The organism is Lysinibacillus composti, assembly GCF_016908465.1.
GTDB classification, from domain to species: Bacteria; Bacillota; Bacilli; order Bacillales_A; family Planococcaceae; genus Ureibacillus; species Ureibacillus composti_A.
Genome location: NZ_JAFBDY010000001.1, coordinates 519,043 through 576,713, shown reverse-complemented (window position 1 = coordinate 576,713; position 57,671 = coordinate 519,043). Strand labels below are relative to the sequence as shown.

55 protein-coding genes, 4 pseudogenes and 1 other annotated feature (1 of these 60 running past the window's edge) are annotated in these 57,671 nt (G+C 33.6%); of the genes and pseudogenes, 23 read left to right on the top strand and 36 right to left on the bottom strand.

Annotated features, from left to right (window positions below):
• Nucleotides 1–56: the 5' end (the start) of a GNAT family N-acetyltransferase gene (locus JOD29_RS02825; protein WP_124761607.1), read on the bottom strand. Its footprint begins 619 nt before the window's first position; only the first 56 of its 675 coding nucleotides appear in the window; its start codon is at nucleotides 54–56; its stop codon lies beyond the left edge, outside the window.
• 274 nt (nucleotides 57–330) lie between these two features.
• On the opposite strand from JOD29_RS02825, the gene JOD29_RS02820 reads away from it, so the two are divergent.
• The 7 genes from JOD29_RS02820 to JOD29_RS20545 all read left to right on the top strand — a co-directional run bounded on the left by JOD29_RS02820 (nucleotide 331) and on the right by JOD29_RS20545 (nucleotide 6,552).
• Nucleotides 331–2,085 carry a B12-binding domain-containing radical SAM protein gene (locus JOD29_RS02820; RefSeq protein WP_124761609.1) on the top strand — a complete coding sequence of 585 codons (1,755 nt, stop codon included), beginning with the start codon at nucleotides 331–333 and terminating at the stop codon, nucleotides 2,083–2,085.
• Nucleotides 2,086–2,383: 298 nt separating this feature from the next.
• Entirely contained in the window at nucleotides 2,384–2,845 is a 462-nt protein-coding gene (locus tag JOD29_RS02815) for a branched-chain amino acid aminotransferase (protein ID WP_124761611.1), read from the top strand.
• 22 nt (nucleotides 2,846–2,867) lie between these two features.
• Entirely contained in the window at nucleotides 2,868–3,812 is a 945-nt protein-coding gene (locus JOD29_RS02810) for a TRM11 family SAM-dependent methyltransferase (protein ID WP_239585519.1), read from the top strand.
• A gap of 476 nt (nucleotides 3,813–4,288) precedes the next feature.
• Nucleotides 4,289–4,453, top strand: a complete 165-nt coding sequence (locus tag JOD29_RS02805; RefSeq protein WP_124761613.1) for an aspartyl-phosphate phosphatase Spo0E family protein — start codon at nucleotides 4,289–4,291, stop codon at nucleotides 4,451–4,453.
• 435 nt (nucleotides 4,454–4,888) lie between these two features.
• Nucleotides 4,889–6,013 carry an MFS transporter gene (locus tag JOD29_RS02800; protein WP_205101613.1) on the top strand — a complete coding sequence of 375 codons (1,125 nt, stop codon included), beginning with the start codon at nucleotides 4,889–4,891 and terminating at the stop codon, nucleotides 6,011–6,013.
• Nucleotides 6,014–6,274: 261 nt separating this feature from the next.
• Nucleotides 6,275–6,397: a hypothetical protein gene (locus JOD29_RS20550; RefSeq protein WP_275579625.1), complete on the top strand. Its 123-nt coding sequence runs from the start codon at nucleotides 6,275–6,277 to the stop codon at nucleotides 6,395–6,397.
• Nucleotides 6,398–6,429: 32 nt separating this feature from the next.
• Nucleotides 6,430–6,552: a hypothetical protein gene (locus JOD29_RS20545; protein ID WP_275579624.1), complete on the top strand. Its 123-nt coding sequence runs from the start codon at nucleotides 6,430–6,432 to the stop codon at nucleotides 6,550–6,552.
• Nucleotides 6,553–6,766: 214 nt separating this feature from the next.
• On the opposite strand, the gene JOD29_RS02795 is transcribed toward JOD29_RS20545, so the two are convergent.
• Both JOD29_RS02795 and JOD29_RS02790 read right to left on the bottom strand, forming a co-directional pair.
• Nucleotides 6,767–7,144 carry a VOC family protein gene (locus JOD29_RS02795; RefSeq protein WP_124761617.1) on the bottom strand — a complete coding sequence of 126 codons (378 nt, stop codon included), beginning with the start codon at nucleotides 7,142–7,144 and terminating at the stop codon, nucleotides 6,767–6,769.
• A 16-nt stretch (nucleotides 7,145–7,160) separates the two neighbouring features.
• Nucleotides 7,161–7,340: a hypothetical protein gene (locus JOD29_RS02790; protein ID WP_124761619.1), complete on the bottom strand. Its 180-nt coding sequence runs from the start codon at nucleotides 7,338–7,340 to the stop codon at nucleotides 7,161–7,163.
• 489 nt (nucleotides 7,341–7,829) lie between these two features.
• Here JOD29_RS02790 and proB point away from each other — a divergent pair, with 489 nt between their 5' ends.
• Together proB and JOD29_RS02780 are read left to right on the top strand one after the other, a co-directional pair.
• Nucleotides 7,830–8,918 carry a glutamate 5-kinase gene (gene proB / locus JOD29_RS02785; protein WP_124761621.1) on the top strand — a complete coding sequence of 363 codons (1,089 nt, stop codon included), beginning with the start codon at nucleotides 7,830–7,832 and terminating at the stop codon, nucleotides 8,916–8,918.
• A gap of 11 nt (nucleotides 8,919–8,929) precedes the next feature.
• Nucleotides 8,930–10,195 carry a glutamate-5-semialdehyde dehydrogenase gene (locus JOD29_RS02780; protein ID WP_124761623.1) on the top strand — a complete coding sequence of 422 codons (1,266 nt, stop codon included), beginning with the start codon at nucleotides 8,930–8,932 and terminating at the stop codon, nucleotides 10,193–10,195.
• Between the two features lie 240 nt (nucleotides 10,196–10,435).
• Here JOD29_RS02780 and JOD29_RS02775 read toward each other — a convergent pair whose 3' ends face one another.
• Nucleotides 10,436–11,110, bottom strand: a complete 675-nt coding sequence (locus JOD29_RS02775; protein WP_124761625.1) for a DUF2642 domain-containing protein — start codon at nucleotides 11,108–11,110, stop codon at nucleotides 10,436–10,438.
• Between the two features lie 71 nt (nucleotides 11,111–11,181).
• A complete protein-coding gene (locus JOD29_RS02770; RefSeq protein ID WP_124761627.1) occupies nucleotides 11,182–11,691 on the bottom strand; it encodes a hypothetical protein in 510 nt (169 codons plus the stop codon).
• 241 nt (nucleotides 11,692–11,932) lie between these two features.
• Here JOD29_RS02770 and JOD29_RS02765 point away from each other — a divergent pair, with 241 nt between their 5' ends.
• On the top strand, nucleotides 11,933–12,082 hold the full coding sequence (locus JOD29_RS02765; protein WP_205101612.1) for a hypothetical protein: 150 nt from the start codon (nucleotides 11,933–11,935) through the stop codon (nucleotides 12,080–12,082).
• 218 nt (nucleotides 12,083–12,300) lie between these two features.
• On the opposite strand, the gene JOD29_RS02760 is transcribed toward JOD29_RS02765, so the two are convergent.
• The 5 genes from JOD29_RS02760 to JOD29_RS02740 all read right to left on the bottom strand — a co-directional run bounded on the left by JOD29_RS02760 (nucleotide 12,301) and on the right by JOD29_RS02740 (nucleotide 17,245).
• Entirely contained in the window at nucleotides 12,301–12,672 is a 372-nt protein-coding gene (locus tag JOD29_RS02760; RefSeq protein ID WP_239585518.1) for a YqzG/YhdC family protein, read from the bottom strand.
• Between the two features lie 412 nt (nucleotides 12,673–13,084).
• Nucleotides 13,085–14,461 carry an argininosuccinate lyase gene (gene argH, locus JOD29_RS02755; protein WP_124761629.1) on the bottom strand — a complete coding sequence of 459 codons (1,377 nt, stop codon included), beginning with the start codon at nucleotides 14,459–14,461 and terminating at the stop codon, nucleotides 13,085–13,087.
• Between the two features lie 86 nt (nucleotides 14,462–14,547).
• Nucleotides 14,548–15,759: an argininosuccinate synthase gene (locus tag JOD29_RS02750; RefSeq protein ID WP_124761631.1), complete on the bottom strand. Its 1,212-nt coding sequence runs from the start codon at nucleotides 15,757–15,759 to the stop codon at nucleotides 14,548–14,550.
• 173 nt (nucleotides 15,760–15,932) lie between these two features.
• Nucleotides 15,933–16,685 (bottom strand): SDR family NAD(P)-dependent oxidoreductase, encoded by a 753-nt coding sequence (locus JOD29_RS02745; RefSeq protein WP_124761633.1) that lies wholly within the window; start codon nucleotides 16,683–16,685, stop codon nucleotides 15,933–15,935.
• A 122-nt stretch (nucleotides 16,686–16,807) separates the two neighbouring features.
• On the bottom strand, nucleotides 16,808–17,245 hold the full coding sequence (locus JOD29_RS02740) for an RrF2 family transcriptional regulator (RefSeq protein ID WP_124761635.1): 438 nt from the start codon (nucleotides 17,243–17,245) through the stop codon (nucleotides 16,808–16,810).
• Nucleotides 17,246–17,494: 249 nt separating this feature from the next.
• Between JOD29_RS02740 and hmpA (JOD29_RS02735) the strand changes: the two genes are divergently transcribed.
• On the top strand, nucleotides 17,495–18,667 hold the full coding sequence (gene hmpA, locus JOD29_RS02735) for an NO-inducible flavohemoprotein (RefSeq protein ID WP_124761637.1): 1,173 nt from the start codon (nucleotides 17,495–17,497) through the stop codon (nucleotides 18,665–18,667).
• 102 nt (nucleotides 18,668–18,769) lie between these two features.
• Here hmpA (JOD29_RS02735) and JOD29_RS02730 read toward each other — a convergent pair whose 3' ends face one another.
• Nucleotides 18,770–19,708, bottom strand: a complete 939-nt coding sequence (locus JOD29_RS02730; RefSeq protein ID WP_124761639.1) for an MBL fold metallo-hydrolase — start codon at nucleotides 19,706–19,708, stop codon at nucleotides 18,770–18,772.
• A gap of 150 nt (nucleotides 19,709–19,858) precedes the next feature.
• Nucleotides 19,859–20,070: a binding site (T-box leader), on the top strand.
• A 92-nt stretch (nucleotides 20,071–20,162) separates the two neighbouring features.
• On the opposite strand from JOD29_RS02730, the gene proC reads away from it, so the two are divergent.
• Together proC and namA are read left to right on the top strand one after the other, a co-directional pair.
• Entirely contained in the window at nucleotides 20,163–20,969 is an 807-nt protein-coding gene (gene proC / locus JOD29_RS02725) for a pyrroline-5-carboxylate reductase (protein WP_124761641.1), read from the top strand.
• A 144-nt stretch (nucleotides 20,970–21,113) separates the two neighbouring features.
• On the top strand, nucleotides 21,114–22,133 hold the full coding sequence (gene namA, locus JOD29_RS02720) for an NADPH dehydrogenase NamA (protein WP_124761643.1): 1,020 nt from the start codon (nucleotides 21,114–21,116) through the stop codon (nucleotides 22,131–22,133).
• Nucleotides 22,134–22,316: 183 nt separating this feature from the next.
• Here the strand turns inward: namA and rnz are convergent, their stop codons facing one another.
• The 4 genes from rnz to JOD29_RS02700 form a co-directional block, all read right to left on the bottom strand.
• Nucleotides 22,317–23,252 (bottom strand): ribonuclease Z, encoded by a 936-nt coding sequence (gene rnz, locus JOD29_RS02715; RefSeq protein WP_124761645.1) that lies wholly within the window; start codon nucleotides 23,250–23,252, stop codon nucleotides 22,317–22,319.
• Between the two features lie 83 nt (nucleotides 23,253–23,335).
• A complete protein-coding gene (locus JOD29_RS02710; RefSeq protein ID WP_124761647.1) occupies nucleotides 23,336–24,550 on the bottom strand; it encodes a DNA polymerase IV in 1,215 nt (404 codons plus the stop codon).
• Between the two features lie 253 nt (nucleotides 24,551–24,803).
• Entirely contained in the window at nucleotides 24,804–25,022 is a 219-nt protein-coding gene (locus JOD29_RS02705) for a hypothetical protein (RefSeq protein WP_124761649.1), read from the bottom strand.
• Between the two features lie 327 nt (nucleotides 25,023–25,349).
• Nucleotides 25,350–26,345: a DGQHR domain-containing protein gene (locus JOD29_RS02700; RefSeq protein ID WP_124761651.1), complete on the bottom strand. Its 996-nt coding sequence runs from the start codon at nucleotides 26,343–26,345 to the stop codon at nucleotides 25,350–25,352.
• Nucleotides 26,346–26,482: 137 nt separating this feature from the next.
• On the opposite strand from JOD29_RS02700, the gene JOD29_RS02695 reads away from it, so the two are divergent.
• Nucleotides 26,483–26,836 (top strand): helix-turn-helix domain-containing protein, encoded by a 354-nt coding sequence (locus tag JOD29_RS02695; RefSeq protein ID WP_124761653.1) that lies wholly within the window; start codon nucleotides 26,483–26,485, stop codon nucleotides 26,834–26,836.
• A gap of 398 nt (nucleotides 26,837–27,234) precedes the next feature.
• Here JOD29_RS02695 and JOD29_RS02690 read toward each other — a convergent pair whose 3' ends face one another.
• On the bottom strand, nucleotides 27,235–28,779 hold the full coding sequence (locus JOD29_RS02690) for a multicopper oxidase family protein (RefSeq protein ID WP_124761655.1): 1,545 nt from the start codon (nucleotides 28,777–28,779) through the stop codon (nucleotides 27,235–27,237).
• 231 nt (nucleotides 28,780–29,010) lie between these two features.
• Between JOD29_RS02690 and spoIIP the strand changes: the two genes are divergently transcribed.
• Nucleotides 29,011–29,922, top strand: coding sequence for a stage II sporulation protein P (spoIIP, locus tag JOD29_RS02685; RefSeq protein WP_124761657.1), 912 nt, complete (start codon nucleotides 29,011–29,013; stop codon nucleotides 29,920–29,922).
• Between the two features lie 121 nt (nucleotides 29,923–30,043).
• Here spoIIP and JOD29_RS02680 read toward each other — a convergent pair whose 3' ends face one another.
• From JOD29_RS02680 to JOD29_RS02655, 6 genes are all read right to left on the bottom strand, one after another.
• Entirely contained in the window at nucleotides 30,044–30,670 is a 627-nt protein-coding gene (locus tag JOD29_RS02680; RefSeq protein ID WP_124761659.1) for a YdhK family protein, read from the bottom strand.
• A gap of 167 nt (nucleotides 30,671–30,837) precedes the next feature.
• Entirely contained in the window at nucleotides 30,838–33,255 is a 2,418-nt protein-coding gene (locus tag JOD29_RS02675) for a heavy metal translocating P-type ATPase (RefSeq protein WP_124761661.1), read from the bottom strand.
• Nucleotides 33,256–33,339: 84 nt separating this feature from the next.
• Nucleotides 33,340–33,546 carry a copper chaperone CopZ gene (copZ, locus tag JOD29_RS02670; RefSeq protein ID WP_124761663.1) on the bottom strand — a complete coding sequence of 69 codons (207 nt, stop codon included), beginning with the start codon at nucleotides 33,544–33,546 and terminating at the stop codon, nucleotides 33,340–33,342.
• Nucleotides 33,547–33,561: 15 nt separating this feature from the next.
• On the bottom strand, nucleotides 33,562–33,903 hold the full coding sequence (locus JOD29_RS02665; RefSeq protein WP_124761665.1) for a metal-sensitive transcriptional regulator: 342 nt from the start codon (nucleotides 33,901–33,903) through the stop codon (nucleotides 33,562–33,564).
• 269 nt (nucleotides 33,904–34,172) lie between these two features.
• Nucleotides 34,173–34,487: a hypothetical protein gene (locus JOD29_RS02660; RefSeq protein ID WP_239585517.1), complete on the bottom strand. Its 315-nt coding sequence runs from the start codon at nucleotides 34,485–34,487 to the stop codon at nucleotides 34,173–34,175.
• Between the two features lie 243 nt (nucleotides 34,488–34,730).
• Complete coding sequence (locus JOD29_RS02655) at nucleotides 34,731–36,578, bottom strand: copper-translocating P-type ATPase (protein ID WP_239585545.1); 1,848 nt, start codon at nucleotides 36,576–36,578, stop codon at nucleotides 34,731–34,733.
• A gap of 1,232 nt (nucleotides 36,579–37,810) precedes the next feature.
• Here JOD29_RS02655 and JOD29_RS20700 point away from each other — a divergent pair.
• Together JOD29_RS20700 and JOD29_RS20780 are read left to right on the top strand one after the other, a co-directional pair.
• Nucleotides 37,811–38,233: pseudogene (locus JOD29_RS20700) on the top strand (hypothetical protein); the annotation flags it as partial.
• A 12-nt stretch (nucleotides 38,234–38,245) separates the two neighbouring features.
• A pseudogene (locus JOD29_RS20780) lies at nucleotides 38,246–38,491 on the top strand (YdhK family protein); the annotation flags it as partial.
• A gap of 90 nt (nucleotides 38,492–38,581) precedes the next feature.
• On the opposite strand, the gene JOD29_RS02640 reads toward JOD29_RS20780, so the two are convergent.
• The 9 genes from JOD29_RS02640 to JOD29_RS02600 all read right to left on the bottom strand — a co-directional run bounded on the left by JOD29_RS02640 (nucleotide 38,582) and on the right by JOD29_RS02600 (nucleotide 48,013).
• Entirely contained in the window at nucleotides 38,582–38,926 is a 345-nt protein-coding gene (locus JOD29_RS02640) for a four-helix bundle copper-binding protein (protein WP_124761673.1), read from the bottom strand.
• Between the two features lie 378 nt (nucleotides 38,927–39,304).
• Nucleotides 39,305–40,480: a D-alanyl-D-alanine carboxypeptidase family protein gene (locus tag JOD29_RS02635; RefSeq protein WP_124761675.1), complete on the bottom strand. Its 1,176-nt coding sequence runs from the start codon at nucleotides 40,478–40,480 to the stop codon at nucleotides 39,305–39,307.
• A gap of 538 nt (nucleotides 40,481–41,018) precedes the next feature.
• Nucleotides 41,019–41,912, bottom strand: coding sequence for a multicopper oxidase family protein (locus JOD29_RS02630; protein ID WP_124761677.1), 894 nt, complete (start codon nucleotides 41,910–41,912; stop codon nucleotides 41,019–41,021).
• A 416-nt stretch (nucleotides 41,913–42,328) separates the two neighbouring features.
• On the bottom strand, nucleotides 42,329–43,063 hold the full coding sequence (locus JOD29_RS02625; RefSeq protein WP_124761679.1) for an urease accessory protein UreH domain-containing protein: 735 nt from the start codon (nucleotides 43,061–43,063) through the stop codon (nucleotides 42,329–42,331).
• A gap of 21 nt (nucleotides 43,064–43,084) precedes the next feature.
• Nucleotides 43,085–44,008, bottom strand: coding sequence for a F510_1955 family glycosylhydrolase (locus JOD29_RS02620; RefSeq protein WP_124761681.1), 924 nt, complete (start codon nucleotides 44,006–44,008; stop codon nucleotides 43,085–43,087).
• 13 nt (nucleotides 44,009–44,021) lie between these two features.
• Entirely contained in the window at nucleotides 44,022–44,693 is a 672-nt protein-coding gene (locus JOD29_RS02615) for a response regulator transcription factor (RefSeq protein WP_124761683.1), read from the bottom strand.
• Nucleotides 44,694–44,714: 21 nt separating this feature from the next.
• Complete coding sequence (locus JOD29_RS02610; protein WP_124762653.1) at nucleotides 44,715–46,076, bottom strand: sensor histidine kinase; 1,362 nt, start codon at nucleotides 46,074–46,076, stop codon at nucleotides 44,715–44,717.
• Nucleotides 46,077–46,637: 561 nt separating this feature from the next.
• Nucleotides 46,638–47,087, bottom strand: a complete 450-nt coding sequence (locus JOD29_RS02605) for a hypothetical protein (RefSeq protein WP_124761685.1) — start codon at nucleotides 47,085–47,087, stop codon at nucleotides 46,638–46,640.
• A 185-nt stretch (nucleotides 47,088–47,272) separates the two neighbouring features.
• Nucleotides 47,273–48,013 carry a hypothetical protein gene (locus JOD29_RS02600; protein WP_124761687.1) on the bottom strand — a complete coding sequence of 247 codons (741 nt, stop codon included), beginning with the start codon at nucleotides 48,011–48,013 and terminating at the stop codon, nucleotides 47,273–47,275.
• 257 nt (nucleotides 48,014–48,270) lie between these two features.
• Between JOD29_RS02600 and JOD29_RS02595 the strand changes: the two genes are divergently transcribed.
• Complete coding sequence (locus tag JOD29_RS02595) at nucleotides 48,271–48,915, top strand: hypothetical protein (protein WP_124761689.1); 645 nt, start codon at nucleotides 48,271–48,273, stop codon at nucleotides 48,913–48,915.
• An 89-nt stretch (nucleotides 48,916–49,004) separates the two neighbouring features.
• Here JOD29_RS02595 and JOD29_RS02590 read toward each other — a convergent pair whose 3' ends face one another.
• Nucleotides 49,005–49,283: a hypothetical protein gene (locus tag JOD29_RS02590; protein WP_124761691.1), complete on the bottom strand. Its 279-nt coding sequence runs from the start codon at nucleotides 49,281–49,283 to the stop codon at nucleotides 49,005–49,007.
• A gap of 736 nt (nucleotides 49,284–50,019) precedes the next feature.
• Between JOD29_RS02590 and JOD29_RS20355 the strand changes: the two are divergent.
• A pseudogene (locus JOD29_RS20355) lies at nucleotides 50,020–50,148 on the top strand (aldehyde dehydrogenase family protein); the annotation flags it as partial.
• A gap of 80 nt (nucleotides 50,149–50,228) precedes the next feature.
• Here the strand turns inward: JOD29_RS20355 and JOD29_RS02580 are convergent.
• Complete coding sequence (locus tag JOD29_RS02580) at nucleotides 50,229–50,378, bottom strand: hypothetical protein (RefSeq protein ID WP_158610498.1); 150 nt, start codon at nucleotides 50,376–50,378, stop codon at nucleotides 50,229–50,231.
• Between the two features lie 236 nt (nucleotides 50,379–50,614).
• Here JOD29_RS02580 and hmpA (JOD29_RS02575) point away from each other — a divergent pair, with 236 nt between their 5' ends.
• Nucleotides 50,615–51,805: an NO-inducible flavohemoprotein gene (gene hmpA / locus JOD29_RS02575; RefSeq protein ID WP_124761693.1), complete on the top strand. Its 1,191-nt coding sequence runs from the start codon at nucleotides 50,615–50,617 to the stop codon at nucleotides 51,803–51,805.
• Between the two features lie 174 nt (nucleotides 51,806–51,979).
• Here the strand turns inward: hmpA (JOD29_RS02575) and hmpA (JOD29_RS02570) are convergent, their stop codons facing one another.
• A complete protein-coding gene (gene hmpA / locus JOD29_RS02570; RefSeq protein WP_124761695.1) occupies nucleotides 51,980–53,203 on the bottom strand; it encodes an NO-inducible flavohemoprotein in 1,224 nt (407 codons plus the stop codon).
• A 449-nt stretch (nucleotides 53,204–53,652) separates the two neighbouring features.
• Between hmpA (JOD29_RS02570) and JOD29_RS20690 the strand changes: the two genes are divergently transcribed.
• The 3 genes and pseudogenes from JOD29_RS20690 to JOD29_RS20350 all read left to right on the top strand — a co-directional run.
• Nucleotides 53,653–53,721, top strand: a complete 69-nt coding sequence (locus JOD29_RS20690; protein WP_302849672.1) for a hypothetical protein — start codon at nucleotides 53,653–53,655, stop codon at nucleotides 53,719–53,721.
• A gap of 215 nt (nucleotides 53,722–53,936) precedes the next feature.
• Nucleotides 53,937–55,364 (top strand): anion permease, encoded by a 1,428-nt coding sequence (locus JOD29_RS02565; protein ID WP_124761697.1) that lies wholly within the window; start codon nucleotides 53,937–53,939, stop codon nucleotides 55,362–55,364.
• A 260-nt stretch (nucleotides 55,365–55,624) separates the two neighbouring features.
• Nucleotides 55,625–55,819: pseudogene (locus JOD29_RS20350) on the top strand (ABC transporter substrate-binding protein); the annotation flags it as partial.
• 328 nt (nucleotides 55,820–56,147) lie between these two features.
• Here the strand turns inward: JOD29_RS20350 and JOD29_RS02560 are convergent.
• Nucleotides 56,148–56,303 (bottom strand): helix-turn-helix domain-containing protein, encoded by a 156-nt coding sequence (locus JOD29_RS02560; RefSeq protein WP_205101607.1) that lies wholly within the window; start codon nucleotides 56,301–56,303, stop codon nucleotides 56,148–56,150.
• Nucleotides 56,304–56,827: 524 nt separating this feature from the next.
• A complete protein-coding gene (locus tag JOD29_RS02555; RefSeq protein WP_124761699.1) occupies nucleotides 56,828–57,634 on the bottom strand; it encodes a hypothetical protein in 807 nt (268 codons plus the stop codon).
• Nucleotides 57,635–57,671 lie beyond the last annotated feature (37 nt).

Here is a 57,671-nt window from a genome sequence, read left to right as displayed (position 1 = left end):
GTATGCATTTTAGCAAACAATGGGTCTTCTATATTTGTAATTCGAATATAGTCCATTATTTAATCTCCTTTTCTATGTAATTGATTTCAATCATTATATTCAGCATTTATTTCAAAACCCCTTTAAAAACTAGAAAATTCCTTCTTATTATGTCATGATAATAGTCTGAATTCTTAAACTTACACTTATTAAAACAATTCAATCACGATTTAGTTTTAAAACGTTTATAATAAACAATTGAGTATATTATCACAACAAACTAAAGCCTAGTTCAATAACTAAAAGTTATGACCATCGCATTATTCAAGTTGTTTATAAAGGAGAGCATCAATGAATATTATCTTAACAACATTAAATGCCAAATACATCCATACAAACTTGGCAATTCGTTATTTAAAGGCAGCTGCCTTGCCTGAATTTAACCCAATAATTACAGAATATACAATAAAAGACCCTGCATTCAATATCGTTTCCGATTTATATCAACATAAACCAGATGTTGTCGGGTTTAGTTGTTACATCTGGAATATCGAAGAAACTATTAAAGTAATTAAAATACTAAAAACAGTTTCACCTAACACGAAAATTATTTTAGGTGGCCCTGAAGTTTCATATGATGTGCATGATTGGTTACGACGAATCGAAGAAGTGGACTTTATTGTAATGGGAGAAGGAGAAACTTCATTTAAGGAACTACTTAAATATTTTAATGGTGAAATAGCATTAGATGAAGTGTCCGGGATTTGTTATTTACAGGATGGAAAAGTAAAAATCCATTCACAGCCGAAGAAGATTGACTTAAAAGGGATTCCAAGTCCTTACCGTTTTGAAGAGGACCGCTCATCTCTTGGAAAACGTATACAATATATCGAAACAAGTCGAGGCTGTCCATTCTCGTGTCAATTCTGCTTATCTTCCATCGAAGTGGGCGTTCGTTACTTTAACCGAGAAAAAATTAAAGAGGACATCCGCTATTTAATGGCTAATGGTGCTAAAACAATTAAATTTGTCGATCGTACATTTAATATAAGCCGAAGCTATGCGATGGAGATGTTCCAATTTTTAATTGATGAACATGTACCAGGTGTCGTCTTCCAATTCGAGATTACTGCTGACATCATGCGCCCAGAAGTCATCCAATTCTTAAATGACAATGCACCAAGAGGATTATTCCGTTTTGAAATTGGTGTTCAATCAACGAATGATTTAACGAATGAACTAGTTAAACGTAGACAAAACTTCGAAAAACTGAAACGTACAGTTACAATGGTTAAAGAAGGTGGCAAGATTGATCAGCACCTTGATTTAATTGCTGGACTACCAGAAGAAGACTATAACAGTTTCCGACAAACGTTCAATGATGTATTTGCAATGCGTCCTGAAGAATTACAATTAGGATTCTTAAAACTATTACGTGGGACAGGTCTTCGTATTGATGCAAAAAAATATGGATACACATATGTTGATTTGGCGCCGTACGAGATCTTCGCCAACAATGTGTTAACTTTTGATGAAATTATTCGCATTAAACACGCTGAAGACGTGCTCGAAAAATATTGGAATGACCACCGAATGGATAACACTGTAGAATATCTGGTAACCCAATGTTTTGAAACGCCTTTTGATTTCTTCCAAAACTTTGGAACATACTGGGAAGAAAAAGGCTGGTCACGAATTGGTCATCAACTCGAAGATTTATTTAAACGGCTTGAAGAGTTTTTAGCAACACAACCAAATGTGAATTTAGCCATTGTACGCAGCTTAATGCAGCTAGATTATTTATCAAAACAACAATTCCAACCACGAAAATTATGGTGGGATGAACGCGTATCACGTGAAGAACAGAAAAATATTTATAATCAATTAAAACAAACACCTACTCTTGCTGGAGAAGAGTTTGTACAATTTGATCTGAATGAGAAGGAATTCTTTAAACATTCATTAATGATCCCATTTGCTTTCGACTATAATGTATATCAACAGACAGGTAAAATTATTGCTCAGGACGGTTATTTACTCACTTACTTCCGTTCAGGACAATCACCTTATTTCGCTACAATTGAAAAGACATTGCAGAATAAATAAATGTTAAAAATACCAAGGAGCCCATTCCTTGGTATTTTCTTTTTGATCCTGTTTCCGAAGTTTTCTTATCCAACAACTGTAATAACATATAAATTTAGATGTGATCATCATTATCCTCATAAAGTATTAGAAAAGACTTGGTTGATTTTTAAAGATAATTATTGGACAAAAATGTTCAAATTTGTATAAATCGTCGGATTTGTAAGCTAACAAATTAAAAAGCATAGCTACCTTTGCTACATTTTCACTGAATTGAGGGTTATACTATAAGAAGAATTTTAGGAGGTAGAAACTGAAAATGAAATTTATCTTAACAAATGCATTAATTGAACGTTGTGACAAAGAAAGCGAAGAAGTAATTTCAAAAGAAGAAATATCTTTTTTAAGTACTTCACTAAACCATTTCAAACAAAATCGTAATGAATTTCTTTACATTGAATCCCCTGCATTTGAATCAGTCAATATAGATGCCATTTCCCTAGAACTGGATGACGTTTTCGAAACGTATATGATTTTACTTGGATTGAAAGTGCAAAAAAAATATTTAAATACAATCAAAACTTTTCTTGATGAGAATTTATTTGGTGAAGAATTAAAAAACTATAGTGCAGCTTTCTCAAATGAGGATGGTTTGTGGGAATTAAATATACCAATAAATTATATGGATGGCTTTAAAGAAGAAATGTCTATTGAAGAAGCTCTAGATCTCTCTGTAAACTTCATACATTCTTTAATGCAAATCATTAAACAACAACAATAATGTAATAAAGGATGTTATAAGATTGCAAGATACACAAAAATATATTTACACTTATGTTCATCATAAAGATGAATATGATTTATGTCGAATGGAGATGCGTGCTTTTTTCAACATGGATTCCCAATCAAACTTTTTAATAAGTAATGTTGAAGTAGACCCTAGTCGGAGTCCCTTTATTCAAGACCGGCTTAAAGTATACTATGAAAGTAATAGCATCTCAGACATGAAACAATTAGTTCAAGAGTTAAAGTTAAATGACACAACTTATAAAGTGATTTGTTTAAACAAAATGGATATAGATCAAACCAAGAAAATTCATCATCCTGAAAGAAGACAAATTGAACGGGAAATTGGTTTAGTGATTGACGGTGAACCGGACTTAGATCATCCTGATGTTGTTTTTGGTTTAATTCATATAAATGGACGTTGGTATTTCGGAAAACATACAATCAGTGAATCCATATGGCGTCATCACCTACATAAACCTAATAGTTATTCGACAGCTCTTAGTACTAGGGTTGCACGTGCTGTTTCAAATATTGCAGTTCCCCATACTGAGGGTATCCGCGCAATTGATCCATGTTGTGGAATCGGAACGGTCGTAATTGAAGCCCTATCAATGGGAATAGACATCGTTGGACGGGATATCAAACCACTTGTGTGTAAAGGTGCCCGTGAAAACATTGCGTATTTTGGACTAAATGGTACAGTAACTCTTGGACCAATCTCAGAAGTCACCGAATATTATGATGTAGCCATTATTGATTTACCATATAATCTATATACACATATTTCCCGTGAAGAACAATTTGATATAATTAAACAAGCTCGTCGAATTGCTAAACAAGTTGTAATCATTACAATTGAGACAATTGATGACCTATTAGAAAAAGCAGACTTTAAAATTTCCGATCGGTGTATTGCAAAAAAGCAATTGTTCAAGAGACAAATTTTATTATGTGAATAATCATTTTCCTGTTTTAAGGTTAATAGGATTAAAAGCGAAAACCACCTTTTTCTAGATGTAGAAAATGGTGGTTTTTGTTAATTTTTCGCCCTCTACTATTGTTATTTGAAACCATCTATATCGTTTCGCACAGTCCCGTTACCCTACCCCTTCATTTTCACAAAGATAACCCTACACTCCAATCAATTCATTAGTATCAAATTCTTATTAGGTTTAATTATCCTTATCTATCAAATTATGAACTAATGTCGTAGAATCTTTAATATTAATTTCCACGATTAAATATTCAGAATATTTTAAATACCCGGAATTATTAACGTTAATCCTAATTAAATGTGACGATTTTGTGAAATTGTTAGTTTTTAGCACATTACGACATTTTTTTCATGTTGAATTGTATACAATGAAAAAGCATCAAAAGTTCTGCTAACAATCAAACCATAAAAAAGCTAATATACTTTACGGGGGAACTAGTAATGAAAAGTTTTTTGTACAAAAGAATATTGAAAATGATCATTGAAATAAAGAGAAAATCAATGATTAGAAAGGCAAATGATTTAGGATATACACATCCTGATGTAGTTACTTGTAGTCAGGAATTAGATACATTACTAAATATATATTCTAGACAAGCAGCATAAAATAGAGGGCGTAAAAACACTATAAAAAGAAATGACCGACAAATAACCAATCAGGGGGGCGATCCTGATTGGTTTTTATTTTACCTGTATAAGTTAAAGGGAGAGGAATACTAAATGATGGAAAAGCCTCAGAATCATGTTTAAAAGCCTACATCAAAGAACAGTAGTTCCACTATATGCTCACATTTCTTTACACTAGAAGACTTAATTCAATCCAAGGTTTCCCTACTCAAAATGTAAATCAGGGTATCAAGGTATCGAAACGTTATTAGCAGAATATAAGATTCGATAAAATTCGAGCATGAACACTAAGTATGTCGAATAAAATTGGTTAGGTTATAAAATTTGAATTCTCTATATTTAATAAGGGAGAACAAAATAATGTCCCTTTACTGGAAAAAACAAAACGCCTCTTTTCAAATTTACTCGTTAATTTTGACATGGTCTGGTTTAGTTATTTTAATTAGTATGTACTTTACAATACCACTAACCACAACATTTATAACTGAGTATGATATTACTGAGACAGAAGCAGTTTGGGTTGGAAGTTCCTTTTCTATGAGCTATGCTATTTGTTGTTTTCTGTATGGCCCTTTGTCCGATCGCTTTGGACGAAAAATATTTTTAATAATTGGAATTTGTATTCTTACAGTCGTTACTTTTATCGGTGGTTTTGTAAAAAGTTACGAGATTTTACTTTTTATTCGAGTCCTTCAAGCAATGGCAGCAGCGGCTTTTGTCCCAATCTCCCTGGTTTATACTGCTGAAGTATTTCCCTCTGAGAAGCGACTATCCGCTATTGGAATGATTTCATCTGGTTTTCTCATCGCCAGTGTCGTCGCACAAGTCTTTGCCATAACTATTGAGACCCATTTCGGTTGGAGAGGAAATTTTTTCTTTTTATCATTTCTCTATTTAATTACAACATTTTTAGTGTTTCTTTATTTACCAAAGGAAAAAAACGATACGAAACAAGAAAATATCTTAAAGAAATATTTGAAGATGAAAAACCTACTGTTAAATCCAATATTAGTTGGGTCGTTTATTATTTCACTAATGCTACTTTTTTCATTAATCGGAATGTATACGATTCTTGGAAAATTATTATCAGCAGAACCTTACAACTTTACAGACAATCAGATTCTTTATGTTCGTGGTATAGGCATATTAGGAACATTCACTTCATTTTTTGCAAGTAAGATTGCAAAAAAGGTTGGATTTCATCGTGCTTTTCGAACAAGTTTTATTATAGCTGCGGTGTCCCTTTTCTTAATAGGATTGGGTGGGAATCCCATGTTCGTCATTTTCTTAAGCTTCATTTTTGTAGCGAGTATATCATTTATTGTACCGACGAATATTACGGTTATTAATGCTAATGCCGAGACACAAAGAGGAAGTGCTGTGCTTTTTAATGCATTTATTTTGTTTATTGGTGCCAGTTTAGGGCCACTGTTAGCTACAAAATTAATGAATATTGGCTCTACTTTTATGACCTTTACTGTATTTAGTGTCATCTTATTAATTGGATTCTTTTGTACCTTAATCACAAAAAAGGATTAATTTGGGGGAGTCGTTATTAGCGACTCTTCCCTTTTTTTGATGCTAATTTCATGTATTACAATTTTGATTATTCATTAATATAACCTAAAATTTTGTTAAATAGTATTGAAAACGTCGTCATTATGAACAATATGTGAAACCCTTCACAACCTATTTTCTTTTAATATTGGATGATGTAAAATCAACTCAAATATAGAAATATTCACCAGTTATTTTGAATATTTCAATGAAGGAAAATCAAATTTTGGAGGAGCTCTCTCTATGTGGGTAATTACAGTGTTTGAAAATAATACTTTCCGTATCTTTGAATTTGACAATCAAAATGAAGCGGCTTTTGCACTTCAAGAATTTAATGATCCAGCCATTTTGTCGTTTACAATGTAGTCTTGTGAATTAAAAATTAGGAGGCGCCTACCTTGTGGGTAATTACAGTTTTCTTAAAAGACACTTACCGTATTTATGAGTTTGAGGATCAAAAAGAGGCACTGCTTGTAATGAAAGGATTTAAAGAACCAGCTATTTTATCTTTTTCATTGTAATAACCACAGTAATTAGAAGGAATTTTTTTTTATATCATTGTTTAGTTTTATCTCTATCAAATTAGGGCGCTCCCTTATACAGGACGCCCTCTTTTTATGTCTTATTTAATTGAAAAATTCTTAAGAGTAATTGGAAATCCTCTTTCAATTGTTTATTCGGGTATTAATGGACTATACCACATCTGAAGTACATCAAGGAACAATCAGCTTGCTACTATTTTTCTATTAATTGTAATAATTCCCCATTAATCCCCCTAAATAAAATCATTTCGTCACCAAATATTGTTAATTTAGGTTCTTCAGTTAAAAACTCTATCCCTTTCGCTTTTAGTTTTTCCATTGCTTCTTTCATATTTTCAATAGCAAAAGCTAGATGGTCTACAACACCGTCAGTTAGTTGTCCAACACCCGTTAATTCTTCGATAAGTTCAATTTCAACTTGCGGATTGTCTTCCACATATAAGAATGCCATCTTTCGAGAATCATTACTCCCTGCTGCACGCAATTTAAAATTTAAAATATCTTCATAAAATTTGATGGATTCCTCTAAATTTTTCACAATAATGGCAGTATGTTCAATCTTTTTAATCATTTCTTTGTTCCCCCTTTTAATGATCCTGTGAGATTAGTAGATTTAAAACACAATTAAATACTGTATAACTAAAACAGGCTAATCCAATAATTCCTACTAAAGTTAACACCGGAACTTGTTCTGCAAAAAGCATTCCAGTTACGAAAAGTAAAAAAGATATGACTGCAATTAGTATGTAAAGAATTAGTTTTAACACTGTGCCACATCCTCCATATTAATATTCTATTTTAGGACTTAAACTTCCTTCGGCAAATTTTAATTCTATCTATATCCATCATTGTTACTAACTGATTGAGATTTAAAAGTAAATACTTAATTTAATATTTTGAACATTTTCAAAACACCATTGACAGTTCATCAAAATTATAGCATATTAGTTTTAAATTGAATTTGATTAGCCATAACGAAGACCAGTATGTTGGATACTTTGGAAAGAGAGCGATGTTCACCGGCTGAAAGACATTGCACAAAAAAGACCATCAGAACCTACTTCGTTCGCTTCTAGCAAAAACTAGACGCAGACTCAAGCGTTATGAGACGAAGTGGGATTGATTACTTTTCAATCCAATTTAGGTGGTACCGCGGAGAAAAACCCTTTTCGCCCTATTTATTAGGGATGAATTGGGTTTTTTTATTTATCTCTGAAAACTTTATCACTTATTACTACCGTAAAGGATGATCAGAAATGGATAAAAAAAGAATTGTAGTAAAAATCGGCAGTAGCTCCCTTACTAATTCAAAAGGCGAAATTGATCATAAGAAATTACACGACCATATTCTAGCAATAGCCGCACTCAAAAAACTAGGACATGAGGTTCTACTTGTAACATCAGGTGCAGTAGCTGCTGGGTTCCGAATGCTTGGCTATCCTTCACGACCTGTCACCCTAAAAGGAAAACAGGCTGCTGCTGCTGTTGGTCAAAACCTACTTATACAAAAATATTCGGAGCTCTTTTCACAATACGATATTCGAACAGCACAAATTCTTTTAACCCGTACAGACTTCTCAAAAAAGGAAAGGTATCATAATGCATTTGCAACGTTTACAGAATTACTAGAGCGTTCTATACTTCCAATCATTAATGAAAATGACACTGTCTCTGTTGCGGAACTAACATTTGGAGATAACGATATGCTTTCTGCACTTGTTAGTGGCCTTGTTCATGCGGATCAACTCATCATTTTAACAGACATAAACGGCTTTTATACTGACAATCCGCTCAAAAACCCTGACGCTAAGAGAATCGATTATCTTACAGAAGTATCGGATGATATGCTTGAACATGCATCGGGAACTGGTTCGAAAATCGGGACAGGTGGAATGCAGTCAAAACTTCTTGCTGCCCGTACTGCCCTGAAATCGGGGGTTCATGTATTCATCGGGAAAGGACAAGGTGAAAATAAACTCGTCGAAATTCTAGAAGGTCGTGGTGATGGAACTTATATTGGACAAGTCCAGAACACCACGCTTCCAAATCAAAAGCAGTGGCTTTCCTTTACGGAAGTTTCTGGAAAAATATACATCGATGAAGGAGCTAAAAATGCAATTTTATCTTCAGGTAAAAGCCTATTACCTGCTGGTGTTTATAAAATTGAAGGGCGATTTCATAAAGGCGATGTAGTAGAAGTTTATAGTGAATCTGGCTTATTAGGTCGTGGCGAAGTGCTTTATTCAAGTGATGATTTACGATTCGCCATGGGAAAACGTACAGACGAACTTCCATCTGGTTCAATGGAAGTAATTCATCGGAATCAATGGGTACAAACAATATAGGAGGAGTCTATATGTCAAACATCAAAACAGATTGTGAAGTACAACTGAAAGGGAGATTAGCTAAAGAGGCTAGTCACATCATGAATCTTAAAACAACAATAGAAAAAAATGAGGCATTAGAACAAATCGCAAAACAATTATTAATTGATCAAGAAGAAATTATTTTTGCCAATGAACAAGATTTACAGAGTGGAAAAGAAAGAGGTTTAACTGATTCTATTCTTGACCGTATCATGTTAAATGAATCCCGTATTCAATCTATGGTGGATGCTATTTACCAATTAGTTGATTTAAATGATCCAGTTGGTGAATTATTAGAAACAACAGTTAAGGATAATGGTTTACAAATTGAGAAGCGACGAGTGCCACTTGGGGTAATTGGAATGATTTACGAAGCTAGACCAAATGTAACAGTAGACGCTGCAACACTTAGTTTGAAAACAGGAAATGCAGTTATTTTGCGTGGTAGCTCTTCTGCAAAGAATTCTAACATTGCCCTCGTATCATCAATACAACGTGCGCTAAAAAAGTCTACGCTACCTATTGACGCAGTTCAGCTTATCGAAAATACAAGTCATGAAACGGCACAAGAACTATTCCATTTAAATGATTATTTGGATGTATTGATTCCTCGTGGCGGAAAAAAACTAATCGACCTTGTTGTTCGTGAATCAACGGTACCAGTACTTGAAACTGGCGCAGGAAACTGCCACATTTATGTGGATGCAAGTGCGGAATATGAGATGACGAAAGATATTATTATTAATGCGAAAACACAACGTCCTTCTGTATGTAACGCTGCAGAAAGTTTGTTATTACAGCAACATTGGTTCAACGAGCACGGAGTACAATTATTATCCCAATTAACAGATGCAGGCATACAAATAATTGGAGACGAACAAGTCTGTGCTGCATATCCTTCTACAACGCTTGCAACAGAAGAAGATTATGCAACAGAATTTTTAAGCTTAACAATGAGTGTAAAAATCGTGGAAAATGTAAATGAAGCAGTACTTCATATTAACACATATGGAACAAAGCACTCAGAAGCCATTATTACGAATGATCAAGGTGTCGCACAAATGTTTTTAAATAGTGTAGATGCAGCAGCAGTTTATCACAATGCTTCCACACGATTTACAGATGGATTTGAATTTGGATACGGAGCAGAAATCGGCATAAGTACACAAAAACTACATGCACGTGGACCAATGGGCTTACCCGCTTTAACCTCATCAAAGTTCTTTATTTATGGTAACGGGCAAACACGAGCTTAAAAAAATGTCAGGTACCCAAATACTTTTATTTGAGTACCTGACCCCCATACGTTTTTAACTTCCACTATAAACTGCAGTATTATTTTCTTCTACAATAAGAATACCGTATTTACATTACCCGAAACTCTACTCACTATTTAAAATGACATAATATTCTATTAATAAAATTAAAAAAAGTAACACAAACCAAGATGCAGTTTGTGCTACTACTTTAGTATAATTTTATTCCCAGTGTTCTTTTTAAGATTCATGGATTGTTTTAATATGCTCCAAATTTAGATACGTTGTATTCGTTCTTGCTGTTTGGAGTTCAATAATCGCACCATGAACCTTTGATATTTTACCTATATGATACGGTTTTTCCCCTTGGTTTACTACAACTAATTTATCTCTCATTGAGTGAACTAGGTGTTCAAAGTGTTGTGGAAGTATACCTTTCTTCGCACTCACTTTTAACTCATCATCCGTTAACGTATAGGGCTTTTGATTTTCGGTATAAGGAATGAGCCACTTTAAATGTTTCGTTGCAATATACATCGTTTTATAAATGGGAGAATGAAATACAAAATAATTACTTTGAACCTGAGTGATGGTGCCATGTATTGGCTGCTTATTTGCGACATAAATTTCTGTGTACATTCCTATTGCTTCATTCAGCATATATGTTAACGAGAAATCATTTTTATCATCTTTCGAAATCACACTAGGGAAGTTCGTAGGCTGCTGAATTATTTCTTCATCTTGATCGACGGAGACATTTTCAATATGTTCCATGGGGATATATATATAATCTTTTCCGTTAAATAACACGACTATTTCTTTGCTCAAGTCAATAATAGAACCATTAAAAAATATTTGACCTGCTAAGGTTATTTTTACGGTTTCTTTTATCACTTGACTAAATATATTATACATTTTCCCCCTCCAATCCCATAAGAGGCGTTTGTAACCCTATTTCTTTTAACAACTTCATAACTAAAAGTTAGTTAGTTATTTCTACGTCTTCTTCTTGATCTTCCGCTATTATTATTGTTATTGTTACTATTTCCACTATTACCTTCATTTTCATTATCTTCTTCAGGAGCCATTAATCCATAGTTCATATTACGGATATGGAATAGGTTCACGTAGATAATCTCTTTGTTTTTAATGATTGTTACATAGTCGTCACAAACTCCATCCAGTACACCCTCAATTTTCTCAGGGTTAATTTTTACCCAGTGGTGAATTAAGTGACCACAAATATCTTTGAACTTTTTACCTTTATGGAACTCAAAATCCTCATCAACGTAAACATCAAACTCCATTGGATCTTTTGAATCAGTAGTTACACTTTTAACATGGTGTGTTTGGAAAAATACTACACCGTCTTTTTTCGTTAAAAGTACGAAGAAATCATCGCCTACATACAATAATTTACCTACAACAGTGTGTGGCCCATGACGGTCAACTTGAATGACTTGCCCTTCGAAACTTTGTAGCATTTCACTATTCATTATGACAGTAACCTCCTATTTGTATTGTCTTGCTAAATATATGTGTATTTCTCATATCTTGAAATGTCAAAAGCCTATTTTTATAAAATTTGCTATTTCAAGAGATGTACTTTTCAAAAATCAATTACGTCTTTTGCGTAATTGCGAACCAGATTTTGAATTATGCTTAGGTCAACAAAATCCTTTTTGCGACAAGTAACCGCAGGAGCAGGATGTTGGTCAGTTAGCCGTTATCGCACGGATGCGACGTTTTAAGGCAAACTTCCTATTACAACTCCTCTCAAATTCAGTGACATCCTCCGCAGGCTTAGGCAGCGCGCGTGTTGGTTACTTAGACGTTGCTACAGAGGCTAACAAGACGTTAGTCATTGCCGATGCAACAGGACGTTGAGTTTTCAACGATAAGTGGCGCTCTTAATCTGAGTTCATTTGTCCCAGTAGAGTTTGGATCTCACTGAATGAAGATAAAAAAAATAGTACAAATCAAATGCGATGATTTGTACTACTTAATTATTGATATTTTATACGGTGGTAATAAATTTTGTGACGGCTAAAAAGTGAAGTTCTAAAATGTAAAGTATGGGGCATATTTAATGTATGGTTCCTTTTCTATCTTTGTGTTTCTTCGTAATTAATATTAATGATTTCTTCTGTTTGATTATTAAATGTAATATTAACAAAAACACCAAATTCCTTTGAATCTTCTTTTAACCATAATTTAAATTTTTCGACTGAGGTTTTCTCTCCTATCTCTCTGCCAATATGCAAATAATCAATTACGCTCGCATTTGGATATTTTGCCATGACTTTTTCCATTGCAATTCTTCCCCACTTTGCATAAGCTGGGGCAACTTGTTCTTGTACAGGTAGAGCTACATCTTGTGATGGAGTTGATTCAGTATTACTATTTGGAGAAGCAGCTGTAAATCTCCCATATACTAGGACACCTAAAATTGCTAATGCCGACATCAATATCCTCATTATCAAACCTCCTTTTGTTCGTTTAGTGTTTGTACTTTCTATGTGGTTATTCGGTTTTAGGCTAAGTTCCTGATTAACAATATTTGAACGAATAAATTAACAATTTCCGTATAGAATATACCTTAAAAAAATTGAGGTATTGTTATATTTCATTCTAATTAAAGTGTTAGTTGTAGCCATTTACAAAGCTCACGCTATGAACAAAAAAAACAAAAAACCGCCTCGCGACCCCGAGACGGTTTATAACTTTATTCATTTTGAATTATGACGGAACCCAGGAACGAATAAAGCTTCCCCATTACTCCATCACCCTCTGGCTCCATGAGTAAGAGATCGTAACTATTGTGCATCTCTGTACACATTTAATAGCCACTTATATGCGAAATCCTTAGTTTAAGGTTTGCATTCACTTTTATTTTGCTAAACTTGCCTTTGCTTTCTCAAGTTGAATTTTCACTTGAGCGAAACCAGTTCCGCCTAATGAATTTCGACGACGAACTGCAGCTTCAGGTTTAAGTACTTCGTAAACATCCTCTTCAATCAGTTCACTTTCAGCTTTCATGTCTTCAATCGTTAAGTCTAATAAGTAAATACCACGTTGGATACATGTAAATACAAGCTTTCCTGTAACTTCGTGCGCTTCACGGAATGGCATACCTTTAATTGCTAAATAGTCAGCAAGCTCTGTAGCATTTGAGAAATCACTATGCACAGCATTGTGTAAGCGATCTGTATTAACAGTCATTGTACGAACCATACCTTCAAAGATTTTTAATGCACCCAGAATAGTATGAAGTGTGTCAAACATGCCTTCTTTATCCTCTTGCATATCTTTGTTATAAGTAAGTGGTGTTCCTTTTAAAACTGTTAATAATCCCATTAAGTTTCCGTACACACGACCTGTTTTCCCACGAATTAATTCTGCCATATCTGGATTTTTCTTTTGAGGCATAATGGATGAACCTGTTGAGAAAGAATCATCTAATTCAATGAACTTAAACTCATCTGTAGACCAAATAATAATTTCTTCTGCGAAGCGAGATAAGTGAGTCATTAGTAATGATGAGTTAGATAAAAACTCAACAACAAAATCACGGTCACTTACTGCATCCATTGAATTTGCATAAACTTTACTAAAGCCAAGCAATTCAGCAGACTTTTCACGGTCAATTGGGAATGTTGTACCTGCCATTGCTCCGGCACCTAATGGCAAAATGTCAATGCGTTTAATTGATTCGGTAAAACGTTCTTTATCACGTTCAAGCATCCAAAAATATGCCATTAAGTGATGTGCAAAACTAATTGGTTGCGCACGTTGTAAATGAGTATAGCCTGGAGCAATTGTTTCAACATGTTGCTCTGCTTGCTCTAGTATTGTTGCTTGGAATGCTTCAATTAATCCGATCACTTCAAAAACGCGCTTCTTCAAGAACAAGTGCACATCTGTTGCAACCTGGTCATTACGGCTACGTCCAGTATGAAGTTTGCCACCAACAGGGCCAATCAAATCAATTAACATTTTTTCTAAATTTAAATGGATATCTTCGTTTGCAACACTGTATTCAAGCTCGCCAGCCTCTGCTAAACGTTTAAGCTCTTTTAGACCGCCAAGAATTTTAGCAACATCTTCAGCTGGTAAAATCCCTTGCGCACCTAACATTGTTACGTGTGCAACGCTTCCTTCAATATCTTCCATAACTAATTGTTGGTCAAATCCAATTGATGCACCGAACTCATCAACCCAAGCTTCTGCAGATGTTTGGAAACGACCGCCCCATAATTTTGTCATATTACGACACCTAACCTTATGCAGACTGTCTCTGTTTTAATCTCAATTTTCGAGGTTCTTAGGACAGTCTGTATTTTTATTGCAATTTATTTTTGTTCAACTGGTTGTTTTTTGTTTACTTCAGATGCTACTACAGTTGGAAGACCCCATAATTCAATGAAGCCAACAGCAGATGCATGGTTAAACTGGTCAGCTTTTGAGTATGTTGCTAACTCTTCGCTATATAGAGAGTTAGGAGATTTACGTCCTTCCACAATTGCATGACCTTTAAATAATTTAACTCGAACAGTACCATTTACATATTTTTGAGTCTCTTTTAAGAAACCTTGCAATGCTACACGAATTGGGTTAAACCATAATCCGTTATAAATTACTTCTGATAATTTTTGTTCAATAATTGGTTTGAAGTGTGCTAATTCTTTTACAAGAGTAATGTCTTCTAATTCTTTATGAGCAGTTAAAAGAACTTTTGCACCTGGGATTTCATATACTTCACGAGATTTAATACCTACTAAACGGTTTTCAACGTGGTCGATACGTCCAACACCGTGAGCTCCAGCAATTTTATTTAATTCTTGGATTAAGTCAGCAAGTTTAAGTGATTTACCATTCAATGAAACTGGTTTACCTTCTACGAACTCAATTTCAACGTACTCTGGAGAATCAGGTGCGTTTTCAACTGAAACTGTTAATCCGTAAGCTTCTTCTGGTGGAGCAACCCATGGATCTTCCATTACGCCAGCTTCGTTTGCACGACCCCAAAGGTTTTGGTCGATAGAGAATGGAGAATCGATTGTTGCAGGAATCGGTACACCATGTTTTGCGGCGTATTCAATTTCCTCATCACGGCTCCAACCCCAATCACGAACCGGAGCAAGAACTTCTAAATCAGGATTTAATGCTTTAATAGATACTTCGAAACGAACTTGGTCGTTCCCTTTACCAGTACAACCATGTGCAACTGCATCAGCATTTGTTTCGTTTGCAATTTCAACTAATTTTTTAGAAATTAATGGACGAGATAATGCAGAAACTAATGGATATTTTTGTTCATACCATGTATGCCCTTGAAGAGAAACTAGTGCGTATTCTTCTGCGAATTCATCTTTTGCATCTACCATGTAAGATTCAACCGCACCAACTTGAAGTGCTTTATTTTTGATAAACTCAAGATCTTTTCCTTCACCAACGTCTAAACATACTGCGATTACATCCCAACCTTGTTCTTTCAACCACGGAATTGCCACGGATGTATCAAGACCACCTGAATAAGCTAAAACTACTTTTTTATTTGCCATTTTAAATTCGCCTCCACTGTTTTTATGTATTTTTATTCATCTTGTTAAAAGTTTATACACGAATAGTAACATGGGATAAAAATAAATACAAGTGCATTTTTATAAAAAAATAGACTTTTATGAAATAGTGGAATACTACTTCATAAAAGCCTTAGCCTAATCTCATTTATGTATTATTTTTTATTAAAAAACCCGCTCCCTAGCTTTTCAACTAAAGATGGGGCTATTGCATATAGTTTACTTGTTATAGACATAATCCGTGGTAAATTTACTTCACGTACTGGTTTTTCAATTGTATAAACTATCTTATTTGCAACGATCTCTGGTTTTAATAAGAATCGTTTCATGGTTTGGCGATATGAATTTGTTGCATCTGCTTTATCTAAAAATGGTGTATCAATTGGACCAGGATATATAGTAGAAACTTTAATATTGTAAGGTGCTAATTCCATTCGTAAACCATTCGTAAATCCTGTAATTGCATGCTTAGAAGCAGCATAAACACTTGCTTTTTTCGTAGCTACTTTTCCTGCTTGTGAGCCAATGAAAATAAAATGACCTGATTTTTGTTGGATCATATTTTTTGCTAAACGTTGTGACAATAAAATAGGTGCTTTTATATTAAGATCAATCATAGCCTCTATTTCCTCATCCATTAAATCAACAGCATTTTGAAAAACTCCCACACCTGCATTAATAATCGCAACATCAATTGGAGGTAGCTGTTCACAAACTTTTATAATATCTTCATTTTTTTGTAAATCTGCCTGGATTACCTTTGCACCTTGTTGTTGTAACGTCATTAAAACTGACTTGTTCCTTCCTGTGGCATAGACATGATATCCTTCTCGAATAAGAACTTCAGTAATGATACGACCAATCCCACTTGTTGCACCTGTAATAAATACACTTTTCATAGTATGCATATTCCTCTCTCTTTTACTCAAACTACTCATTATAATGTGTCGCAATTAAGTTCACTTTAATATGCAAATAAAAAAGAGTACAGATTTACATCTATACTCTAATTACTATTATTAATTTTGAATCACTCAATCTCAAGTAATTTGAACAGCTCGTCTTTGGATAAAAGGAAATCACCAATTGTATATTGATCAAGAACATTTAAATATGCATTTAATGCCTCAAATAATACATTTTTCAACTGACACGCAGGAGAAATTTTACACATATTATTCTCATTACTGAAACATTCAACTATTTGAAAGTCCTCTTCCGTATGACGGACTACTTTTCCAATATTTATTTCATTTGGATCAACTGCTAATCGAATTCCACCGCCTCGTCCGCGGACTGTTTCGATATAGCCTAATTGCCCTAGTTCATAAGTAACTTTCATTAGATGATTTTTTGAAATATTATACGCATCGGCAATCTCTTGAATTGTCGATAAACGGTCTTTACCTTTAACACCGAGATAGAGCAAAACACGTAATGAATAATCTGTATATAAAGTTAAACGCACATTATACACCACTCTTTCTTACTTTATTATACCATTCAAATAACAATAGTAGTAAAAAAGTCTTCTAATAAATCTCATAATTAGTGATGTTTTTTAAAACTGTAAAGTGACAAAATTTTAAAGATGTATATTGAATACTAGTTTGTGTCCAATTTGTTAAAGATGTATTTGCAATATTGCTTTTGAGGATACCCAGGAGTATAGTGACATTGTAAACGTTACCAAAATCATTTAAAGGATGTGTTTAAATTGTTATCACAACAAACAATTGACATTATTAAATCAACAGTTCCAGTACTAGAACAACATGGCGTTACAATTACTAAAACATTCTACAAAAACTTGTTTGAAAAACATCCTGAATTACTAAACGTATTTAACCGTGCCAACCAACAAAGAGGTCGTCAACAAACAGCACTTGCAAACGCTGTTTACGCAGCTGCAGCTCATATTGACAATTTACAAGCAATTATTCCAGCAGTAATGCAAATTGCACATAAACACCGTGCACTTGGAATTTTACCAGAGCAATACCCAATCGTTGGAGAAAACTTACTTGGTGCAATTAAAGAAGTACTTGGCGATGCAGCAACTGACGAGATTATTAATGCTTGGGCAGAGGCTTATGGTGTTATTGCAGATGTCTTTATTTCAATTGAAGAAGACCTTTACAAAGAAGCAGAAGCAAATGGAGGATGGCGTTTATTCAAACCATTCAAAGTTGCAAAAAAAGTTGCAGAGAGCGAAGAAGTAACTTCATTCTACTTCGAACCAGAAGATGGTACGCAATTACCTGACTTTAAACCAGGTCAATATATTACTGTTCGTGTAAAAGTACCTGGAGATGAATTCACTTCAGTTCGTCACTATACACTTTCAGAGGCATTAGAAAATAATCAATACCGTATCTCTGTAAAACGCGAAGATGCTTGTGAACCAAACGGTGTCGTTTCAAACTATCTTCACGATCAAGTTAACGAAGGCGATACTATTGAATTAAGTGCACCAGCTGGTTTATTCACATTAGAACAAAATAGCAACCCTGTACTATTTGTAAGCGGAGGTATTGGAGTGACTCCTCTAAATACAATGCTACAAACAATGGAACTTGGCCGCAATGTTACATTTGTACAAACTGCACGTAACGCGAAATCAGTTGCATTTAAAGAACAAATTGAGAAAAAAGTAAATGAATTAAATGGTACTTACCGTGTTCATTATTCAGATGAGGCTGGCTATATTAAAAAAGAAGATTTAGCACCTTTCATCAAAGAAAATACAGAGGTTTACGTTTGTGGACCAGCTCCATTTATGAAAGCTATTATTTCCATTGCTAGAGATTTAAACGTTTCTGGTGAAAATATTCACTTTGAGTTCTTTGGCCCTGCAATGTCTTTAGAAGCATTAGCTAATGCTAACTAATATTTACTCTTAAATCATCCTTATTCCTATCCTTTTCCTATACAAATAAAAAATCCCCACAACTAAAGTAGATTATCTTTAGCTGTGGGGATTCTATTTTTACTAGCAATAATACACGTAAATTTCTCCTTCTAAATGCTTCTTCACCTTTTCTTCTTTCTCTAAATAATCCAGATGACCAATTGTTTTGGAAAGTGTAAGACCGAGCTGCTTCTTATATATAGAAGGATATAATTCTTTTGTAACCTCGAATACTGTTTTAGGTGTTGATAGAATATTTAGCACTTGTTTGGCACGAAGCTCATCTTTTTCTAATCGTAGAGAAATTAAATCATTTATATTTTCGATGTCGTTTCCATGACCTGCAAAGATTTTTCTTAACTGTAAATTCTGAAGTAGTATTAATGAATTATGATATTGCAAAAGAGATTTTGGTCGGACGTTTGATAAATCTACAGGTGGTTCTACTAAAGGATTAGAAGCGACTTTATCTAATAATAAGTCACCACCAATTGCAACCCTTGAATTTTCCTCAACAAAGATTAAGTGACTTTGGGCGTGTCCTGGAGTGTAGTAAGCAATTAAACCCGGATGTCCAGGAATTTCATCACCATCATTGATAAATTGAGTTAAAGGGGTTGTACCAAATAGCTCCATTTCCCCACGCACTTTAACAATTTGTTCAATATACTCCTCAGGTACTGCCTGTAATCGTAAATTTGATCGATAAAATTCATTCCGATATACAATAAATTCATTTGTTTTCCGCATCCAATGGTCAACATATTCATGTCCCAAAACCGCTGCATCCGGGAAAGCATCCACCCATCCAGCATGATCGGGATGATGATGAGTTAGAACAACTTGCTCAATATCACTCATTTCATAACCTGCAGAATGGATACCCCATTTCAATGCCTCATAAGCTTCAGTAGTTTTTGGACCTACGTCAAATAATGTAAGTGCGTCCCCTTTTACTAAAAAAGCATTTACATCCCCGATTGCATATGGTGTTGGTATTACAATTTTATGTACATTCATAGAATATCCCCCTTGATTAACACCGCAATTCTAATATTATAATTGAATAGTAGTTCATTTCATTTTACTTCTTTTTTTCCAGTTCGTCACTAAACATAGTTGACAGAAATTATAGAAATGCATATAATCTTGATAATTCAAAAAATTTTTGTTAAAGCGATGATGAAGCCAAGTAAATGTTTTGATGGTTTAAGAGAGTGCTACATTTGGTGAAAGTAGCATAACCCACTCATTTCATTGAACCTACTTCTGAGCAGTCATGACAACATGACCGTATCCTTTGCGTTAATAAGGAACAAGTTGTGCTATATTTAGCAAACTAAGGTGGTACCGCGGAAACTATATGCGTTTTCGTCCTTAAATTTAAGGACGAAAACGCATTTTTTTATTTTAGAAAAGAACGCTCGAGCAATATTTTCTTAAAAAATACATAATAATTAGTGGAGGGATATGGATGCAAAAGGTTATTTTTATTGGTGCTGGGTCAATTGCAGAAGCTTTAATCCAAGGCTGGGTAGAACAGGAAGTTGTACCTTCTAAACAGATTTATGTAACGAATCGTTTTCATTTCGAGAGATTGGAATATTTAAGTTCGTGTTATGGAACTCAAATTTTACAGGATAAGAATGAAATTTATGATGCAGATTTAATTATTTTGGCAGTTAAACCTAAAGATGCAAAAACAGCCATGCAATCTATCAGACCATATATTTCTCCAAATGCATCGATACTATCCGTTATGGCAGGAATTTCCATTAATACAATTGAAAACGAATTAGGAAATCGACCAATCGCAAGGGTTATGCCAAACACATCAGCAACAATCGGCATGTCAGCAAGCGGCGTTGCCTTTAACCAAGATGCGACAGTCATCCAAAAGCAAACTTTCCTTCAAATGCTAGAAGCAATTGGAATTGTTATAGAGGTAGAGGAAGATAAACTTCATGCAGTTACTGCCCTATCAGGTAGTGGACCTGCATATTTGTACTACTTATTAGAAGCATGGGAAAGTGTTGGGACAGAGTTTGGATTATCAAAAGAAGATGTTCGAACTTTAATGATTCAAACCATTGCAGGGTCTGCAGCGATGCTTCAATCTGTAAAAGAAGAACCAACCATTTTACGACAAAAGGTTACAAGCCCTGGCGGAACAACAGAAGCTGGTATTCGTGCCTTAGAGAGCAACCACTTTAAAGAAGCCATTTTCGCTTGTATTAAGAGCGCTGAAGCGAGATCTCGAGAACTGGCTAAAGGTGTATAAATTCATAATAAATCAACATAAATCGGGTGCAATTATGCACCCTTTTTATTTCATCTTAATATTGGTAAAACACATTAATTGAAAAAGTCAGCATTTAAGTTATGATACCAATAGACGAGAAAAATATTGAAGGGGGTTTTTTAAATGGCTTTGTTATTTAAACCTTTTACTATAAAAAATCTAGAATTAAAAAACAGAATTGTCATGTCTCCTATGTGTATGTATCAAGCAAAAAACGATGGTTTTGCGACTGACTTTCATTTAACCCATTATACTTCACGTGCAGTTGGCCAAGTAGGGTTAATTATTGTTGAAGCAACAGGAGTTGTTCCAGAAGGAAGAATAACTGAAAATGATTTAGGAATATGGAGCGATAATCATATAGCAGGATTATCCCGTATCGTAACAAACGTGAACGCGTATGGTGCAAAAGCTGGTATCCAATTAGCACATGCGGGAAGGAAAGCTACAGTAAGAGATGATATTTATGCCCCATCTGCAATTGCATTTAATGATCAATATAAGACACCAATCGAAATGTCAAAAGACGATATCGCGTATGTGGTGGATTCATTCGCAAAAGCAACTGTACGTGCAAAAAAAGCTGGTTTTGAATTTATAGAAATTCATGGCGCACATGGGTATTTAATTAATCAATTTTTATCTCCATTAACAAATAAAAGAGAAGATGATTATGGTGGAGCTGCTGAAAATCGTTACCGGGTTCTTCGCGAAGTACTTGATGCAGTGCGTTCAGTGTGGAATGGTCCTATATCAGTTCGTGTCTCAGCAAATGAATATGTGGAAAATGGGCTAACAGCAGAAGACTATATTCAATTTGCAAGATGGATGAAGTCGCAAGATGTGGACCTAATCGACGTAAGTTCTGGTGGTGTTGTTCCAGCACATGTTGAATCATTCCCGCTTTATCAAGTTCCATTTTCTGAAACCATTCGAAATGGTGCTGAAATTAAAACAGGTGCGATCGGGATTATTACAACAGGGAAAGAAGCGGAAGATATTTTACAACAAGAGAAAGCTGATTTAATTTTATTAGGGCGTGAATTATTGCGTGATCCTTATTTCCCTTACCGAGCAGCTCAACAATTAGGAGTGCACCTTGAAGCTCCAAATGATTCATATAGACGCGGATGGCATCAATAAGCCAAAATAACATTATTTTTCTAAATAAATGATATTATTTCCTAGGAAATGTAGGTTTTTGATATTTGTTGTTGTCGAAAAGTGTAATTCTACTTATTTATTATTACTTTTTTCTACATTTTCCACCAAAACAAAGCGTGAACAAATGAATTTTGTTCACGCTTTTTAATGTTTATGTTTTAATTAATCAAATAAATCTCCATTTTTCCAATCGAAATTTGAAAAGTCCTTTGCAATGAATACGCTAGGGAAAATCTCTCTAGCATCATTAAGTAGCCTATTTATATCGTGCGGAAGAAAACGTGCACTAATATGATTTAAAATTAGATGCTTTGCCCCACTCTCTAAAGCAATTTTTGCAGCATCAATATTTGTTGAATGACCATAGCTACCTGCAAGGTTTTCTGTTAATTCATCAAACGTTGCTTCATGCACAACAATATCCGCATCCGTACTTAACTCTTTTGCATTATTACAATATTTTGTATCACCTAATATCGTAACCGTGAAGCCCTTTTTCGGTGGCGCTGTGACATCGTGACTATTAACGATTGTTCCATCGTCAAGTGTGACGCTTTCCCCATTTTTCAATTTCCCCAAAAGAGGCCCTTTAGGAACTCCAAGCTCAATTGCTTTTTCAACTAATAATTCTCCTGGTAATGGCTTTTGTTCAATTCGAAAGCCGAAACAAGGGATCACATGCTCTAGTTCAAGTGCATGGACTACGAATTGTTCATCTTCAAACAATACTCCCTCCTGAACTTCAATAAATTGGATTGGATACGTTAAATGAGTTTTTGTTACATCTAGTGAAGCAAGAATCCACTCTTGCAATCCTTTTGGGCCGTAAATAGTGAGAAGATCTTGTCCTCCTAAAAACGAACGCGAGCTAAGAAGGCCCGGTAGTCCAAAAATATGATCACCATGTAGGTGGGTAATAAATATTTTTTCTATTTTTCTAGGGCGAATGGTTGTATGTAAAATCTGATGTTGTGTCGCTTCTCCACAGTCAAAAAGCCAAATTGTACCCCTTTCTTCTAATAACTTTAATGCCAATGAACTTGTATTTCGTTCTTTTGAAGGCATTCCAGCGCCTGTTCCTAAAAATTGAAGCTCCATATTGTGCCCCCGTTCACTTAATATTTGTCGAATTCTACTATTATTTGCAACTTTTGTAAAGTATTCACTCAACTACATTGTAGTTATTCTTTTAAATCATCAAAGAAGTCTTTACTAAAACTTGTTTTGGATGCATATGTAGGTTTAGTTCCGAGATCAATTCCTTTTTTAATTGCTCCCTTACCAAATTTCCTTTCAATTTCATCAATTAATTCATATATAGGCTCCTGTTTCGCATGTTCTTCAAAATTAAATATCGAGAGCTGCTCTACTGTTTGTTTACGATCAATCACATTTGATACAGTAATTCCTAATAGCCTTATAGGGTTTCCATTCCAAGATTTATGAAACAACTTAAGTGCTTCATCATAAATCACCTCTTTATGATAAATCGGATTTTGAAAGGTTTTGCTGCGGCTATGATTTTGCCAATCTGCATCTCGGATCTGAATACTTATAGTTGAGCCACTTAATTTTTTTGCTTCTAATCGTTCAGCCACTTTAATAGCTAATTTTCCAAATGTCATTTCAATCTCTTCAAGATCCGTTGCATCATATGGTAGAGTTGTTGAGTTTCCAACACTTTTTGTATCGTAAATTGCATCGGGATTTACTTCTCTTGAATCTTCACCATTTGCTCTAGCCCTCAATCGAACTCCATTCTTCCCTAGAGAGTTGCGTAATACATGCTCATCAGCTTTTGCTAAATCACCGATTAAATTAATATTAAGTGACGCAAGCTTCTTAGCAGTACTTTCCCCTACCCCATGCATTTCGATTACAGGAAGGGGCCAAATCTTTATTGGAATATCACGCTTTCTCAAAATCGTAATCCCCATTGGTTTTTTCATATCAGAAGCAGTTTTTGCTAAAAATTTATTCGGTGCAATTCCTATTGAACAAGGTAAATCAAGTTCATTTTTTATTCGTTGTTGGATTTCTTGTGCAATTTCAACAGGATGCCGTTCATTTGACAGCTGTGTAATATCTACATAACCTTCATCAATCGAGACTGGTTCGACAAGTTCTGTATAACTACGCAATATGGCAAACATCGCTTTAGATGTAGTTCGATACTTTGGGAAATCGGGAGGTAAAATAATCAAATCTGGGCATTTTCGTCTTGCTTCACCAACATTCATGGTCGTATAAATACCTTTAGCTCGTGCTTCGTATGAACTCGTCACTATAATTCCACGGCGTTCTTTCGGATTACCTGCAATGGCAATCGCTTTTCCTTTTAGTTCAGGATTATAGGACTGTTCAACTGATGCGTAAAAACTATTCATATCATGCATTTATGATTAGTGAGATATTTGTTTATTCCTATTATTCCGTTGGGACTCTAATGTTCATCTAAATTATAAACATAATAGACAATTTAGACACAAAAAACCAAAAGAAAAAATCTGTAAAATAATTAATATGGTATTATTTGTAAAAACGAACGAATATCTTAACTAAAAAAGTAGACACTTTTCTCTTTTAAAGTAAAAAATCTAGAATCAGGTACACTTTCTACATCAATTCAAGTTAACTAATAATAGTAGTTTATAAGTTTTCTTTTTTTGCTTCGTTATACAAATAATTTAGGAATACTTCATCGTCTTTTGTAAATCGATAAAAGCAACCTATTTCTTTGTAAATAGACAGTTTTGCTTTTTCACAAACAACTTGTTCTTCTACATTACTAAAAAACCAATCATGAAGATAATTTGTTGAACGTCCTCGTTTATTTCTAATTTCTAAATATTCACTATGAAAAATCATATACCTCACATTAGCCCAAATCTTTCATCCGCAATAAAAGCTTTAGTAGTTTCATTTTTTAAACTAATTAATTTAGTTTCCATTTGATTATTCCTTTCTTAACAACTACAATCTGATGATTACATACCAAAACTACTATTATTGCTATCACTTTACATCCGCTACTTTTATATAAATAAAAGACCAGAACTTTTGTCCTGGTCAAATGATTACAGTTTACTTCTATATTTCAATTATTGATTTGTTAATATTACCCATTCTATTTAACCTTCTATTTGAAAATGTGTTCAAAATTTTATAAGTAGACATAACATTATATTACAAACATTATCCCTTAATACAATTCAAAATATCCCCTGCTAACATATTAGCTCCAGGTAAACCTTTTAAGTATTTTAAATCGCCATTTGCAGACCAATCAATATCTTTTAAATTTACTAAAAGACTAGCAATCTTAGCTGAATCTGGTTGTTGAGATTTAATTAGATAATTATCATTAATTATTTTATTTCCAGCAATAGCTAATGCGTACAAACAAGTAATATGAGTTAATTTATATAATTTGCTATCTTCCCATTCTTCTGGAAATAACTCTTTAATTAAATTGAAATAAAATAGTGCTAAGTTAAGCTTCTTTTCTTTTGGTAGCTCCGCTAACTCTGATTTCTTTGTTAAATATTTAACAATATTATATAAGTTTTGTAGCGTTATATTTTTCTCTTTAGTTCTCTTTCCAATTAAAGTACCTTTACTAAAAAACGGACTCTCTGTCTTAAGAATTAGATTTGTGGCAACCCAACTTATTTCATCATTCTCCCTATTTAGATAACGACTCAAAGAAGTACCTATCCCTTTTGCTTTCGTATTGATTACATCAAATAATTTTATTTCTTCATCTTCATCCAAATAATGAAATGCTAAAAATGGAACATTTAATGTAGTATCCGTTTCAATTATATATTCTTTTATGCCCCCTAACCTGTGTTGCCCATCCATTAACGTCGCTTTTTTCTTACAAATTAATCTTCCGTAATTCGGACGGTGATTATCATATGCATGAAATTCCCAATTCCCAGCAGCATTGAGCAAAATAGGAGTATAAAGCGCATCTTCCCCATGTGAAAGATAATTTGCAAAGTCTTTGCAGCGCTTTTTATCAATAGGTCGCTGATATCCTTTACCAGAAGGATCATTATATAGTTTTGAATATGAAAAGTTAACAGCTACCTGTGATGATACAAACCCTTGATAAGAAACACGCCCTCTCATTTTGGATTGTATTACATTTTCTATTGCTATATTTGAAGGTAAGTTATTACTCATAGTATATAAATTCTCCTTATTAAAAATTTGATACTACGAAATTATAGTACTTATAAGTACAAAAATCAACGAAAGTTATCATATATGTATCTGTAATGCTTTTGAAACCTCACATAGTCTTAAAGTGAGGTGATTTTGTGGATAGTTTAGTGAAATTAGTTGGTATCAATATCAAAGAGATTAGAAAATCAAAAAAAATGACACAAGATGAACTTGCAGAAAAATGTGGTCTTCAAACATCCTATTTAGCAGCCGTTGAAAGAGGAGACAGAAATGTTACCTTGCAAACATTAGAAAAAATTATAGTTGGACTTGAAGAAGTACCAGCTACGATTTTTAATTTTGAAAACCTTAACTTAGACCAGAAACACCTAGTAAAAAAAGATTTAATTATGTTACTACTTAATTTAATGGAGAACAAAAGTGAGTCCGAAATACGCTTAATACTTAATGTTGCAACTGAGATATTTACAACCTTCAAAGCAAAATAAAAAATAGCTTGTTGATTTTTTAAAATCACAAGCTATTTCATTTTATTTCAATGGTGATTACTTGTAGCACTATAAGGAAGTGATTAATTACTCTTCATACTGATATAATCCCCTGTATAAATTTAAATAGTGGGTCCTAGAATATTTCCGTTGTATTCCCAGCCTTTTATAAAAACACCTGGAAGTGTTTCTTGATATTCAGCACTAACTGGGAAATATTAAATACCATTTTTGATAGTATACTCTAGTGTAGGAATATCCCGTGTTATGACGATTTATTTATAATTTAAGCAATAAAGCATGCTTTAGTATATTCAAAATTATTTTATTTTTATTTAAATAAAAACGCATCTCCAAGAGTAACTCGAAGATGCATTGATTATTTACTATTCATATTGTTATAATACTTCCACTTGTCCCATCATACCATTTTCTTCATGTTCAAGAACGTGACAATGGAACATATAGATCCCTTTGTTATTGAATTTTACTGCTAGTTTTATTGTTTGCCCTGATTCTATTGCAACAGTATCTTTCCATCCTTGTAGACTTACAGGTGGTTCTTTTCCATCAATTGAAACAATTTTAAATTGTGTGCCATGAATATGGAAAGGATGTGTCATACCACCCATCATATCTGGTTTATTATAAATTTCCCAAATTTCTGTTTCCCCTTGTTTTTGTGTGAAATCAATTCGATTCATATCAAATTGTTTATCATTGATATATACCATTTTACCCATACCAAATAATTCAAGTTCTTTCGTAACAGGTAAGTTTTTTTCCTCTTCTGTTACTACATAATTATTTAAAGTTTCTTGAATTTTTATTGAATTTGTTTTTTGTTCATCAATTTTAAATGGCAATAAGATAGTATCATCTTCATTAATTAGGGCTATATCGCTTGAAGCATCAAGATTAGAAAAATCAACAATGATTTCTGCTCGTTCACCGGGTGTTAATGTAATTTCTGATATCTCAGTTGGTTTATTTAGGAATCCACCATCTGTTGCAATTTGTTTGAATGAATCACCTGTGTTTAATTTAAATGTATAGTTACGAGCATTCGATCCGTTCAATAATCGTAAGCGTACTTTCTCTTTTCCTACTGTCAGCTTAGGGTCAAGAGTTCCGTTTACTAACATTGTATCACCAATTGTTCCATCTTGATTACGAACCGCTTTGTAATCAAATTGTTTATCTTCATTAAATTGTCTGTCTTGGAATACTAAAGGGAAATCATTTGTACCATAATCATCAGGCAAGCCTAGGTTTTTAGAGTTATTATCTTCCACATAGATTAATCCTGCCAAGCCTTTATACACTTGTTCTGCAGTTGCTCCTTCAGGATGTGGATGGAACCATAAAGTAGAAGCTTGTTGATTTACCGTAAATTCCACTTCTTTAGTTTCTCCAGGTTGTAACAATTGATGTGGCCCACCATCTCCTACTCCTGGAACATCTAGACCATGCCAGTGGAAAGTAGTTGCTTCTGTTAGATTATTGTTTGTACGGAATTTTACAGTATCACCTTTATTTATTCGAATAACTGGTCCTAAGAATGAACCATTATATCCATAGGTTTCAGTTTGAACTCCTTTATAAATTTCTGTTTTCCCTTTTTGTGCTGTAATATCATAAACAATTCCATTTTCTTTATCTGGTTCAAGTAATGGTGGAAGTGCAATTTCATTTTCTCCTGTGGAATTATTTAAAGCTACCGGATTTGTATGACTTGCATGACCATTTTCCATATCCATACCTTCCATACCCATCATTTCTTCTTCTGACATGTTAGAATGATCCATATTCGCCATTTCTTCTTCAGTCATATTAGAATGGTCCATGGTTTCATTTTTATTGGATTCAGAATTACTTGCACTACATCCTCCAATGATCACAGTGCCAATCAATAACGAAGTAATCCATATTTTAGATTTCATTATTCCATCCTCCTTTTATTTATCACATAAAAAATGTAACAAAAAATTATGGAGAAAATATGGAGTTTAAAAATTATATTACTTAATCCTACAATACATAAATCCAAACAATATTAAGAGAAACATAATAGAGTAGAACTAAAAATGAAAACTGATTATATAGTCTAATTTTTACTAATCATTAAATAATGGCTAAACCTCCGACATATAGTGTTTCGAGGTGGATAAACTATGCCAAAAAAATTAATATTCTTTTTAGGGTTTATTTCTATGTTATTTCTATCACCAATCATCGTAAGTTCTCTTTCTACTGAGTATCAAAATAAAGTACTTGAAGAGCAGCCAGCACCTAAAAAGCCGATTAACGCTTCTACGGCCAACGCTCAACCTCCTATTGTACAACCTGATTCTAATGAATTAGTCGTTGATAAGAAACTAACATCACAAAAACTCGTGTACGCTCCTACAACCAAAGATGAATCTACCAATAGCATAGAACAAGCAGAAGCTAAGGAAGTTTTGATGCTTTTTACACATTCTCACGAAGCTTTTATCCCAATGGTAAAAAGTGAAAACGGAGAATCTGCTGTGTATCACTCAAGCTCCAATATTACTGAATTTGAAGAGATAATAAAAAAACATTTTAACCTTAATTCCTTAAATACAAAGTTTCTTGGTGTTGATACAATGGATGAATTAAAAAAAACAAATCGTACTTTTTCAGAAGCTTATAATGTTGTTCGCCCTTTCTTATCAACTGAACTTCAAAAAAATAATTATGATCTAGTCGTTGATTTGCACAGAGATTCTGCAAAAAGAGAAATATCAACTCTTAATTATAAAAATCAATCGTATGGAAAACTCTACTTTGTTGTAGGAGAAGACCACCGAGATTATTCAAAAAATCAATCTTACGCCCAACAGATCTCAGATCAGTTGAATGAGTTGGTACCCGGAATATCACGTGGTGTAATTGGTAAAAAAGGAGAACATGTCGATGGTATCTATAATCAAGATTTAGCCAATAACATGGTGTTAATAGAACTTGGAGGTATAGAGAATACACAAGAGGAGATTAATCGTACGATATCTGTTCTTGCAAAAGCCATTGCAATGGTTTTAAAAAATTCCTCTACTCAATAGTTGAAACTTATTTAATAAGGGTAATTTAACAAATAAAAAAAGACTGTCTAACAAACCGAATTTCTTAGAGTTGATTGACAGTCTTAGATGTCCATTTTAAGGTCTTCCCAAATAGAATATTTTATTTAGCTGACAATTCGCCTTCTGTTACCCATTTATGATTTGTTACTTTTTCTCCAGTTGTTGAAGTAAAGTTGACCATATAAACAGTAGTTTCTTCAGCAGAGTCAATTGTTGCAGTTGCACCTTGCATACCTTCCATATGGTCAGCATTTATAGTTACTTCTGTTCCTGGTTCTAGTGGTGCTTCGCCTGCGTCTGCCAATTCTTCATGGATAACCCATTTATGGTTTGTCACTGGAGCCCCACCTGTAGTTGGTGTATAAGAGACAGTATAAACTGTTGTATCATAAGCACCAACAATCGTAGCTTCTGCTCCTTTCATACCAGGCATATGATCTGATTGAATGATTGCATTACTGCCTACTGGGAATGTTGGATTTTCTGCTACTTGTAAACCTTCTGGCACTTCACCTGATCCAGAGTGGTTCATGTTTGAGTGGTCCATACCTTCTTTTGCTTCATTATCATTAGTCCCCGTATTATCCATGTTATGATCAGTTATTTCATTTGTCTCTTCTTGAGTAGTTTCATTTTGCGTTGTTTCGTTAGTATTTTCTCCTCCACATGCTGCAAGTGTTAAAGCTGCAGCAAACGAAATAATTCCAAGCATCATTTTATTCGACATTCATATTCCTCCTAGATCTGTTTATGATTCAGTTTTTTACCAATTCAAATTATAAACTTTAATTATGCAAAAATTATGGAGTGGTAAACAATTTTTAGTCTCAATTAAATGACTTCTAAATATACATAATTAAAAAGTGACCTACCGAAGTAGGTCATAACTTAAAATTATTTTTCTATCTTTACTCTTTGTAATCTTAATGCATTTAATACTACAGATACGGAACTAAATGCCATTGCAGCTCCCGCTACCCAAGGAGCAAGGAAACCTGCTGCAGCTATTGGAATACCGAGAGTATTATACGCAAACGCCCAAAATAGGTTTTGTTTAATATTTCTCATAGTTTTGTGACTCATAATGATAGCATCTGCAATGCTGTTTAAATCTCCACGAATTAAGGTAATATCTGCTGCTTCCATTGCAACGTCTGTTCCTGTACCGATTGCCATACCGGTGTCTGCAACTGCAAGCGCTGGGGCATCATTAATTCCATCACCTACCATTGCAACCTTTTTTCCAGAAGCTTGTAGTTTCTTAACTTCTTCCGCTTTTCCTTCTGGCAATACTTCTGCAATAACATGGTTAACACCTACTTCAGCACCAATTGCTTTAGCAGTTCGCTCGTTATCCCCTGTCATCATAATCACTTCGATACCCATATCTTGTAGGCGATTAATTGCTTTTTTCGAAGTATCTTTAATTGTATCCGCTACGGCTACAAGCCCGGCATAATGGCCGTCAATACTAGCTAACATAGCTGTTTTACCTTTTACCTCTAACTCTTCCATTGTACTTAATACAAACGAAATATTGATGTTATTTTCAATCATAAGTTTTCGGGTACCGATCAGAATTTCTTTATCTTCAATAATTGCCTTTACACCGTATCCGGGTATAGCTTCAAACTTTTCAACATTTACCAGTTTGATATTTCTCGCTTCAATACCCTGTACAATTGCTTCAGCAAGTGGATGTTCTGATTGTTTTTCACTTGATCCGATCATAGACAGGAATTCTACTTCATTAATTCCATCTGCTATAATCACATCAGTTAATTCTGGTTTTCCTTTAGTGACAGTACCTGTTTTATCAACAACTACTGTATTAATGTGATGAGTTTGTTCAAGATGTTCTCCACCTTTAAACAAAATACCTAATTCTGCTGCACGACCAGAACCCGCCATAATGGAAGTAGGTGTTGCAAGACCTAGTGCACAAGGACATGCAATTACAAGAACAGCAATCAACGCTTCAAGTGCAGGTGCAAATTCACCAGGTGACACAAATGCAATCCATATAACGAAAGTAACGAGCGCAATACCAATAACAATTGGAACAAAGATACCCGAAATTTTATCTGCTAATCTTTGGATTGGTGCTTTAGAACCTTGGGCATCTTCAACTACTTTTATAATTTGTGATAATGCAGTGTCTCGACCGATTTTCGTTGCTTGCATTTTAATAAATCCATTTTTGTTTATTGTTGATCCGAATAAAGTATCACCTTGCGTTTTATCTACTGGAATACTTTCTCCTGTTAACATTGATTCATCAACTGCAGTTTCACCTTCTATTACTTCACCGTCAACAGGAATTTTTTCTCCGGGTTTAACCAAAAGTGTATCTCCAACTACTACTTCATCAAGTGAGATTTCTGTTTCAACTCCATCACGAATAACTAATGCTGTTTTTGCTTGAAGTCCCATTAGCTTCTTAATAGCTTCAGAAGATCTTCCTTTTGCCTTTGCTTCAAAAAGTTTTCCTAAAATTATTAAGGTAATTAAGACTGAACTCGTTTCGAAGTATAGTTGCGCGTAATGGTGTTCCCCCATCGTTATAATAGCCTGATAAACACTATAGAAATAAGCTGCGGATGTCCCTAATACAACTAAAACATCCATATTTGCGCTTTTATTTCTTAGTGCTTTAAAAGCACTGACATAAAACTGCTTACCTATGATGAATTGAACTGGCGTAGCTAAAGCCATTTGTATCCATGGGTTCATTAAGATATCTGGCATATAAATGAAGGATGTGAAAGAAAAATGCCCGACCATAGTATATAAAAGTGGTAATGACAAAATTGCTGAGATAATGAACTTTTGTTTTTGTTTTTGGATTGCTCTTTCTCTATAATCTACTGCATCCTTTTCATTTTCTTTTAGATGTGCACCGTAGCCTAACTTCTCTACTCTTTGAATAATTTCTGTCACAGAAACTTGAGAAGGATTAAATTCAATAGTAGCATTTTCAAGAGCTAAGTTGACGTTTGCAATCGATACGCCTTCCATTTTGCTTAGACCTTTTTCGATTCTTGTTGCACAAGCAGCACAAGTCATTCCCGTAATGGTTAATTCTTTTTTCTCTTTTGCTATACCATAACCAAGATGTTGAATTTTCTTTTCAAAATCTTCTTCTTTTACTTTTTGTGGATCATATTTAATAACAGACTTTTCAAGTGCTAAGTTGACGTTTGCTTGTTCTACACCTTCCATTTTACTTAGCCCTTTTTCAATTCTTGTTGCACAAGCTGCACAAGTCATACCTGTAATCTGTAAACTTGTTTCTTTTAATTCATTACTCATGTTGCTTTCACCTCATGAAATATACCGATTAGGGGTATATATTTTTGAAATATATAGAGTGCTTTGTAAGCACCCTACATCTTTTTACTCAACATCGTATCCTTGATCGTCAATTGTCTCTTTAATTTTTTCAAGAGTTACCTTTTCATCATTGAATTCAACGTTTACCTTACCAGAGCCTAAATCAACTTTTACTTGTTCAACACCATCTAAAGATCCAACGCTACCTTCAATCGATTTTACACAATGACCACATGACATACCTTTTACGTTTAATGTTGCATTTCCCATATTTATTCTCTCCCTTTATTTTTTCATTAATTTTTGAATTGTGACAAGCACTTCATCTAAAACTTCTAAATCCCCTTCTTGAATACGATCAACAACACATTCTTTCATATGTGCTTCAAGAAGGAGTTTTGCTACACTATTTAACGCAGCCTGAGTAGCAGATATTTGTGTGATCACATCATCACAATAAGTATCTTTTTCAATTAAACCCTTTATACCTCGAACTTGCCCTTCTATCCGGTTAAGCCGAGACACAAGATTTTTCTTTGCTTTTTCTGAATGATGGCTTTTTCTTGTATTCGAATTAGAGCAAATACTTTCGTCTAATAAGGATTCATTTTTTAATTCGGGTTCCATGTTTTATTCCCCTCCTCAGCTTCAATATAGCATACCCCAGTACCCTATGTAAAGAGGATGAAAAAAGAAACATAAATAATTTATGCCTCTTCATAAAACTAGTATATAGGTTGTGATTTTCTCAGCATAACTATGCAATTAACTATGCATTGTTCAATTATAAGAAAATCGTTTAAGATCTATTGTATGGCCCTATAATTGTTATTTGCATCTGACATTATGGGGCAGTTCATATATCACAAAATTGTATATATAGGCCATTTCAAAAATTAGACTAGAAACTTTAGCATTACATACATCATACCCGTCAAAAATCCAATTCCAAGAACGGAGAAACTAATCAATTTGAAATCCTCTTTTTTTTGTAATTGCTTGTATTCTTTATAACTGATTTCACCTTTGGCAAACCTTAATCCAAATTGATCAGGATTTATAACATAATAGTTCTTATTTTTATCTTCCAGAATTATTTTACTTACCAGCTCTTTGCTATCCCATTGTTCATTTTCTTTTAAACTATTACCGTTTGATACTTCCACTCTAACCACTTCGTACAACGAATTTTTCCTTATTTCCTCACTCATTTGATATGAATGATGTTCAATAAAATTATTATTTATACACATTGTTCTCACCTCAAATCATTATTGATTAATTAACTAATAGCCCTTTTATTATATTTTATGCAGCGAGAGATACTATTGAACTTTTGTACCCAATAAATTGTTACCAATCAAATATAATTTAGTATATTGAATTTAATAAAAATAAACTAATAAATTCGCCTGAAAGGAGCTACAGGCGAATTTTTCTAATTTATTTATGAACTAATCAATCTTTAATAGTTGTGCATTTACGGCACAGATAATCGTACTAAGTGACATGATTACAGCTCCAATTGCTGGAGTAATAACAATTCCTGCACCCATTAGTACGCCTGCTGCTAATGGAATTGCAATAATATTATAACCCGCAGCCCAAACTAAGTTTTGAATCATTTTAATTTGACTTGCCTTTGAAAGTTTTAAGGTACTTAAAATATCTACTGGATTACTATTTACTAGGACAACATCCGCCGTTTCAATTGCAACGTCTGTTCCCGCTCCAATAGCAATACCTAAATCTGCTTCTGCTAAAGCCGGTGCATCGTTAACTCCATCACCTACCATTGCAACTTTTTTGCCACCTTCTTTTAATGCTTTCACATTATTCGATTTCTCATGTGGCAATACCTCCGCAATCACTTTTGTCATGCCAAGTTTTTCACCTACATAATTGGCTACTCGACTATTATCACCAGTCATCATGACCGTTTCAATACCAAGTTTATTCAATTCTTTTATTACTTTATAAGATGATTCACGAATTATATCTGCTAATGCAATCATTCCCTGAAGTGCATTCTCTTTTAATACGAAAATCACTGTTTTCCCTTGCTGTGCAAGTTTTTCGTAAGTTTCGACGTCAAAGGGAATACTATTTTCTCTTAACACACCTGGACTAACAATGGCAATTTCAGAACCATTTATTTTTGCAACAAGTCCTTTTCCCGTTAGGTTTTGATAATTCGAAACCTCATATAGCTCTAAATCTCGCATCTTACCTTCTTTAACAATACCTTTTGCTATCGGATGTTCAGATTGCGTTTCTACAGAGTAAGCTAATTTTAATAATTCCTCTTCACTGATACCTTCAGTTGGATGTATATCTGTAACCCCAAAATTACCTTCTGTTAATGTACCAGTTTTATCAAATACAATACGGTTGATTCTAAAAGCACTTTCAAACGAAGTACGATTACGAAGTAGTAATCCATTTTTTGCAGCGATAGATGTTGATCTAGATGTTACTAGAGGTGTAGCTAAACCTAACGCATGAGGACAGGCAATAATTAATACGGTAACCATTCGCTCTAAAGCAGTATCGAAATCACCTGTTGTCCACCAATATGCTAGTGTGATAACCCCTGCAACTATGGCAACATAGAATAACCATTTTGCTGCCGTGTCAGCAAATCCTTGCGCCTTTGATTTCGTTTTTTCTGCATCACTTACTAATTGGATAACTTGAGCAAGATATGTGTCACTGCCTGTTTTACTAACGTTTATTTTTAGAATACCTTCACCATTAATGGCCCCACCAATTGCTTCCATTCCCATAGTTTTTTCTACAGGGACTGATTCCCCAGTTAACATTGATTCATCAACTGTTGAATGGCCTTCAAATATTTTTCCATCAAGTGGAATTTTTTCTCCGGGTTTTACAAGGATTTGATCACCTGGTTTTAAATCCTCTACAGAAACATCTACAATATTTCCAGTTGCATCTAGTTTATGAGCTTCTTTTGGCATTAACTTTATTAACTCTTCTAATGCCTTGGATGCACCCATGATTGATTTCATTTCAATCCAATGTCCAAGAAGCATAATAACAATCAATGTAGCTAATTCGAAATAAAAGTCACTACCCTCAATAAAGAATGCTGTTAAAGTGCTATATACATAAGCTGTGACAATCGCTAGTGAAATCAGCAACATCATACCAGGTGCTTTCTCTTTTATTTCACTCCATGCACCGAGTAAAAACGGCTTTCCTCCATAGAAAAAGACTATAGTAGAAAGTAAGAATAATAAGAATGTATCACCTGGAAAGTTGACTTCATATCCAAAAAGCATTTGAATCATCATCGATAGGTATGAAATAGGTATTGTTAGAGCTAAAGAAATCCAAAAACGTTCTCTAAATTCTACTATTGAGTGGCCATGATGTTTGTCGTGCCCACCTCCATGTTCATGTCCAACGTGGTTATGATGTTCATCCCCCGTATGGCCACTGTGGATGTGGTGGTCATGCCCAGTATGGTCACTGTGGATGTGGTGGTCATGCCCAGTATGGTCACTATGGATGTGATGTTTATCTTCATTAGGACTGTTGTTGTGATGTTTATGTTTTTGTTTTCCAACTTCTTTATCTTTTTTTTCCAATGCTATCACTCTCCTTTAAACTGATTGAAATAATTAAAAAAGCGAAAAATTCCTTTTCCCTTCCTACACACAACCACAATATACCTATTATGGGTATATTTAAACTCTCATTCTGAAAATTTATTGTTAAAAGTTTAGTAGAGTATTTTACAAGACTGTAAATTATTTGCACAGAAGCATAAGGAACAATTGAATTTGGTCGATAATTGAACTAATCTATTGTGTTGATTGATTTGATAGTTCTGCGAGTCCTTTTTTCTTCCTCTGAATTGTTCTACTCTCCACAAATTATCACTAATTTCAGATTCTCAAATAAGTGTATTACAAATATATGCAAAAATTATCAAATAGTACTAAATAGTATTTTTTATTGATTATTAAACCATTAAAAAAAGAATGGGATTAACCATTCTTTTAAATAAAACTCTATCTATATAAAAAATGCCTATTACTTTTTCAATACTTTCATTCCCCCTTAACAAACAAGCCTTTAAAATACCTTTTATAATATGCAAAGTGGTTATATATACCAAGTTACTCAAAATGAATTTTAACCTTATCCATTATGGCCCTAAACATAATGGGAAAGCACAATTCTTCCTGTAGAATTACTTCCTTTAATTGAAGATTTCTTCATCTTAATATGCATTAGACCAATGAAAAGATTATACTCCCTCCAATGATTTAAACTGCATTTGGTTATTTTCACCCGAAGTAGAAACTGCTACTTTTACATTTCTTCACTAAGAATACAACCTCTCTTGGCATTCACCACAAAGAGTTAGGATCAAAAATTCCCTTTAAGAGCCCCTTTTATGTAGGAATGCTTGTAAAAAGTGTAGGCTAAAGTACAAAACATATTGATTATTTAACCATATACTAGCTTAGATATTGGATTGGAGGAGATTTTTTTGACTTCTAATATGCAAAATGGTTTTGGTACCAGTCCTATGGGAATGGGGATGAATTTAACTAGTGACGCACATCTAATAGAAGACGTTTCAAAAGCAATTATTTTAGAAGTTCATGCTTATAATTTTTATCAAAGATTAATTCAATTAACTACTAATGAACAGTTCAGACAGATTATTTTAAGAATACATCACGATGAAATGAGGCATTATCATTGGTTTACAATGATTTTAAGTATGATGGGTGGACAACAACTACAAATTCCTCCTGGGGAATTACCAAGAGATTTTAAAGAAGGTGTCCAAAAAGCAATTCAAAATGAATTAGAAGCTTCTTCTTTTTATCAGGATATTTCGTCAAGAGCAACAACTCATCATGTTCAAATGCACTTCATACATGCCTCGCATGATGAACAACGACATGCGACTTGGTTGCAAAATATATTGATGATGGACAATATGAATATGAATCATTAGAGTCCAAGAGAAGTTCCCAAAGGTTTAAAAGTAGCTGAAAATCCCGCTTTTCCGGTAGGAAGTAAGGCTATTATACTTGCTGACCATATGCCTAATATGAAGGGTGCTGAAGCTACAATTGTAGGTGCTTATGATACAACTGTGTATATGGTAGATTATATTTCTACTGCAGGAGAAAAAGTTAAAAATCATAAGTGGTTAGTAGAAAGTGAATTATCACCAGAATAATTCAGTAATATTCTACTGATTGCGCAGAAGGCTTAATAATTGATAAAAACCCTCCTCAAAAAGAAGGGCCTTAATCAATCATTGAGCCATTTGTCTACACATTTCTGCACATTCACGGCAAATTTTTGCACATTCTTGGCAATGTGGATCTTGAAACTTTTCACAATGCGAAGCACATGATTCACAAATATCTGCACATAGGTTGCAAAATTGCTTTGTCATAGCACTATTACGAGACATTAACGCCACCGCTTGTAAACAAATCTCTGCACAATCATTCAACATTTGAATACAGTGTATTCTCGCCTGAACATCTGGCTCTTGTAAGCAAGCAGTAGTACATTCCTCACAAGCTCTTGCACATTTAATACACAGTTCAATGCAATGGTCCATATTAGTTGGAGAAGATGATAAAACACCCATTAATAAAAAACTCCTTTCTATTTGAAATCACACTTATTATTAACAGGTTTTTTCGAGTACAAACATCACGTCTATATTTAGGGGAATTTATATTTCCTCTTCTAATTCTTATTATAAATATCCAATAATATTGAGATGAAGTTACTCCACTATATGGATTGTGGAATAAAAAGAAATCCCGCATATCAACACAGGATTTTTAATCAAACTTTATTATAAATTTTCTAACTTTATTTTTAAAAATCGAGTTTTGTTTAAAACGAGCAATCTTTTTATAAAACTACATCTTAATATTTTCCAAACATGTCGAGTTAATTACATACATCTTCACATTCATTACCTCGAGTATAAAAAATTCTTGATAACATTTATCATCAATTAACTTCTTTTAATTCTCCTATTCTCTAATAAAAGTAAGCAGATAATTAATATAGATCCAAATAAAATTAAATATTTATTCTCGTTTTGTTTTTTTATTGAATCCTCTTTTGCTTCTATCATATATTCAACATTTTCTTTTAATTGCGTAACATTAACCAATTGAAAAGACGCTATTAAATCTTGGTTTTGGTTCCTAATTTCTAGAAGTCCATTATCTGTTACATGCTTAGTAATAGTATCATTTTTGGAAATAGTAAAATGTAGAGTTTCATTTGATATAAATAATCTGTTGTTTATTTCATATCTTTGTCCTTCTGGAATATCCTCCGTTGTGAAATAATCAAATCCATAGTCAAGAAGGTCTACTGTATCATGATAAGCTATATCTTCTGTTTGAGCTTTTAATGTAACAGCAATGACTGATAAATCACTTTTTGTAGCAGTGGTAATTAGTGTAAATCCAGACTGATCAACAAATCCCGTTTTTCCGCCAGTTACCCCTTCGTATGGTATTTCCTCTCTTAATAATTTGTGATGAGTATAGAGAGTTGTATCCCATGACTCACCATCCCATTGGAGTTCTTTCGTCCCAAACATTTCACGAAAATCATTATTTTTCATTGCATATTGTGTAATCTTTGCTAAGTCTCGAGCTGTCGTTTTATGGTCTATATGATAGAGACCATGTGGATTAACAAAATTAGTATCTTGAAGTCCAATATTTTGCAAATATTTATTTATGTTGTTTGCAAATTGTTGTTCAGAGCCATCCAAATACTCCGAGATTGCCACAGCTGCATCATTTCCCGAATTAATAAGCAACCCCTGAATAAGTTTTTTTAATGTAACCCTTTCTCCAATCTCTAAGTAAACCCTAGTTCCTTCTATTTCTCTTGCATTTTCACTAACTGTTACAACGTCTTCTAATTTTCCTCGTTCAATTGCATAAATTGCTGTCGCTATCTTTGTTAAGCTCGCAGGATTCATCTTTTGATCCGGATTTTTTCCAAATAATATTTGACCTGATTTTTCATCAATTAAAATTGCTGCTTCACTTGCAATAAGAGGCTCTTCAATCGAATTTGCGCCTATCATTTTATAATTAAAGGTAATACAAAGCAGAAAAATGATTAATATTGTAGCAACAATCTTCTTCATAAAGTTAAATTCCATACTTATTAATCTCCCCATAAGAATTCACCTAATGTATCTTAAGATAAAAATGTGGAGAAAATATGGAGAACAAACAATGAATCTGAACAATTGTACAAATTTGGTGTAATCTTTAAATAAAAGTTTGATTAATTTCACTTAATAAACAATGATAAATGAGCAAATAGAAAAAGTGTATTTTGAAAGATGATCAAAATACACTTCTTCTATATTCAATTGAATCATCTTATTATAAAGATAGTTTGATAATTTTTGTGTTCCTTAAGCCATTAAATTGCGCACGATTGTTGAAGATCATTATTCAACAAAAGCCCCGTTAGTTATACTTAACAATCTTTTTTACACCTTAATAACTTAATCCCTTAAAAGTGTTATCGATGCAAAAAGACGCCTTTCAAGAAAAGCGCCCGATTCATTAATAAATCCGTATTTTATTTCATTTTTAAAAGTAGTTAGAGATGTGCATTCCGTTACTCTTGTTTTTAAAAATAGAAGTTACTACTGGTGAATTTGAATCCACTTGATACTATTACGTTCCTCACATTTTGTAAACTAAGGTAGTGAACATACCACCAGCTCCATCAGTAAGGTTATTAGAAATATGATGTGAAATATGGCAGTGAAAAGGCCATGTACCTGGATTATTGGCTGTAAATATGACATCCCAAGTTTCGCCAGCAGCAACTAGTATTGTATTTTTTAAAATCCTATTATTAATTACTATAGGGTTACCATCAGCTTTTTCAACTAAAAATTGATGTCCGTGAATATGCATGGGATGATGGTCAATCTGTATGGCTCCTAACCTTAAACGCACAATATCACCATATTCTATAGGCATAGGCGTGGTAGATGGAAAACTCTTACCGTTAATCGTAAACATATTAAAGTCCATCGAAAAAGGATTAAGATCATATTGATCAGGTTTTACTTTTTCCCCTTTTTTTAATCCCTTGAGACTCCATTCTTGCATTAATAGTAGATAATCCTTATTAACATTTTTTTCATGTGGATCTAGGATGACAAAGCCTCCAAGTAATCCTAGCATATCTTGCTTTGCTACATTAACGTGAGAATGATACATATGGGTTCCAGGAGGATTAGTTATCTTAAAATGATAATCAAAATAATGTCCTGGTTCAATTTTAGGAGAAGGTTCCACATCTGGGACACCATCCATCACGTTAGGAACGTTAAGCCCATGCCAATGAATACTTGTAGCTTCCGAGAGGTGGTTAATTACTCTTATACTGATATAGTCCCCTGGATAAACTTGAATAGTCGGTCCTGGTATACTTCCGTTGTATCCCCAGCCTTTAATAAAAACACCTGGAAGTATTTCTTGATTTACAGGTTCGGCCACTAATTCGAAATATTTAATACCATTTTTGATAGTATAGTTTAGCGTAGGAATATCCGGTGTTATTACCATAAAAACACCTCTTTGAATTATTTATATTTAACAATAATGAACGCTTCATTATATTCAAAATTATTTTAGTTCAACACCAAATAATGTGAAAAAGACTTTCAATTACTTTTTAAAGTTTAATTTTTTCCACCTTTCACATTTAGGCAACTCCGTCCCTTAACATCAAGAGGATTTTAAAGTGAATATGTTCTCCAGTATTCAGGCTGTCTCAACCATTTTCATAACGAAAGGTCATTCAATTTTTGTTCAAGAACAACTCTTGGAATAAAAAAGGCACCTCCAAATGTTAGAATCTGTCTAACATTTGGGGTGCATTTCATTTATACTAATCGAATTTTGTTTCAAATGTTCAATCTTTTTTATAAAACTACATTTTGCCAATGTTCATTGTTTCAATTATATATGGGTGATTTTACTTAAATGCCCCAGTAAGTAATTGTATCAAACACTCCAATGAGAATGAGAATAGCCCCTGCGATCCTTTGAATTATTCTACCCACTTTCATACTCTTTTTCATAATTAAGCCTTTAAGATCAAAGTACCAAATTAATCCCAAAATTACGATTAGTGGGATAGATGTTGCTAATCCAAATATTGCGGGTAAAATAAACCCATAAGATGTTGAGATAACATTTGGCATTAACCAAACAAAAAAGAGAACAAACATAGTCGGGCAGAAAGCGATGGCAAAACTTGCTCCAAGTAAAAATGAGCCTAACTTTCCCTCTTTTAATACTACCGGGATACGCATTGATATATTATTAATTATTTTTAATTTTATAATTCCAATCAATATAAGTCCTGTAATGATCAATAATGGTCCAATAACTTTACGGAATATAGGAAAATATCCCGTCATTTTTGATTCAAATGATTGTTCAAAAATCCAAGCAAACAATCCTATGGCAGTAAAAACTACAACTTTACCAGCAATAAAGGAGACGATTTCTCCCCAATTATTATTCATTTGTATTGTCCGATTACCATACAAAGTTATAGCACTAATATTTCCTGTCAACTGACATGGTGCCACTGCTCCAATCAAACCAAGTAGAAAGGCAATAATAATTGGTGAATGTTCGTAAGAATTTAAAAACAGTGAAATAGGCTCACTAACAACTTGACTTATTTGAGACAAGAAATTATACATTTAAAACACCCTTCGGAATTCTTATTTTGATGATAATTTTCCGTTTGTAGCAATTTTGTCCCAAGAAAGACCCTCATCCGTTGTTAGGTAAATATTAAGATTATTTGTCACTATAGCAATTTCGTTTTGGTTATTAGGATTTGTAACAATATAAATGATTGGGTCTTGCATCATTTCTGATGGAAGTTGAATTTCTTTTTCCTCTTTAGATTCAAACGAGAATGAATTTAAATAAACATTAGCTGAATCAAAATTTGTATAATATCCACCGGTTTCATTTAAAGTTACATATGTTATCATTTCAGCATTGTTAAGTACTTCAAGGTTTTGACCATAATCTTCAGAAATATAAAGGCCATCCTTGCTACCAACTACAAGTAACTCTTCTCTTGATGGATGTGGAGCAAAATTTGATATATTAGTTGATTTAAAACCATTCATTGTGGCTTGAGTCCATGTTTTGCCTTGATCTATTGAATACTGAAGTCCACCGTTTAAATTTTCAGTAGGCATTTCATTAAATACATAAATAGCATTAGAATCATAACCTGCTGCAAGGTAATGGAAATCGATTTCACCGTAAAAAGCTAGTTGTTCGAAACTGGCTCCTTTACCTGTACTTTTAATCAGTCCAAGTGGATTTTTAAGATCTGAACCTTCTTCAGGATGCCCACTTGAAAAGAAGCCATCTCTAACTGCGGAAAAACCCATATAATCATGTTTTTGGCTATTTGCTTCTTTCCAACCATCATCAGTATGTGAATATAAACCTGTATGTGTTGCTATGACAAGATCGTTTCCACCGTTTATATATCCAACACCGTGAATATGGTCAACTTGTTCGTTTTTAACTTCTTCAAATAAAAATTCTTTAGGCTCCCCTGAACTACATGCCGATAAAACTAATACAACAAATAATAAACAACTTAAAACCTTTTTTTTCATGACTTCTACTCCTTTAACTCCATTTATAACCGATTCCCCAAGCAGTCTTTAGAAATTCATTCGTAGGGAATCCAGCCTTGCTTAATTTGTCTCTTAAATTACGTATATGTGAATCTACTGTTCGTATATCTGTATCCGTCTCATACTCCCATGCTACCTGTAATAACTCTTCACGTGTATATGTTTTAGTAGGTCGAGAAATTAATGCTTTAAGAATGTAAAACTCTTTTAAAGTAAGTTGTACTGATAAATCTTGATAGTGAAATGAGTATGACTCTTTATCCAAAATAAAATCATTGAAACTAATATTGTTCTCTTCATGCTCAGAATACCGTCGTAATAAAGCATGTACTCTTACAACCAATTCTCTTTCATCAAAAGGTTTTGAAATATAATCATCTGCCCCAGTGTTAAAACCCTTCACTAGATCAGCTTTATCTGATCTTGCTGTCAACATTATTATAGGCACATTGGAGAATTCACGGATTGCTTCACAAACTTCCCATCCGTCCATCTCAGGCATCATTACATCTAAAAGCACTAGATCTACATGTTCTTTTCTCATTACTTCTAAAGCTTTTTTTCCACTTGATACTTTGATACATCTATAGCCCTGAGGCAAGAGAAACAGTTCTACTAAATCTAACATTCTTCGCTCATCATCAACTAATAAAATTGTTCGCATCTTACTTTAATATCCTCCTTATTAAATTGATACGGTAAACGTACTTCCCTTACCAAGTATACTTGTTACCTCAATTTGACCACCGTGTGCTTCAACTAATTCCTTTACAACAGCTAAACCAATTCCTGAGCCACCATATGCACGTGACCTAGATTTTTCAACTCGATATAACTTTTCAAAGATTAATTCAGTTTCCTCTAGTGGAATACCAATGCCATGATCAATTACTTTGATTACTGTTTGATCATTATTTTTATAGGCTTCTAATGTAACCTCTGTATTTTCTTCCGAATATTTTAATGCATTATCCAATAGATTAAGAATGATTTGTTCTAAACGTATTGAGTCAGCAAATATTTGAAAATCGAATTTACAAACTAAGTTTAATTTTATTTGTTTCATTTCGTATGACGGCATTACTAGTTTAAAAATACCTTCAAAAAATGGACGTGCGGGGAAAAGTCCTTTCGTTACAGTAAACGAAGTCTCATCCATTCTCGCTAAGTCTAATAAATTTTTGACAAGGTCCTTCATTCTATCTGACTCTTCAGCGATAATTTCAAGATAGTGTTCTCTTTCTTTATCACTCATGCCTTCTCTCATTGCAACTTTGGAATAACCAATTAAATATGTTAAGGGTGTACTTAATTCGTGTGCGATAGATGCAAGAAACTCATTTCGTTCATTTTTTAATCGTTCTAAATCATTGGCCAATGTCTGAATAGAAGAAGATAACTGACCTAGCTCGTCCCGACCCAACTTTGGTAAACTTACGTTAAATTCGCCCATACTTAACTTTTCAGTTGCCTCTTTCATCCGTATTAATGGTCTTGTGAGGACCTTTGATAATAGTGTATATACAATAAGTAGTACTATAATACTTGTAACTCCAGCAATTCCAAAGTGCATATTCAAATTGTGTACCATTTCATTAATTGAACCCGTACTTCGGAACATTACTACATATCCAGATTGAATTGTATTTACTTTATATGGGTGAATACTTACTATATAGGGTGAGTTTTCCCAATCCGATACCAGTATTTTATCGTTTTCTCCCCTTTGTTTCCTAACTAATGGAATGGTTTCTTCTACTACCTTTTGACTAATATCTGAGCTGCTAATGATATTCCCCTGTATATCTGTAATGATAACTTCCCGTTCTTTATTCTTTTCCATTAATACAATATGTTTGATCGTAGCATCCGAATAATTCTCAATTAATACGTCTCTATGATTTTCTCCATTTGCTAATAATAGAGATAACTCTTCTTCTACTCTCGTATGTATGATTTTTTGATGAAGGTAAACCATAAGAAATAGCTCCATTACTAGTACTACTAGAAAAAAACAGGTTGCTAATTTTGTAGAGATTTTATACATCTTCAAAAGGCTCCTCTTCTGGTATGTATTAAGGCTGTTCTTCGAAGTATCCCTTTTTCTTCTCTTATTTCATTAAAAGACATTCCCGTTACATAAGAATAAGATAGGAATGCTTGGTACAATAGTAGTGAGCATGAAGATATAAACGATAGTAACACGGCTCCAAACGCAAGAAATAAATTCGATTGATCTAACAAAGTAACAATTCCTCTCTAGATGAATATTTTTATTATTTTCTATGTGGCGAGTAATACATAAAAAGTATAGACTAAAATTTTGAAAAAATTGTGCAGAAATTAATATGACATATCTTAATTACAAAAATAGATGTTTCTCGTTACAGAGGTTTATATTAGAAATAATAAAGCGTTAATCCAATCATGGATTAACGCTTTATTCGTTTTGTGTTTTTTATCTAGATTCCTATTCCTTTAAAGCTGAAGTTCAATTTTATGGCCCTTAACATAAATAAAAAGCACAATTCCTACTTCAGAATCGCGCCCGATAATGGAATACCGATTAGCTTATATTAGCTGGTTTTACTGAATTAGTGAAAATTAATTATTCAATTGTAAATTCTTGACTATGAGTGCTACCATACCCCGATGAGGAGTCTATAGCAATTTCATAGTTTCCTTTTGGAATTTTAGTTATCAATATTCTATATTCAATTTTCTCATTAGGTTGTAATACCAATATTCTACCCTGATTGCCATTTTCATTTAAATCTAAGTGTTCCGTTATTATTCCTCCAGAAGGTATCTCTTTATTATCTAAATCACCGATTGACCAATTGTATTCTAACCAAGTGGGGAATTCCAACTCTGCCTTATTTTCCCCAACATTAGTAAGACTGAAAAGGAATTCTCTTTTACCATTAACATTTCCTTTGTCCTCTAATTGTGAAAGAATTTTTGGGTCTTCTTGCTTCTGATTACCATTGGAAAATACCATGAATCCAACGCCTATTATAAGTAGTAGCCCTATTAATATTATAAAAGTCTTTTTCAAGTCTGCACCCCCTACAACCAATATTAGCATGCTTCCTCCATTTATTGGATCTAAAAAGGAAAAAGCGCATTCCCTGAATGCACCCTTTACTTGAAAAACTGACAGCCTCTATTAGCTGGATTACTGAAAATTACTCCATGTCCTTATTAAAAAAGCGTTAACCCATCACGGGTCAACGCTTCAATCTAAAACATAGAATTAGCAATTTTAAGATAATCGTCTACTTTGAAATTCAGATTCATTGAACTTTCTATGCTAATTGAATACAGTAAGTTTTTATTTTGAAAAATAAGAAGATTGTTGGGATGATATAATGCTTTAATTTCATTCTTCAATGTGTAATAGTGATTATCTTTATTTTTGAATTCCTCTAAAGATTCATCATTCCGTTCTACTTTTACCTGTAACAATCCTTTTAAATCAGCATTTCGATAGTTTAATACAAGAATACCTTTATTTACATCACCATCAATATGAGTTATTTCAAAGGGAAAGTCAGATACGGTGAGTACATTCGTTTTACTCTTACCTTCAAATTCATTTATCAGATTGGATTCGTTCATAAATGGATTAGAACCGTCATAAACCACCTTGATATCTGTTATTTTATCTTCTTTGAATGTCAGTTCCCAAATAAAAGCTATTCTCTCTTCCATACTTTTACCATCATCGAAATAAGCAATGGACACACTAACATTTTCTTTAGGAGAAGGTAACCCTGTAACTCTGTTAATAGGGGTATTTTCACTAATTTCAGGAATGACAACATTTGTAGTTAGATATGTCTTTACCTGTTCGTCGTCCTTTTTAATTAATGCTCTAACAAATTCACTTCCTATATTAACGATATCATGTGCTGCCATTACAGGTTGGAAAAGCATAAATGCCAAAGCGAATGCAATAAATACAGTTAATATTTTCTTCATTTTCATCACCAAGATTATCTTTTCCCTGATCATTAATTTTATCCCCAGTTAAATAAACATGCTATTTAATCGATTAGGGTTCAGAAAGAAAGTGCTAACTGATAAAACAGTTGATTGTTGCTCAATTCTTGCGTCCGTTTGCTTAAATAAGAGTGATCTTAGGTGTGACTGCCAAAATTGCCCCCTCCAATTACGTTACTATTATCATTTCCCTAGAAATTACACATACTATCTATTAACATAAAGGGGGAATACATGTGAAGAAATTTATTTTCATTATTGGCTTTTTATTAGTTTTAGGAGGTATTTTTACTTTTACTAGTCATCCTTTCGCTAACGATAGCACTCCTCCGTCAGACATAGAAATCCATAGGGTATTAGAAGAAATACATGGCAAAACCCAAAACTATAATATCATTAGGTACAGTTTTAACTATGATGGGATAGATTTAGCTATTATAGGTAGTCAAGAATACTATAATTCAGTAAAAAACGAGGTAGAAGAAATCGTAAAAAATACAATTAAATCAACTGCATTTGAAAAATATCCAATTGTTATAGAAAAAAGTAATGTTGATAAAAAGATTCTCGAAGAATTTGAAGAAAATGCGGACTTAGTAAGGGAGATACATACAATTACAACCAACTATTTATCTGAATCCTATCCAAATCAATTCAAAACTGTAATTGTAGGTGGCACTGCCCCTTCGGAATTTGCATTTGAAATTTCGACAGGTTTAAGTGAGACACCAGAAGCAATAGATATCAGTGAGGAAATGGAAAACGAAATATATAAACTTATAGAGACAAAACTATCTTCAAATAAGCTGATAAAAGAAGCGCAACAATCCGATTCTATAAGAGTATATATTTTCAATAAAAATGGAGAGAAAATAAACTAATAAAAAGGAACATCCGCTTTGAATGGATGTTCTTTTTTAGTGCCCGATTGCTCCGTTATGTTATTTAATCTAAAAAACATAAAGGACAATTACTGCATTAAATCTTGAAAGGCAATGATAACTAAAACAATCCCAGCAATATAGAAAGCAATTTTTTGAGCAACGATACTATTTTTCTTATACAACAAGTAACCGCTTATAAAAAAACCAAGGCTAAGTGACATGTAAAAGAATGGAGCCACAACCATATTATCTGAAAAAGCGAGGTACATAAATAAAATCAGAGCAATTATTATAATGACTTTTTGAATTAACAGTATTAATCCATTTCGATTTTCTAAAACTTTCGCCCTCTTTGTTTCGTTCATAAAAAACTCCTTCTTTTCAATGTATTACCGCAATTTCATTTAAGTAAATCATTCCATAACCCTATATATATTAACATAAGTATCCAATTTACTTTTTGAGTGTTATTCAAGATAATGGCCCGATTGTGGAATAAGAGCTAAAAGCGACTCTTCAACTAGTCCGCCCCTTTAGTTGAGGAAAGAATGAAAAAGGATACCTTTGAATGTTACTTTAGCAAAAGTAGTGTTAAATAAACTTTCAATGTAATTACAAAAGAAACGAAAAGAGCCTAAACCCTTGAAATACATGGGTTTAGGCGCATTATCTTTACATAATATTATCAAGTTAAGATTTTTTTAGAAGAATTCCCCGATAAAAGCCTTAAATGCAAATGTGATTGCGAAAATATTGTTATTCGAAGTAGAACACTGCTCTATAATGGTACGAAAAGTTCGTCTTGCGGTTGTCAAAAAGGAAAAGCTATCGCGCAAGGTATAACAAAATGAGTTTATAAGATTTTATGTTTAAAAGTTATTTAAAGGAGGTAATAGTATGTTCGGGTTACATAGGAAAACATCCATGGTAATCCGACTCCTTTTATTTCTTATAATTCTGTTTAATCCCCTTATTGCAGTTACTTTTTAGTTATGTATGAAAACATGCCAGTGTAGTGTTAGCTGCTTTTCCCCTCATGAAAAAGAGGTTTCAAGTAAAAACAGGAACGAGATACCTCAACATCCCTCTATACATCTGTTTGAGTCGAAAATGAATAAAGTTTATCGCTTACCACTTAGCATTATTGCATCAATTTCACCTTTCAATTTCCCACTATTTTTATCTATGCATACGATTGCGCCAGCATTAGCATTAGGAAGCATTCTTGTGGAATAGCTGACTCTACTCTTTTCACTATGCCTACTTTGTCAACTATTTTTAACGATTCTTCTAAATGAGTAATAACAAATCTAACTTCTATAATACTTTTTTAAGACACTTCTGCCACTTTCTAAATCTAATACATCAACAATTTCTTGTTGGTGCTCTTTAATATAAGCAATAACTTTATTAATAGCAGATTTACGAAGATCAGCATTTTTTGCCCATTCTTTTAACACTTCAAATCAGTCATGTATTAAATTACTTCGGTCAATACATTAAGTAATATTTAAAACGTGTAGAAATAATTGGTTGATACATCACGGAAAATTCATTTCTACTTAATATTATACTAAGCTCTTTTTAAAGATGTATTTTAAATGTGTCTTTTTAGTTAAAGATTCATTTAAAATATTTCTTTTAGAAGAAAACAATTGTATCTTTTAATTGTTAAATAAAAGGAGTGTTGATCATCATGTTATCACAACAAACTATGGATATTGTAAAATCTACTGCACCAGTATTAGAAGTACACGGAAATGCTATTACAAAAACATTCTATAAAAATTTATTTGCTGCACATCCTGAATTATTAAATATCTTTAACCATGCTAACCAAGCTAAAGGTCGTCAACAAGCAGCACTAGCTAACACAGTATATGCTGCAGCTGTTCACATTGAAAATTTAGGCGCAATTATGCCAGTTGTACACCAAATTGCACAAAAACACCGTAGCTTAGGAATTAAACCAGAACATTACCCAATCGTAGGAGAATTTTTACTAGGCGCAATTAAAGAAGTTTTAGGCGATGCTGCTACTGATGAAATTATTAATGCATGGGCAGAAGCATATGGTGTAATCGCTGATGCATTCATCTCAACTGAAGAATCAATGTACCAAGAAGCTGAAAATCAAGAAGGTGGATGGAGATTCTTCAAAGAATTTGAAATCGCTGACAAAGTGCAAGAAAACGACGAAATCACTTCATTCTACTTACGACCAGTTGATGGTAAAGTATTACCTGAATACAATGCAGGTCAATTTATTACTATTCAAGTGAAAATTCCTGGAGAAGAATTCGTTCATAACCGTCAATATAGCTTATCAAGAGCAGCAAACAAAGATGCATTTTACCGTATTTCTGTAAAACGTGAAGATTTAAACGATCCTCAAGGTAAAGTATCAGTTTACCTACACAACCAAGCGCGTATTGGTGATCGTATCCAAGTTAGTGCACCTGCAGGGGACTTCAAATTAGACCTAGCGTCTAAAGCACCAGTAACATTCATCGCAGGTGGGATTGGTATTACACCACTTATGAGTATGTTTGACACTTTAGCTGCACTTGATTCAAACAGAAAAACAACACTTATTCATAGCGCACGTAATGCAAAACTACATGTATTTGACAGAGAAATCTCAAATAATCTAGAAATAATGCCAAATGCAAGCTATATTGCATTGAATACCGAGGAAGTTGGTTATATCACAAAAGAATTCTTACAAGAAAACGTTAGCCTTGAAAATGATGTATATGTATGTGGACCAGCTTCATTCATGGAAGCAATGATTAACCACCTATATGCAATTGGTTTCAAAGAATCTCAAATTCACTTCGAATTCTTTGGACCTGCTATGGAACTAAAAGTACAAGTTAACGCATAATAAAAAAATTGAGCAAAAGCCAAAAAAGTAGCCGAAAAATTAACTTTCGGCTACTTTTTATAAAATAAATTAGAGTTAAAAACAATAAAGAGGTGACAACCAAAAATGGAAGTCACCTCTTTATTATTTAAAAAATCTCTTTTTATTCGATAATCCTCGTCCCGTCTCACACTTTTAACTCTCACCTAAAATAGCAAGTGGATTGAACGCTTCAAAGTGAATATGATTTTTTGGTACATTCCATTCATTTAACGCCCTATTTATAGCTTCCATAAAAGGTATTGATCCACAGAAATAAAATTCCGATTCATCTTTAGCAGATACAACTTTCTTTAAAAATTCTAAGTCAATAAATCCTTCTTTGTTATAGTTTTGTGCACTTCGATCGGCTTCTGTTGGATGATCATATGCCACAAATGACTTAATGTTATTGTGAGTTGTAGACAGTTGTTTTACATGCTCTCTAAAAGCATGTTCTTCACTATTTGCTGTGGCATGAATGAAAGTAACTTGTCGATTTGTTCCATTTTCTACAAGTGTATTTAACATACTCATTAAAGGTGTTACGCCAATCCCTCCACTAATAAGCACAAGAGGTGCGTTGGACTTATCGAGTATAAAATCCCCAGCAGGCGCAGAGAATTCTAATTTATCCCCAACATTCAGCTCAGATGATAAATAGTTTGATACGATTCCATTAGGTACCTCTCCATGCCCTTTCTCTTTTTTTACGCTAATTCGGTAATAATCTTTTCCCGGGGCGTCGGAAAGACTGTAGTGACGGATATGTTTATACTTTTCGCCAGGAATTTCTGCCCACAAGGTTAAATATTGGCCAGGCTCGTAGGATGCAATAGTACCGCCATCTGTTGGTTTTAAGTAATAGGATGTCACACTATTTGTTTCTTTTTCTTTTTTATCAATTGTAAAACTTCTAAACCCTTCCCATCCTCCTGGAGCATTCTTTGTTTTCTCGTACAATTCATTTTCAATATTAATAAATGCATCGGCGATATACCCATAGGCTTTTCCCCAAGCCTCAAGTATTTCATCAGTTGCTGCCTCTCCTAAAACGTCTTTCACGGCTTCAAGCAAAGTTTCTCCTACAACAGGGTAATGATCAGCAACCACACCAATTGCACGATGTTTTTCAGTAATTCTTCTAATGACCGGGGTCAATTTCTCTAAATTAGTAATGTGTTCACCAGCTGCATAAACCGCATATGCTAAAGCTTCTTGCTGAATCCCTTTTTTTTGATTTGTTTGATTAAATAAGTTGTACAAATCTGGGACTTTTGAAAATAATAGGCTATAAAAACGTTTTCCAATTTCAGCACTGTGTTCTTTTAATACCGGTGCAGTAGATTGAACGATTTTTATTGTTTTTTCATCTAACACTGTAAATTCCTCCTCCATTAGCAGATATAAAACTAATATATCCATTTCCAAAAGAGTGAAGGATTAAACAGGAACTTACAGCTTAACTATTTCTCAATGCATAAAATCAAATAGTGCATTCTCCATCGTTGTTGACAGGCTTCCTTTAGATGTTCAATTTCTAACTCAGTGAGAAACTTAGGAATCCTTTTACCGAATTTCGGCTCTTTCAACTTAGCTGCAGGAATTTTTCGAAATATAGCCTTCTACAGGTGATCATCTAAATAGTGAATTAACGCAACGAAACTTATGCCCTAAACTGGTTGGCTTTAAGTGTTCCCTTGACTATATTGAATATTCTTTTAATTTCTCTGTACTGAATTCGTTCATATCAACTATTTTAAATGGACTTTTTAGGTTTAATGCAGTCAATTCCTTGTGGAATTGAATGAAAGTGCTGGTTAAAGTCTATAACTAGAAAGCATAGAAAGTCTTTTCACCCGACAAGACATTTATTACTAAATTCATTTCTTAAGTGAATCAGTAGATACAAAAAAATGAAAGATTAATATTAATTAAGTATAATTTTTTTGCTCAATTTTACATATTCTAGCGTTCTTATTACGGAAATTTACTATTAAACGATTAATTATTACCACGAACGATTGTGTGGTTGTTAGACAAGTCGAATGTTTGGATTTATACTAAACATGCATTAAGAGTACATCTTTAATTTGAGAGGAGTTTCAAGAAGATGAATCAACAAAAGAAAAAACAGGAAGTGAAATATATTCCTTTAATCATAGTTGTTTTAATTGGAATAATCATTTGGTTCCTTCCGCCTCCAGCAGATTTAAAAGTACAAGCATGGCATTTGTTTGCTATCTTTGTTGCAACCATTATTGGGCTCATTATAAAACCGATTTCAATGGGAAGTGTTGCCATTTTAGCTTTAACAGTCATTATCCTTACAAATACTTTAAAACTTGAGGATGCGCTAAGTGGTTTCCAAAATTCAACCATTTGGTTAATCGTTATTGCATTTTTTATTTCTAGAGGATTTATTAAAACTGGCCTTGGTACGCGTGTAGCGTATATTTTCGTTCGTCTGTTTGGAAAAAAGACTCTCGGATTATCCTATTCACTGATTGCCAGTGATTTAATTCTTTCTCCAGCAATGCCTTCAAATACAGCGCGTGCTGGTGGGATTTTACTGCCGATTATTCGTTCATTGTCAGAAACATATGGTTCGAAATCAGGTGATGGGACCGAAAGAAAAATAGGTGCGTTTTTAACAACCACTTCTTTTCAAGCTAATATGGTTACGTCTGCTATGTTCTTAACAGCAATGGCTGCTAACCCTCTAGCAGCGAAGCTAACACAAGAGATTTCAGGTACAACAATTTCTTGGGTAGGTTGGATGGTAGCGGCCATCGTTCCAGGGCTAATCAGTTTAATCGTCGTACCATTTTTAATATATAAAATCTATCCACCGGAGATTAAAGAGACCCCATCTGCAACAGAAGAAGCTAAAAAGAAACTGGATGCTATGGGACCTTTAAAAAGAGAAGAATGGTATATGATTGGTATCTTTATCATTTTGCTCGTGTTATGGATATTCGGATCAAACTTCCATCTTGATGCCACAATTACAGCTTTTATTGGCTTAAGTTTACTGCTACTGACACAAGTATTAACATGGTCAGATATAAAGCAAGAACAAGGCGCATGGGATACGCTCGTTTGGTTTTCAGTTTTAGTCATGATGGCCACATTCTTGAATAGTACAGGGATGATTCCTTGGTTCAGTGATATGGTAAAAGGATTGATTGGTGACACATCATGGATGATTGCATTAGTCATTCTTGTCATCATTTATTTCTATTCACATTACTTTTTCGCCAGTAATACAGCGCATGTAAGTGCGATGTACGGTGCTTTTCTATCTGTTCTTGTAGCAGTTGGAGCACCCCCAATGGTATCAGCACTGCTCTTAGCATTTATCAGTAATTTGTTCGGGTGTTTAACAAATTACGGTAGCGGTCCAGCTCCTGTTTTCTTTGGAGCAGGCTACGTGACACAGGAAAAATGGTGGGGAATTGGATTTATCATTTCAATTGTTCATCTTATTATTTGGCTAGTTATTGGCGGCCTATGGTGGAAGGTTCTTGGACTTTGGTAAGAACAGAATTTCTTCAATCGGCACAATAATAAATATTAATAAATGTAAATCATATAGTTGACTTTTATAAGACCTAAGTTCGGAATTTGACTGGACTTAGGTCTTTATTTTTGGATGTATGTAATCGTCTGAGATAAACAGGTTACTTAAAATTAAACCAGTACTTACGCTAATAATAAATAGTAGCTATTGGATAAGTTTATAGAAATAGGCATGTGTTTAACCAAGATTCTGGTCTTTTTTCATTTTATTATTCCAAAGATTTATTTATTGCTGGAATTTCAGCATCAGGTGGAGTATTCATTCCACATTTTTATGAAAATGGATAGGACGGAAATGTAACGGATCCAATCTTTGCTCCATTAGTTAATTTAGACAAGAATGGTAAACCTGTTAGTGTGTTAGCCAAAAGTTGGGATGTTTCAGCTAATCAGTTACCATATAATCCACGGTTAACGCACTCAAACGACTAGGAAGTGTGAAAATTTCCTTAATCCACATTTAAATATCATTTCCCATTACTTCATTAAGACAATCGAATTGTCCGATTGGGTACCTAGTATCCAATAAAAATTCTCCTCATTTTTCTGACCTCTATCTTAATAACAATTATTTCAAATTGTTATTATTTCACAATAAGCCATTCCATTAAATGGCCCGATTATGGAATAAGAAAAATCCTGCATATCAACACAGGATTTTTAATCAAACTTTATTATAAATTATCAATCTTTATTTTAAATAATCGAATTTTGTTGTAAATGATCAATCTTTTTTATAAAACTACAGAAAAAAGTCACCTTTAATATCTAAAAAATCAACAATCTTATCTACTATCTCTATTTTTTCAAATATCCCCGCCTCAATACGAGTAATTTCCTCAACTGTACAATTTAATTTCTCTGACAGAAAGTTTATTTGGCATTCAATAGATGTCATTTATGGCAGTATGTTTTTTTAATATCATTTCAGATTTTGCAATTTCCATCATTTTTAGAAGAAGTTCACTTAAATATTCTTTGTATTTCTCAAGAGCATTTTTTCTTTTTGACATAGAGGATAAAATATTGCTCCTACTTCCAAATCATTAAGTTGTCTTTGTATATCTGGAACATCAATATCTTTTATGTGCTTTTCCTAGTCTTCCTTGTCAAACCAGTCTCTACATTCTATATAACATATATTCTTCAAATACAATTTGATGATTTAATTGTTCGTTTATATAAAATGGTGTAATTCTAATGTAATCTGTTGTTGAATTGGAATTAATAATTTCTTCTAATATGCTCTTAACCCTTTTACAATGCAACATTTACTCGTGATACGATTCACCTTACTCGTTTTAATGGCTAAATTATATTTGCGGGCTCGAGATAAATAAAGCCGTTAACGGGATGTAGTAACCTCCTTCATTAACGGCATTTGTTATCCTAGAACCCTAGAGCGTATTCTATTCCCTTGAATTAATATGTCACCTTTACTCCGGTCAACTTTTCAATTTCAGAGTATGCTGAACTATCTTTAGTACTCATAAGCGACAATACCTTTCCAAGTAACCAAATGTCCCCTTGAGAATGTAACTGTGATAGGAACTCAGTAATATTATGGTTGCAATCAATAAACATTCTGTACCTTCCAAATACCATCCAAGGGTTTGCACCCGTTTTTTGTTCAAACTGAACCTTGGTTACAGAACCACTCCAACTGGTTTGAATGGAGAAAAGATGCTTATCCCCATCATTCGTATATCCAACAGATGGATTAATTTCAACATAACTGCTCGTTGCATTACCCCATGTGTCAGCATATGGAGAATCAATGGTTTTTATTAAGGTTCCAATTGCCACATCAAAAATTGCAGAGGCTTCCTGAGAGGCAAACAAAATATAACCTGATTGTTTTTGACTATTAATAGCAAAATGAATTATATACTGGTGGATGCTTTGTGAATCAGGCCATATCGGTATGTAAGCTACAGGTAAGGTTATAGACCAGAAGTCCTCAATAAAGACTCGCTCTTCTTTGATAACGAGCTGCTCACCATTCTTCTCCCATTTATATAATAGTACAGGAACTAAATTGCTATAAATAGTTTGATATGATTCATAAAGATTTGGAATTCTTGAATCACCTGCATCACCACCATTCATTCTTGAATCTGAAATTAGCTGTCCTATTTTATTCGGGTCATTTATAACCCCTGTTTGTTCATAAAAGCTCTTTAATAATGTTGCGATACAATTCATAATTTCTACTTTTAGTTCAGACATCCTTTTAGTTTCTTCGATGGAAAGCCTATTTAGTGAA

Coding starts and splice junctions, on each gene's coding strand:
- JOD29_RS02555 (WP_124761699.1), bottom strand. CDS start 57,634: ATGTCTGAACTAAAAGTAGAAATTATGAATTGTATCGCAACATTATTA.
- hmpA (WP_124761693.1), top strand. CDS start 50,615: ATGTTATCACAACAAACTATGGATATTGTAAAATCTACTGCACCAGTA.
- JOD29_RS02680 (WP_124761659.1), bottom strand. CDS start 30,670: ATGTCGAATAAAATGATGCTTGGAATTATTTCGTTTGCTGCAGCTTTA.
- JOD29_RS02590 (WP_124761691.1), bottom strand. CDS start 49,283: ATGAACGAAACAAAGAGGGCGAAAGTTTTAGAAAATCGAAATGGATTA.
- rnz (WP_124761645.1), bottom strand. CDS start 23,252: ATGGAGCTTCAATTTTTAGGAACAGGCGCTGGAATGCCTTCAAAAGAA.
- JOD29_RS02770 (WP_124761627.1), bottom strand. CDS start 11,691: ATGAATAGTGAAATGCTACAAAGTTTCGAAGGGCAAGTCATTCAAGTT.
- JOD29_RS02630 (WP_124761677.1), bottom strand. CDS start 41,912: ATGGTAATAACACCGGATATTCCTACGCTAAACTATACTATCAAAAAT.
- JOD29_RS02815 (WP_124761611.1), top strand. CDS start 2,384: ATGAAATTTATCTTAACAAATGCATTAATTGAACGTTGTGACAAAGAA.
- JOD29_RS02820 (WP_124761609.1), top strand. CDS start 331: ATGAATATTATCTTAACAACATTAAATGCCAAATACATCCATACAAAC.
- JOD29_RS02565 (WP_124761697.1), top strand. CDS start 53,937: ATGAATCAACAAAAGAAAAAACAGGAAGTGAAATATATTCCTTTAATC.
- JOD29_RS02780 (WP_124761623.1), top strand. CDS start 8,930: ATGTCAAACATCAAAACAGATTGTGAAGTACAACTGAAAGGGAGATTA.
- JOD29_RS02660 (WP_239585517.1), bottom strand. CDS start 34,487: ATGAGTGAGGAAATAAGGAAAAATTCGTTGTACGAAGTGGTTAGAGTG.
- argH (WP_124761629.1), bottom strand. CDS start 14,461: ATGACAAAATTATGGGGCGGTCGTTTCCAAACATCTGCAGAAGCTTGG.
- JOD29_RS02610 (WP_124762653.1), bottom strand. CDS start 46,076: ATGTATAAAATCTCTACAAAATTAGCAACCTGTTTTTTTCTAGTAGTA.
- JOD29_RS02730 (WP_124761639.1), bottom strand. CDS start 19,708: ATGAATGTACATAAAATTGTAATACCAACACCATATGCAATCGGGGAT.
- JOD29_RS02675 (WP_124761661.1), bottom strand. CDS start 33,255: ATGAGTAATGAATTAAAAGAAACAAGTTTACAGATTACAGGTATGACT.
- JOD29_RS02745 (WP_124761633.1), bottom strand. CDS start 16,685: ATGCATACTATGAAAAGTGTATTTATTACAGGTGCAACAAGTGGGATT.
- JOD29_RS02655 (WP_239585545.1), bottom strand. CDS start 36,578: ATGCTTTTTGGATATGAAGTCAACTTTCCAGGTGATACATTCTTATTA.
- JOD29_RS02600 (WP_124761687.1), bottom strand. CDS start 48,013: ATGAAGAAAATATTAACTGTATTTATTGCATTCGCTTTGGCATTTATG.
- copZ (WP_124761663.1), bottom strand. CDS start 33,546: ATGGGAAATGCAACATTAAACGTAAAAGGTATGTCATGTGGTCATTGT.
- JOD29_RS02635 (WP_124761675.1), bottom strand. CDS start 40,480: ATGGAATTTAACTTTATGAAGAAGATTGTTGCTACAATATTAATCATT.
- JOD29_RS02750 (WP_124761631.1), bottom strand. CDS start 15,759: ATGGCAAATAAAAAAGTAGTTTTAGCTTATTCAGGTGGTCTTGATACA.
- JOD29_RS02665 (WP_124761665.1), bottom strand. CDS start 33,903: ATGGAACCCGAATTAAAAAATGAATCCTTATTAGACGAAAGTATTTGC.
- JOD29_RS02560 (WP_205101607.1), bottom strand. CDS start 56,303: ATGACATCTATTGAATGCCAAATAAACTTTCTGTCAGAGAAATTAAAT.
- JOD29_RS02710 (WP_124761647.1), bottom strand. CDS start 24,550: ATGCATGATATGAATAGTTTTTACGCATCAGTTGAACAGTCCTATAAT.
- JOD29_RS02805 (WP_124761613.1), top strand. CDS start 4,289: ATGAAAAGTTTTTTGTACAAAAGAATATTGAAAATGATCATTGAAATA.
- JOD29_RS02775 (WP_124761625.1), bottom strand. CDS start 11,110: ATGTATAATATATTTAGTCAAGTGATAAAAGAAACCGTAAAAATAACC.
- proB (WP_124761621.1), top strand. CDS start 7,830: ATGGATAAAAAAAGAATTGTAGTAAAAATCGGCAGTAGCTCCCTTACT.
- JOD29_RS02615 (WP_124761683.1), bottom strand. CDS start 44,693: ATGCGAACAATTTTATTAGTTGATGATGAGCGAAGAATGTTAGATTTA.
- JOD29_RS02700 (WP_124761651.1), bottom strand. CDS start 26,345: ATGAGTAATAACTTACCTTCAAATATAGCAATAGAAAATGTAATACAA.
- JOD29_RS02795 (WP_124761617.1), bottom strand. CDS start 7,144: ATGATTAAAAAGATTGAACATACTGCCATTATTGTGAAAAATTTAGAG.
- JOD29_RS02765 (WP_205101612.1), top strand. CDS start 11,933: ATGCGACGTTTTAAGGCAAACTTCCTATTACAACTCCTCTCAAATTCA.
- JOD29_RS02625 (WP_124761679.1), bottom strand. CDS start 43,063: ATGTATAATTTCTTGTCTCAAATAAGTCAAGTTGTTAGTGAGCCTATT.
- spoIIP (WP_124761657.1), top strand. CDS start 29,011: ATGCCAAAAAAATTAATATTCTTTTTAGGGTTTATTTCTATGTTATTT.
- JOD29_RS20550 (WP_275579625.1), top strand. CDS start 6,275: ATGTGGGTAATTACAGTGTTTGAAAATAATACTTTCCGTATCTTTGAA.
- namA (WP_124761643.1), top strand. CDS start 21,114: ATGGCTTTGTTATTTAAACCTTTTACTATAAAAAATCTAGAATTAAAA.
- JOD29_RS02690 (WP_124761655.1), bottom strand. CDS start 28,779: ATGAAATCTAAAATATGGATTACTTCGTTATTGATTGGCACTGTGATC.
- proC (WP_124761641.1), top strand. CDS start 20,163: ATGCAAAAGGTTATTTTTATTGGTGCTGGGTCAATTGCAGAAGCTTTA.
- JOD29_RS02620 (WP_124761681.1), bottom strand. CDS start 44,008: ATGAAAAAAAAGGTTTTAAGTTGTTTATTATTTGTTGTATTAGTTTTA.
- JOD29_RS02705 (WP_124761649.1), bottom strand. CDS start 25,022: ATGATTTTTCATAGTGAATATTTAGAAATTAGAAATAAACGAGGACGT.
- JOD29_RS02760 (WP_239585518.1), bottom strand. CDS start 12,672: ATGAGGATATTGATGTCGGCATTAGCAATTTTAGGTGTCCTAGTATAT.
- JOD29_RS02640 (WP_124761673.1), bottom strand. CDS start 38,926: ATGGGTGTTTTATCATCTTCTCCAACTAATATGGACCATTGCATTGAA.